The sequence below is a fragment of the Streptomyces sp. NPDC048288 genome, from assembly GCF_043201555.1.
Lineage (GTDB): Bacteria > Actinomycetota > Actinomycetes > Streptomycetales > Streptomycetaceae > Streptomyces.
In genome coordinates, this window is sequence record NZ_JBICZD010000008.1 from 55560 (window position 1) to 111633 (window position 56074).

Below are 56074 nucleotides of genomic sequence, written 5' to 3' on the forward strand. Positions count from 1 at the left end.
GGTGGGCGAGCGGCTCTTCGACGCCGTCCTCGTACGGCATGTGCTGTGGGTGCTGCCCGACCCCGCGCGCGTGCTGCGGCACTGGCGCGGGCTGCTGCGTCCCGGTGGGCGGTTCGTGCTGGTGGAGGGGGTGTGGGGGAGCGTCACCCCGGTCGGCATACCCGCCGACCGGCTCACCGGCCTGCTGTCCCCGCTCACCGCGGACCTACGGGTGGAGCGGCTGTCGGCGGACGCGGTGCTGTGGGGGAAGGAGGTGAGCGACGAGCGGTACGCGGTGGTGGCGACGGTGTAGCGGGGGCGCTTCAGGCGATCAGGGCCTCGAAACCGCCTTCACGGGCCAGGGTCTCCAGCGCGTCGAGCGCCGCGACGGCGGCCGCGGCGGCCGCCGGGTCCCGTTCCGCGAGCCCGCTCTCGGCGAACTCGTCCTCGTCCAGGCGCCGTACGTCCGTGCCGTCGGCGGAACGCCACAGGTCCAGGTCGAGATCCTCGACGACCAGCTCGGTGCCGGTGAGCGTCGCCGGGCGGGTGATGTCGCAGTACCAGCCCTTCAGCGTGCCGTCGGCGGCGCGGACCTCCTTCACGGCGTACCAGCGGTCGCGCCAGTAGAACTCGGTGAAGACATCGCCCTGTTCGAAGCGGACGAAGCCGAAGTCACGGGTCACGTCACCGGCCCACGGGGCGCGCACGGCGATCCGGGTGCCGTCGTCGTGCAGCAGCTCGGCGGGGTAACGGATCTTCGTGCGGCCCGCCTTGACCAGGACGACGTCCACCGTTGCCGTGGGCTCAGCCGAGTTCGCGGACATACCTGACCTCCGTTGCGCAGACTTCGTATCCGAACCACTTGTTGATCGCCAGCATCGGGCCGTTGCCGCTGTCGTTGCCCGTGAAGGCGTGGGTGAAGCCGGCGGCGCGGGCGCGGTGCAGCGAGTCGTTCTTGGCGAGCTTGGCCAGGCCCCGGCCGCGGAAGGCGCGGGCCGTGCCGGTCATGACGGTGCCGTAGCGATCGGCGCCGTCTGTGCGGGCCGCGCTGAACGCGGCGGGGCGGCCGTCCACCAGGACGACCGAGGTCAGCTCCTGGCTGAACAACGGGTGCCGCCAGGTCTCGTCCAGCCAGGCCTCGTAGTCGGCGAACTCGATGTCGATGTCGCTCGGTTCGTCCAGGGTGGTCTCCGCGTCGAGGGCGAAGAGCGGGCGCGGGTCGTCGCCGAAGTCGGCGGCCGTGCGCAGTTCGACGCCGGGCGGGGGAGTCCGGAGCGCGGGGAGCGTGCCGTGCGCGAGGTCGAGGCGGAGGAAGTGGGCCGAGCGGCTCTCGGTGTAGCCCCGGCGCTCGGCGAAGGCCCGGTTGGACGGGACGTCCAGGACCCAGGCGTACGACGTGGTCGCGCCCGCCGCCGACAGGTGGGCCTCCGCCGCACGGGCGAGGAGGGCGCCGGCGCCCCGGCCGGTGCGCTCCGGATGCACGTACACGTTGGCGAAGCCCTGGCCCGGCTCCGGGCTCTCGTGGGCGAGGCCGACCTGGGCCGTGCCGACGATCTCGCCGGCGTCCTCCGCGACCAGCAGGCGCAGGTGCGTGGCGGGGTGGGTGTGGGTCAGGTCGTGGACCAGGGACTCGGGCGTGAACAGCATGTAGGGGAGGGCCGACTGCCGGACCCGGGCGAACCCCTCGGCGTCGGACCGGACGTCGGGGCGCAGGTCGCGCACGATCACTGTCATGGGGCGCACGCTATGCGGGACGGGTACGGGGTGCCTCTCATTTTCGGGCGGGTGCGGGAGAATCGGGCCGTGACCTTGAAGATCCACATCGATGACAGCGCGCCGCCGTACGAGCAGGTACGGGCGCAGATCTCCGAACAGGCGCGGGGCGGGGTGCTGCCGGTGGGGTACCGGCTGCCGACGGTGCGTGGGCTGGCCGAGTCGCTGGGCCTGGCGGTGAACACCGTGGCCAAGGCGTACCGGGCGCTGGAGACGGACGGCGTGATCGAGACCCGTGGGCGCAACGGGACGTTCGTCGCGGCGGCGGGGTCGGCCGCGGAACGCGAGGCGGCGGCCGCCGCGCAGGCCTACGTCGACCGGGTCCGGCGGCTGGGGTTGGCGGAGGACGAAGCCCTGGCCGCGGTACGGGACGCCCTGCGGGCGGCCTACGGGGGGTAGCGAGGTGCCGGTCGCGCCGAGCGGGGCTCGGCACCGCCGGACTGCGCCGGGGTGGCTGATCGCCGTTGCGGCGGGAAAGGATCGAGCGACGGCGTCCTCGTCACCGTCAGCCCCGCCCGTTCCGCCGTTCTCCCGAACGCCACCGCGTCCCGGACCGCCGCTCCGCCCGGGTCGTTGTTGAAGTAGGCGTAGACGTCGGCCTTTCCCGGGTACGCCGTGGCGATGCGGTCGACCCAGGTCTCCAGGGAGCGGCGGCCGTAGCGGGGCCAGGGGCCGGCCCGGCCCTCGTGGAAGCGGACGTAGGCCCAGTCGGTGGTGCGCCAGAGCGGGGTCATGGGGTGGGCCTGGACGTCGGCCCAGCACAGGGCCGCTCCCCGGGACTCCAGGACCGCCCGGGTCTCCCGTGTCCACCAGGAGTCGTGACGGGGTTCCACCGCCACCCGCGTGCCGCGCGGGAAGCGGGACAGGCAGGCGTCCAGCAGGGCCGGGTCCGCCCTGAGCGTCGGCGGGAGCTGGAGGAGGACAGGGCCCAGCCGGTCGCCCAGGCCGGCCGCGTGGGTCATCAGGCGGTGGACCGGCTCCTCGGGCTCCCTGAGGCGCTTGATGTGGGTGAGGTAGCGGCTCGCCTTGACCGCGATCACGAAGCCGGCGGGGACCCGGTCCCGCCAGGACGCGAAGTTCTCGCGGCTCGGCAGCCGGTAGAACGCGTTGTTCAGCTCCACCGTCGTGAAACGCGCCGCGTACTCCTCCAGCCACCGGCGCACGGGCACCTCGGCCGGGTACAGGACGCCCCGCCAGTCCTTGTACTGCCAGCCCGAGGTTCCGACGAACAGGGGCATACCCCCATCAAAGCACTACAGATACAGCCCCGCGTCCGCGCCCTCCCGGGCCCCCGGCACCGCCGTCGGCGACGAGCCCCGGCGCAGGGCGTACAGCTCCGCCAGGGTCGCCCCCTCGCGGCCCACGGCATCCTCCCGGTCGGCGGCCTCCCCGCCGAGCCAGTTCACCGCCTCGCGGCGGGTCAGCGGGCCCACCTCGATCCGGGCCAGGCAGCGGCCGGGGCGGACGACGGCGGGGTGCAGCCGCTCCAGGTCCTCGTTGGTGGTGACACCGACCAGGACGTTGCGGCCCTGGCCGAGCAGACCGTCGGTCAGGTTGAGCAGCCGCGACAGCGCCTGCCCTGCCGTGTGCTTGGCCTCGCCGCGGATCAGCTCGTCGCAGTCCTCAAGGAGCAGGAGCCGCCAGCGGCCCTTGCCGGCGCCGTCCTCCTCGCCGATCGCGATGTCCATCAGATAGCCGACGTCGGAGAAGAGCCGTTCCGGGTCGAGGACGCAGTCCACCTGGCACCAGTCCCGCCAGGACCGGGCGAGCGTGCGCAGGGCGGAGGTCTTGCCGGTGCCCGGCGGGCCGTGCAGCAGCAGGAGCCGGCCGGCGATGTCCTCCGGGGTCGTCTTCATCAGCCGGTCCATCGCGTCCGCCACCGGCGCCGTGTAGTTGGCGCGCACCTCGTCCCAGGTGCCGGCGGAGATCTGCCGGGTGGTGCGGTGCGGACCGCGGCGCGGGGAGACGTACCAGAACCCCATGGTCACGTTCTCCGGCTGGGGTTCCGGCTCGTCCGCCGCGCCGTCCGTCGCCTCGTTCAGCACCTTCGAGGCCAGCTCGGCGGTGGTCGCGGTGACGGTGACGTCCGCGCCCCGGTTCCAGCGGGAGACCAGCAGCGTCCACCCGTCGCCCTCCGCCAGGGTCGCGCTGCGGTCGTCGTCGCGGGCCACCCGCAGCACCCGCGCCTCCTTCGGCAGCAGGGTCGCCCCGGAGCGCACCCGGTCGATGTTGGCCGCGTGCGAGTACGGCTGCTCGCCCGTCGCGAAGCGGCCGAGGAACAGCGCGTCGACGACGTCGGACGGGGAGTCGGAGTCGTCGACGTTGAGCCGGATCGGCAGCGTCTCGTGCGGCTTGGCAGACATGTCGCCATGATCCGTCACCGGCGCCCGCAGCGCACCCGTTTTCCGAAGTGGGCGGAGAGTGTCGGGTGTGCGCCGAGCTTCCGGAGTATCCGGAGTGCCCCCCGGTCTTGGCCGGCCTTGTTACACAGCTGTCGATCCCCGATACCTGCCCCCGGGGCGATTTCCGCCATTAATGTTGTCCTTGATGGGACGTCATGGGTGGAATTCGGGGGCTCGGCGGTGGCGGCTCACCGCCCTGCTCGGTGTGGGCGTGGCCGCTCTCGCCCTGATCGTGACACTGGTCAACACGCTGCCCGGGGGCGGTGGCGGTACCGCCGGCACGACCCGCGACGGCGACAAGGTGCACGGCACCCCCGCCACCCCGCCGGACACCACCGAGCCCTATGTGGGCTGGGGCTTCACCCACACCCAGTACAGCGCCGACGAGGGCAGCGCCACGGCCACCAAACGGGTCGAGGACCTGCTGGCCGAGGACGCCGGACTGCCGCAGAACCAGGCCATCATGGGCTGGGGAGCCGACAACCCCGAGCCGGTGAAGGGGCGTTACGACTTCGGCGCACTGGACCGCCGCGTCGACTTCATGCGCACGTCCGGCGGCACCCCGGTGATCACCCTGTGCTGCTCGCCGGACTGGATGAAGGGCGGCAGGGCCGGGGTGAACAACACCGACTGGAGCCAGGCCGCCCTGGAGACCGCGCCCACCCCCGACCACTACCAGGACTACGCGAACCTCGCCGCGACCGTCGCCAGGCGCTACCCGGACGTACGGCACTTCATCGTCTGGAACGAGTTCAAGGGCTTCTGGAACAACGCCAAGGGCCGCTGGGACTACGAGGGCTACACCGAGCTCTACAACCTCGTCTACAAGGCGTTGAAGGCGGTGAACAAGGACATCCAGGTCGGCGGACCGTATCTCGTCATGGACAGCTTCGACCCGCGCCAGACCGAGAACGCCTCCGCCACCCTCAAGGGCGACTGGGGCGTCATGGACCAGCGGGTGGTCGACGCCTTCGACTACTGGAACACCCACAAGGCGGGCGCCGACTTCGTGGTCGTCGACGGGTCCAGCTACACCAACGACGACGACCTGCTGCCGAACGAGTTCGCGGCCACGGACAAGCTGACGTACGTCAGCGAGTGGGTGCGCAAGCAGACCCACGACCTGCCGCTGTGGTGGGCCGAGTACTACGTCGAGCCCGCCGACGGCACCGACGAACGGGACGGCTGGACCGAGGCGCACCGGGTCGCCGTCCAGGCCACCGGGATGATCGCCCTGGTCGAGGGCGGCGCCGACTCCGGCTTCTACTGGAACCCGGAGGACGAGAAGGGCGGCGACTGCCCCGGCTGTCTCTGGTCGACCACCGACAGCGGCGACGGCGGGCAGCCACTGCCCATGTACGACCTCGTGTCCCGGTTCGGGAAGGCGTTCCCGCCGGGGACGACGTACGAGACGGTGTCCGTCGCCAAGGACGACGTGCCCAACGTCCGGGTCCTCGCGAGCGACAGGACGGTCCTGGTGGTCAACACCCTCGACCGGGCGATCAGCGCCCAGGTGGACGGGAAACGCTTCGACATGAAGGCCTACGAGGTCAAGTGGCTCAGCAGGTGAGCCACTTGACCTCCAGCGCTACTTGAGCGTCAGGAACCGCTGCGCCAGCGACGCCAGCAGCACCGCGAGCAGGGGCAGCGAGAACCAGAAACTGCCCTGCAGCCACCGCAGTTGGCGCACCCCGGGCCGGACCGCGACCCGGACCACCTCGCGGGCCGTCAGCAGCAGGACCAGCGCCAGCGCGGCGAGACCGCCGACCACCGACCACGGCGTCCAGGTGACCCGCGGCCCGATCGGCCCCGGATCCGGCTCGGCCACCGCACCCGCCGGCCGCGTACGCAGCGTGTACATGGTCACGTCGTCGTTGACCAGGACCTTCGTCAGGTCCTGCCGGTTGTCCAGGTTCTGGATCAGCCGGCTCTCCCAGGTCGCCGAGTAGCCGGCGTCCATCCGGAGATAGACGACCTGACTCCGGTTGATCATCAGATACGAGTTCGGGCCGGCGTCCTTGAGCGCCTTGACCAGGCTCGACACCAGCACCGGGTCGGTCGGCGCGAGCGTCGGCACATAGTCGACCCGCTCCATGTCCTTCGCACCCCACGGGATCGCCGGGGTCACGTCGTTGACCGTGTCGTTGCTCAGCCACAGCAGCCGTACCGTCGGCTTGTCGTGGGCGTAGACGTAGTCCATCGCGGCGACCTCGCCGGGCCGCACCCGCTCGAAGGACTCGTTGCCCCAACGGGCCACCAGGAAGCCGCCCATGAGCAGCAGGCCCGCCAGCAGCGCGGCCACCGGGGCCAGACTGACCCGGTCCTTCTCGCGTTCCCTCGCCGTGGCCCCGGTGCGCGGGAACAGGGCGAGAGCGGCGAGCAGGGCCGCGCCCGGCACGGCGAACATGAAGACGCGCAGCGCCATCTCGCCGCCGTACGACTGCATGCCGAAGCCCAGGAACGGGACGAAGGTCAGGACCAGCAGGGACCGCTCGCGGTACTTGTGGAAGCGGCGCCGCCACCAGCCCCAGACCGCGAACGCCATCATCCCGCCGGCCAGCAGGACCCGGACGTACAGGACCAGCTTGTGGGTCGAACTGCCGCCCTGGATACGGCCGGAGACGGACGTGGAGACATTGCTGCCGACGCCGCCGACCCCGCCGAACAGCTCGTTGAAGTGACCGGACCAGTACGGCTCGGCCATGAAGCCCAGCCAGACCGCCACGACCACCCCGAACAGGAGCGGCAGGCCGCGCAGTTCGGACCGGCCGATCAGCACCAGGGCCGCCAGCACGCCCAGCATCACGAACGGGGTGAGCTGGTGCGCCGGGACGGTCGCCGCGTACAGGCCGATCAGCACCATGAGCAGCACGGCCTGCTGGCGGCGGTTCGTCGGTTCGACCTCCGCCTCGCCGGGGCGGAACCTCGTCCAGATGACGTGCGGGGCGCGGAACCAGACGAGCAGGATCGCCACGAACATCAGATAGAGCAGATAGGTGAAGCCCTGCGGGGAGAAGTAGTCCTGGCCGACCCAGCCGCACAGTACGAAGATCCAGACACCGGTCCACTTCGCCCGCCAGCTCGCCCGCAGCGACCGTACGAGCAGGAACATCGGTGCCAGGTAGGCCAGTTGGATGAACGTCGGCCACCAGCGGATGACCTCGGTGTAGTCCGTGACCCCGCAGGCCCGGCCGATGAAGGCGGCCGCCGCGAAGAAGCCCGGCCAGCTCCAGCGGGCGTCCAGGTCGGGTACGGCCGAGCCGGTGCGGTCGATGTAGTCGATGAACCCGAGGTGCTGCCAGGCGGTCGGGAAGCGCGGCTCCGTCTCGATCACGGCGGGCAGGGCGTGCAGCGACACGACCGTCGCCAGCAAGGTGACCAGCAGCAGCGCCTTGTGCTCCCGGCGCAGCCACAGCAGCGCGGCGAACACCGTGACCAGCAGCGCCGCCCCGACCAGCGTCGGCAGCGGCAGCACCGAGATCAGCCCCAGCCCGCCCATCCGGTCCAGGTCGGCGTCGTCCAGCCGGGCCGCCGGCACCCAGTACAGCAACAGGGCGGCGACCAGGAGACAACCGAGCACGACGCCCGGCCGGGTGGGCGTCAGCCGCTCCCGCAGCGAACGCGCGGGCGCGGACTCCTCCGGAGCCTCGGCGGGCGCCTCCGGCGCTTCCGGCTCCTGCGCTACGACGGCCTCCCCGAACGGCGCGTCGACCTCCGCCTCCTTCAGCAGCGAGGCCTCGGCAGGACCGAGCGAGGCCTCCGCCCCGGGCTCACGCTCCTCCACCGGCAGCCCCAGGTTCCGCGGCGGGCGCAGCGCCCACGTCGGACGGTCCTCCGGTCGTACAACGGGCGTACCCGTGGGTGGAGTTCCCGGTCCCGGCCGTACGTCCGGGCGGCGCTCCACATGGTCGAAGTCGACATGGATGCCGAGGGCGAGGGTGTCGGAGTCCAGCGCCCAGGCCGGGCCCCGCCTGCGGGACGTGGCGGCGGGCGCGACCTCGCGCGTCCCCAGGTCGGCCAGGTCGCCGTCCGGCGCCGCGTCCTCCGGGATCTCGGCCGGGGCCGCCCGGAGCGTCTTCCACAGCCGGGGGGCCGCGATCGTCACGATCACCGCGAGGCTGGAGATCTCGGCCACGCCCGCGCCGGTCAGCCCCATCCGGGGCAGGAGCAGCAGGGTCAGGCCGAGGACCAGCAGGCACAACAGCCCCTGCAGCCAGGCCAGTCCGGCCGTGCGGCTCTGCGCGCGCAGCACCGCGAAGTAGGTCTCCATCACGACCCGGAGCAGCGCGCCGATCGCGAACCAGCGCAGCAGCGGGGTCGCCGCGTCCGCGTAGCCGGGGCCGAACACGCCGAGGATCCAGGGCGCCCCGAAGAACAGCATCGCGCAGATGGGGATCATGATCCGGGCCATCCGCTTCAGCGCCGCCCGGGTGTTGGCGGCCAGCCGGGCCGGGTCGTGCGAGCCCTCGACGGTCAGCGAGGCGCCCATGTTGATGGCGAGCAGGTTGGTGGTGCCGCCTATCGTGGTGGTGATGTAGAAGTACGCGTTGTCCTCGGAGCTGACCTGCGAGGCGATGATGACGGGGATCAGGTAGACCACGGCGAGGGAGAACAGCGAGCCGGTGTAGTCGCCGGCCAGGAACCTGCCGATCTCCTTCAGCGTGGGCGGTTTCGCGTGGTCCTCGGTCGCCTTGATGTGCCGGGGCACCAGGCGTCGGAACACCAGCCAGCCCAGCGGCACCACCGAGGTGGCGATCGCCGCGACCCAGGAGACGAAGACACCGGCCACCGGGACCGCCGCCGCGAAGGCGACGAGGAGCGCCAGCTTCACGGCCGAGAACACGGTGTTGCCGACCGGCACCCAGGGCGCGCTGCGCAGCCCGGTCAGCACCCCGTCCTGCAGCGTGAGCAGGTTCCAGGCGATGACCGCGACGACGAACCCCAGCCCGGGGAGCGGCCCGTGCAGGAAGCGGTACGACGGCCCCCATACGCCCAGCGTCATCAGGAAGACCCCGGCCGCCACCGCCACGATCAGCGAACTGCCCGCGTAGGTACGGAAGATGAGCCGCCCGGTGCTGCGGCCCGCGACCGGGATGAAGCGGGCCAGCGCGCCGGTCAGGGTGACCGCGGTCAGGCCCGCCAGGAGCTTCATCGCGGCGATGGCGGCGGAACCCTGGCCGACCGCCGACTCCGAGTAGTAGCGGGCCGCGGCCAGCCAGAAGCCCAGGCCCAGCACGGCGGAGATGCCCGTGTTGAGCATCAGCGCGTAGGCGTTGCGGAAGAGGGGACTGCCGCCGGACGAGCCGCTCCGTCCGGGCAGGCGAAGACGGCGCCCCGACTGCTCGGGCGCCGACGTCTCGGTTTTCGCGGCCTCGGTTGTGGTGGTCGTGTCAGACACGGGAACGGCTGGCCTTCCAACGGACCTGGCGGGCTCTGCGGACAACGGCGTACCCCTTGGTGAGGGCACGGTCCCTGGCGAAGGTGCGGGCGATCGCGCGGCCTTCGAGCAGCCGCGTGAACTCCTCGGCGTCCGTGGCGCGGCGCACGGTGACCCGTCGCAGCGCGTACGGTCCCTGACGGCGGCGGGCGAGAGCGTTGCCGACGGCGAGCGCCTGGGCGTACCCGGCCGACCGGACGGCCTGCCGGACCCGGCGGCTGGAGTAGCCGTACGGGTAGGCGAACGAGGCCGGTCCGGCGCCCAGTTCCCCGGCGACTATCTCCGTGCTGCGCGCCAGTTCCTCGCGCAGCCCGTCGTCGGTGAGCTGGTCGAGCTGCGGGTGGGTGTGGCTGTGCCCGCCGATCTCGCAGCCGGCGTCGGCGAGTTCGCGCACCTGGTCCCAGTCGAGCATGGCGTCCAGGCCGCCTCCGGTGTCGTACGCGCCCCTGATCCAGCCCGTGGAGACGAACAGGGTGGACGCGAAACCGTGTTTGGCGAGGACCGGCAGGGCGTGCCGGTGCACGCCCTCGTAGCCGTCGTCGAAGGTGATCAGGACGGGCCGGCGGGGGAGCGGACCCGCCGAGCGCCAGCTCGCCGCCAGCTCGGCCGTGCTGACCGGGGTCAGGCCCAGGTCGCCGATGAGCGCCATCTGCTCGGCGAACGCCTCCGGCGCCACCGACAGCACGCGGGTGGCGTCGTTGGGCGAGGTGGCGACCGAGTGGTACATGAGGATCGGCACCGGTGCGTCAGCCATCGGATCCCCCCTGGATCTCAGCCATCGGATCGCTCTGGATCCCGGCCATCGGATCCCCCTGGATCCCGGCGACGGAGAAGGCAGCCCCGCCCCGCCGCGCCCGTACGCTCCCCACCACATAGCCGCCGGCCGCCGTCAGCACCCCGGCGACGATCGCGCCGGCCCGGCCCGCGCCGCCCGGCCGGGCCAGCAGTGCGTCCCGCAGGCCACGAGCGACCCCCGCGGGCAGCACACGCGTGGTGTACCGGCGTTCGGACTCCAGTCCCTTGCCGGCGCCCACGCTCCGGGCGACCAGGGCCTTGGAGAGGCCCTCGGCGTAGGCGCGGGTGCGGAAGTAGCCGAAGTGCTCCCGGACCTCGGGGACCCGGTGATGGATCACCGCGCGGTCGTCGATGAGGAGGACCGCGTCCGGGCGGGCCCGGGTAAGGCGGATGCACAGCTCCGTCTCCTCGCAGCCCAGCGGGCGCTTGTCGCCGTCGCGGCCGATGCCGGTGGCGAAGCCGCCCGCCGCGTCGAAGGCCGTACGCCGGAAAGAAGCGTTTCCCCCGAGGACGTTCCGGACCCGCACGCGGCCCGCCGGGAGCCCCTTGTAGGTGCAGCCGACGACCCAGTCGAACTCCTCCGGGAACCAGTCCGGGCGGCGGCCGGAGGCCCAGACGGGCATGGTCCGGCCGCCGACCGCCATCACCTTCGGGTCGGCGTACCCCTCGGCGAAGCGGCGCAGCCAGTCCCGTTCGGCCACGGCGTCGTCGTCGAGGAAGGCGATCACCTCGCCGTAGGAGGCGGCGATGCCCGTGTTGCGGCCGGCGGACAGGCCGCGGGGACCCGCGTTGGCGAGCACCCGCACGTCAGCGGCCTCTTTGTACTCCTTCGTGAGCCGTTCCAGCAGCGCCGGGTTGTGGTCGACGACCAGCAGGGTCTCCAGCGCCGGGTACGACTGGGCGCGCACCGAGGAGACCGCCGCGAGGATGTCCTCCCAGCGGTCCTCGGTGTAGACGCAGATCACGACGGAGAGGTCGGGACCGCTCAAGACGACTCTCCCTGGCCCGGGGTGAGCATCGGGGAGTGCCGCACCTGCCGGCGCAGGTCACGCCGGTTGGAGCGCTCCTTGAGGATCACCTTGAGCACCCGCAGGCCGTCGCGTACGGCACGCAGGTTGCTGGTGCCGTGGATGCGGAGGTACTCGTAGCTCGGTATCTCCTGCACCTTCAGGCCCGCCTTGACGACCCGGATGTTGATCAGGGTCTCGATCTCGAAGCCGGTGCAGTCGAGGTCGATCTTGTCGAGGCAGTGCCGCCAGAACGCGTTGTATCCGTAGCAGAGGTCGGTGTAGCGGGCGCCGAACTTGCGGTTGACGACCGTGCACAGCGCCCAGTTGCCGAGCTTGCGGATGAAGGTCATGTCGTCCGTGCCGCCGCCGTTGGCGAAGCGCGAGCCCTTGGCGAAGTCGGCGCCCGAGACCAGCGCGGAGACGTACGACACGATCTCGTGGCCGTCGGCCGAGCCGTCGGCGTCCACCATGACGATGATGTCGCCGCTGCACGCCTCGAACCCGGTGATCAGGGCGTCCCCCTTGCCCCTGCCACTCTGTTCGACGACTTTCACTTCCGGCCACAACTCCCGCGCGACTTCCACGGTGTTGTCGGTGGAATTTCCGTCCACAAGAACCACTTCGTGTATCCAGCCCGGAAGTGTCTTGAAGACGTAGGGGAGATTCTCCGCCTCATTCATGGCGGGGATCACCACGCTCACCGGCGGTGTGATCGCCAGGTGAGAGGAGATCGGCCGGTATTCGGCCGCCATTAAGGGATCTTGGCCCGCAGTCGGCGGGCGCAGAACAGAACTCATGAGTCTTGTCCCTCTCGTCCGGTGGACCGCCCGCCCCTGGGCGGCCCGGCTTGGTATCCGGTTCGAAAGGGGGGTTCTCACCCGTGGCACGGAAGACTGATCTCCGTACCCGCAGGTGAGCTGGCAAAGCTGGCCGGTCCGCCGGAAAACGGCAGCCGGTCGCGCGGCACGACTCGGAAACGACAGTGGTCATACGCATTGCGGTCACCGAGCACGGCACCCCCCTACCGCGCCCCGCCCGGAACATCGCGGTCCTTGAGCCCTCCCCTAGAGCCGCGTAGTGACGATCCGATGCGGGTGAGATGTACGACGGTATTGACGATTGGACCAGTATGGCAAGTCCTGGAACTGGGCCTCACGTTTTTGTTGGTTTGGCCGTTACACAACTTTGGCCGACCTTGTTCATTGCCTCGAACGAATTTTCCTGATCCGTTCGAGAATTCGCTCCACTGGCCGCATTCGCACCAGCAGAAGCAGGAGAAGGCTGATCGCGGTCACCGCGACGATTCCGCCGCGCCAGGACCAGCGGTGGGTGGCGATCATGCCCTGGGCCACCAGCATGTCCAGGGCGACGGCACCCGCGAGAGCGGTCAGCACGCGCGCGAACGGATCAAGTCCGCGCAGCGCCGGTCCGATCGCCGCGGCCGGCGCGGCGAGCAGGAAGAACAGCGTGAGCAGTCCGCGCAAGGGTGAGCCCGAGTCGGTCAGCGCGAGCAGCGCGCCGGTCCCGGCGACGGCGGTCGCAGCTCCCGCGAGCAGCGGTCCCAGGTCCCTCCCCGGTCCCGGCCGTGCCCGTTCCTCCGCTGTTGATGATGTCTTGAGCCGTATGGTCTGCATGGCCGACTTTGCCCCCCAAGGCGTCGGATGCCGGGCTTCAATGTCGCGCAGCCGAACGGGAGGCGTCAAGCGGGTCTCCGGACATGACCGTTCCCCGGAGACACCTGGTGCCTCCGGGGAACAAGTCGCTCGATTTCAGCCCGTACCGCGGACCGTTTACGACACGATCTTCAGCAGCTTGTTCGGCGAGCCGGTGCCCACGCTGGTGAGCACGTTGGACGTCGCTCCGTTGACGAGCGCCGTGGCGACCTGGGCCGGGGTGGAGGAGGTGTGGCCCGCGAGGTACACGGCGGCCGCGCCCGCCACGTGCGGGGTGGCCATGGAGGTGCCCGACAGGGTGGCGGTGGCGGTGTCGCTGGTGTTGTAGCCCGCCAGGATCGAGGAGCCGGGCGCGAAGATGTCCAGGACCGAGCCGTAGTTGGAGTAGCTGGCCTTGGCGTCGGAGCTGGTGGTGGCGCCGACGGTGATCGCGGTCGAGACCCGGGCCGGGGAGTACGAGGAGGCGTTGGCGCTGCTGTTGCCCGCCGCGATCGCGTAGGTCACCCCACTGGCTATGGAGTTGGCGACCGCGGTGTCGAGCGAGGTGGAGGCCGAGCCGCCGAGCGACATGTTGGCGACCGCCGGGGTGGTGTGGTTCGAGGTCACCCAGTCGATGCCCGCGATCACCCCGGCCGTGGTGCCCGAACCGCTGTTGTCCAGCACCCGTACCGCCACGATGCTGGCCTTCTTCGCCACACCGTAGGTCGTACCGGCGATGGTGGTCGCCACATGGGTGCCGTGCCCGTTGCCGTCGGAGGCGGTGGTGTCGCCGTCGACCGCGTCATAGCCGTAGGACGCACGGCCGCTGATCTGGGTGTGGGTGATGCGCACACCGGTGTCGATCACATAGACCGTCACCCCACTGCCCGCGGTGTCCGGGTAGGTGTAGGTGCCGGACAGCGCCAGGCTCGCCTGGTCGATGCGGTCCAGGCCCCAGGGGGCGCTGGACTGGGTGGTGTCGGTGAGCCGGACCGTCTGGTCCTGCTCGACCGTGGCCACCGCCGGGTCGGCGGCGAGTCTCGCGGCCTGGCTCGCCGAGAGCTTGGCCGAGTAGCCGTTCAGCACCTTGCCGAAGGTCTTCTTGACCGCGCCGCCGTACTCCTTGACCAGGCCCTTGCCCTGCGTCGAGGAGGCCTTGAAGCCCGCGCTGTTCTTGAGGGTGACGATGTAACTGCCCTTGACGGCCGTGGGGGAGCCGGCGTGCAGCACCTTGCCGGTGGCGGGTGCTGCCTGGGCGGGGAGTGCGGTGAGTCCGCCGACGAGGGCGGCGGCCGCCACGGTCGTGACGGCGGCGAACCGCAGCTTCTGGGTACGCAGATGTGCCATTACGAGGGTTTCCTCCTCCAGGCGGCGCGCGTCCGGGTCCGGCGCGCGCATGTGGGGGTGTGCGCGCGGCTTCGCGCACACGGCCCAGGAGCGTCGCGTTCCGCTCACGGGCCGAGTAAAGAATCGGTTTTCCCGAGGCAAAGAACAAGGGAGTTGACGACCTGTCACAGGGCTGTCATGGACACGTAATCAAACGCACCGAGAACGCACAGGATCGGTCCGGTAAGGGCTGGTTGAGGCCCTGAAAAGTTTTGGCATGGACACTTCCCGTCAACACGCGTAGTTGGTACGAAAGTTGTGGCAGAGATCCTGCTAAAGGGAGGTTCCATGAGACGTTCCCGAATTACGGCATACGTGACTTCACTCCTCCTCGCCACCGGCCTCACCCTCACCGGGGCGGCCGCGACGCAGGCGCAGGCCGCGACCGGGGGCTATGTGGCGCTCGGCGACTCGTACTCCTCCGGCGTCGGCGCCGGCAGCTACATCAGCTCAAGTGGCAGCTGCGACCGCAGCACCAACGCCTACCCGTACCTGTGGAACGCGGCCCACAGCCCGTCCTCGTTCTCGTTCCTCGCCTGTTCGGGCGCCACCACCGACGACGTGCTCTCCGGCCAGCTCGGCTCGCTCAGCTCCTCGACCGCCCTGGTGTCGATCACCATCGGCGGCAACGACGCGGGCTTCGCCGACGTCATGACGACCTGTGTGCTCAGCTCCGACAGCACCTGCCTGTCCCGGATCAGCACCGCCGAGGCGTACGTCGACTCCACGCTCCCCGGCAAGCTCGACGACGTCTACGACGCGATCACCGCCAAGGCCCCCAACGCCAAGGTGGTCGTCCTCGGCTACCCCCGCTTCTACAAACTGGGCACCACCTGCCTCGGCCTCTCCGCGACCAAGCGCTCCGCCATCAACAACGCCGCCGACTACATCGACACCGCGATCGCCAAGCGCGCCGCCGACCACGGGTTTGTCTTCGGCGACGTCCGCACCACGTTCACCGGCCACGAGATCTGCTCCGGCAGCTCCTGGCTGCACAGCGTCAACTGGCTGGACATCGGCGAGTCGTACCACCCCACCGCGGCCGGCCAGTCCGGCGGCTATCTGCCGGTCCTGACCAGCAACGCGTGACCTTCGCTTCAGTACGAGCCTGACGGCGAAGGCGAGGCGGAGGCCCCGTCGGTCGGGGTCTCCGTCGCTCCGGTGCAGGTCACCGAGAACGGCACCGAGTTGGACGTGGTCCTCACCGGGCTGCGCACCTCGACCGCGATCGCGTCGTTCAGCGTCCCGCTGTCGGACCAGGTCGTCACGGTCACCCTGGTCTGCTGGGACTTCCCGCCGCCGTCCGGGAAGGACAGCGTCTTCCAGCCCTGGTCGTCGAGGTTTCCGTTCTTGAGCACCCACCGGTACTGCACGTCCACGGGCACGCTCCCGACCGTGAACGTCGCCGTGAACGTGGGCGCTTGCGCGGTCGACGGCGGACAGCTGCCCGAGTAGTCGGTGCGGGACCCGGCCACACTGACCTTCACGCTCTGCGCGGGCTCGCTGCTCGCCGACGCGGACGCCGGCGGCGACTCCTCCTTGGTGGTGCTGCTCCGGCTGGGCGCCGGGGAACTGAGGTTGCTGGCCGACTGGCTGGGCCCGGCGTTGTTGCCGTCCCCGTCGCCGTTGCCGTGGTTGAGCAGGGCGTACGTCAGCCCGCCGAGCGCGAGGGCGACCAGCACCAGACCGATGAGCAGGACGGTGCCGGCGCTGCGGTTGGAGCTGCGGTTGGAGCTCCGGTCGGCGGCGGGCGGCCAGGAGTCCGCCGGGGTGGGCAGCGGGGGCGTGGGGGAGGAGGACGGCGGCCGGGGCCGGCCGGCGACCAGGGTCGGTGCCTCGTTCGGTGCCGGGACCGGCACGGTGACGGCCGTGTGCGGGGTGCCCCCGGCCGCGACCAGCCGCAGGTCCCGCTCGGCCTGGTCGGCGGGGGTCCGCTCGGCCGGGTCCTTGCGGAGCAGCCCCTCGATGACCGGGCCCAGCGGTCCGGCCCGGTACGGCGGCGGCAACTCCTCGTCCACCACGGCGCGCAGGGTGCTCAGCGGGGTGTCGTGCCGGAACGGGGAGGCGCCCTCGACCGCCGCGTACAGCAGCACGCCGAGCGACCACAGATCGGACTCCGGGCCGAACGCGCGCCCCAGCGCCCGCTCCGGGGCGAGGAACTCGGGCGAGCCGATCACCTCGCCGGTCATGGTCAGCGCGGAGCTGCCCTCGACCGTGGCGATCCCGAAGTCGGTGAGCACCACCCGGCCGTCGTTCGACAGCAGTACGTTGCCCGGCTTCACGTCCCGGTGCAGTACCCCGGCGGAGTGCGCGGCCCGCAGCGCCGACAGCACCTCGGCGCCGATGCCCGCGGCCCGCTGCGGGGACATCGGCCCCTCCGCGTCCAGCACGTCGGCCAGGGACACCCCGGGGATCAACTCCATGACGATCCAGGGCCGTCCGCCCTCCATCGCCACGTCGTACACGGTCACCACGTTGCGGTTGGCGACCCGGGCCGCGGCCCAGGCCTCGCGCTCCAGGCGGGCGTACATCCGCTCGACGTCGGGGCCGGGCAGTCCGGCCGGCGCCCGCACCTCCTTGACGGCGACCTCGCGGCCCAGCACCTCGTCACGGGCCCGCCACACGGTGCCCATGCCGCCCTCGCCCAGCGGGGACAGCAGTCGGTAGCGGCCCGCGATCACTCGCTCACGGCCCGGCTCTTCGGTCACGGGTGCCCCCCACGGCATCTCGCGTTATTCATCACAAACGTAACTCAAAGGAGTGCGGATGCGGCCCCCTTGAGCACCAGTCCGGCGCCCAGGGCCACGACCACGAGCGCCGAGGCGAGCGGGATGGTCCTGCGGACCAGGGCGGCCGTGGGGTGGGCGGTCCAGCGCGGGCGTTTGTCCATCACCCGGGTCATTCCCGTACCCAGCTTGACGACGGCGAACCCGGCGGCGGTCAGGGTGAGCGCGAGACCCACGCCGTAGGCGACCACGAGGAGCAGCCCGAACCAGGCCTGCCCGAGGGCGGCGGCGCCAACGAGGACCACGACGGCGGAGGGGCTGGGCACCAGGCCGCCGGCGAAGCCGAGGAGGATCGTGCCGCGCAGGGTCGGGGCGGTGCTGTGCGTGTGCGTGAACCCGCCGTGGGAGTGGGTGTGCCCGGGGTCGTGGTCGTGGTCGTGGTCGTGCTTGTGGTCATCGTCATGGCCGTGGTCGTGCTTGTGACCGTGACCATCACCGTGGTCGTGGGTGTGGCCGTGATCGTGACCGTGATCGTGGTTGTGCTCGGCCGAGTGCGCGTGGCCGTGGCCGTGCGGGTGCGCCGTGCCGACCAGGGCCAGTTGGCGGTCCTCGATCTCCGCGTGGTCGTGGTCGTGATCGTGCGCGTGGTCGTGTCCGTGGTGGTGGGCCTGCTGGGGGATCCGGTTCCGCCAGGCCCGGCGGGTCAGGTTCACGCCCGCGGCGAGGACCATGAGTCCGCTCGCGATGCCCAGCCAGGCGATGACCGACGGCGTCGCCGCGGAGCCGGCCGTCACCAGGATGCCGAGGGCCACCACGCCCAGGGTGTGGGTGACCGTCACCGACGCGGCCAGCGGGAGGACGTCGCGGAGGCGGGCGCGGCCGCCGCGGGCCGCCGCCGTCGCCGCCATCAGCGTCTTGCCGTGGCCCGGGGCGAGGGCGTGCATCGCGCCCAGGGCGATGGCGATGAACAGGGCGAGCGTGGCGAAGCCGAAGGTGAGGTGGTTGCGGGCGACCAGGTCGGTGAGGGCCTGGGTCCAGCGGTCGATGCCGCGGGGGAGGATCGCGGCGCCCGGGGTGTCCTGGCGCTCGGCGCCGAGGGCCGGGCCGCCCGGTCGCACGTGCACGGCGGCGGTGGTGATGTCGGCCGGGGAGGACAGCAGGTCCTTGGGGTAGCTGGTCAGTTCGTGCGAGACGGACGTCTTCGGCACGTCCGTCCTCGTGAGCGTCATCCGGTCGCCGCGCGCCGTGATCTCCCGCCAGCCGGGGCCGGTGGTGGTGCCCTCGCTGTGGAAGGCGAGGGTGGCCGTGGTGCTCCTGGGGAACGGCGCGGTGAAGCGGCACTCGACCCGCAGGGTGTTCAACCCGGCCTGGCCGGGGCGGAGTTCGGCGTGGCTGGCGATGACGGTCAGCGGGGTCGCCGTGCCGTCGACGGTGAGCTTGCTGCCCCCGGCCGCGGTCGCGCAGCGCCGCTCGGCCCACTTGGCCGTGCCCAGCCGCTTCAGATCGGGCTTGGCCTGGGTCGCCGGGATCTCGGCGAGATCCTCGACGTGGTCGACGCGGAGCTGCCCGGGGGCGGCGACGAGACCGTCGTACCGGTTGACGGTGAAGTTGCCCAGCGGGTGTGCGCTCGCGGCCGCGGCCGGGAGGAGGGTGAGGGCGCAGGCCGCCGTGAGGACGGCGGCCGCGGCGGCGGGGCGGCGGAGGTTCACTTCGAGGCCTCCAGCGCCTTGCGGGCCGCGCGGGCGCCCAGCGGGGAGAAGCCGGGGTTGAGCTTGAGGGCCTTGGTGAGGGCGGCGCGGCCGGCCGCCTTCTGCCCGTTCGCCAGCTCGATGATGCCGAGGTGGTAGCTGAAGGAGGCGTTGCGGTAGCCGGTGGCGGAGGCCTGCCGGGCGTACGGGAGCGCCTCCTTGTCCTGGCCGTTGACGTGCAGGGCCCAGGCCAGCGCGTCCGCCGTGTGCACGGTGTGCCGGCGGGCCCACTCGGCGCGGGCGGCCTTCAGCGCCTCGGCCTTGTCGCCGTGGTCGGCGGCGGCGAGGGCGGTGTCGAGGTCGGCGTTGACGCCGTTGGCGCGGGCGAGCGCGATCCAGGCCTCGACGAGCGCGTACTGGTCCTCGGCCTTCGCCTTGTCGCCCTCGGCGCCCCGGTCCTCGTACAGCTCACCGAGTTCGACGAGCGGCTGGGGCAGCGGATAGCGGGAGACGACCAGTTCCATGCCCTTGATGGCGTCGGCCCGGTCGCCGGTCGCCGCCTGGGCGCGGGCGCGGCCCTCCAGCGCGGGGAGGTAGTTCTCGTCGGCGGTCAGGGCGCGGGCGTAGTAGTCCAGCGCGCTCTTGTAGTCGCCCTGGTTCCAGGCGAGCAGGCCGAGCTGCGCGGAGACGTAGGCGATGTCGCCCTTCGACGTGGCCGTGGCCAGCGCCTGCCGCAGCACCTGCCGGGCGGTCTTCACGTCGCCCCGCAGCTCCCGGACGTACGCGTACCGCGTGAACACCGGGACGCCCGGCTTGCGCCGGTCGGCCAGGTCGGCCGCCTTCGCCGCGTCGTCGTAGCGGCCGAGTTCGACCAGGGCGTCGATACGGGAGGACAGGGCGTCCGCGCTGTACGGGTTCTGCTTGAGGGCCTGGTCCGCGTAGGTGAGCGCCTGCGCGAACTCGTGCCGGGCGGCGGCGAGCGCGGCCTCGCCGGCCAGCGCCTGGTCGTTGCCCGGGGTGATCTGCAGCGCCCGCTTCAGGGACTTCTCGGCCTGCGGGTAGCGGGACGGGTCGCCCTTGGTGCGGGCCTGCTCGACATAGGCGAGCCCCAGGGTCGCCCAGCTGTCGGAGTCCTTGGGCTGGGTACGGAGATGGGCCTGGAGAGAGGCGATGCTCGCGTCGAGGCTGCCGCTCGCGAGCAGCCCGGGGGACACGGCACTGGACGAGGCCATCGGCGCCGTACCGCTGTTCCCGGACGCCCCGAAGGCGATCGCCCCGCCGGTCAACGCGATGGCCAGCAGTGCGGCGGAACCGGCCAGTTGGGCCCGGCGCCAGTTGCGCCCCGCGGCGGCGAACCGGCGCAGGGCGGTGACCCGCTCGTCGTCCTTGGCCTCTGTGGGCTGCTTCTCGTTCGTACCCGGGGCCATGCCCTCTCCTAGATAGACGCCGCATGGGGCGGCGCGGCCCGCTGCCGTGGGGGATTGGGTGGGAGCGGGCCGCGCCAGTTCGTGACGTGGGGGGATGTGGTGATGGGGGGAATCCGACGTCCTGGTGACGTCCTGCCGGCGTCCTAGTAGGGACGCTGCATCCGGCGCCGCCACCAGCCGAACGCCGTGCCGATCAGCAGCACACCGGCCGCACCCGCGGCCGCCGATCCGGCGATCAGCGTCGTGTTGCTGCCGTTGGAGCTGGACAGGGTGTCACCCAGGGCGCTCTTCGTCGTGCTTCCGCTGCCGGTGCCCTTGGCGAGCGGGCCGCGCGAACCGGACGTCGGCTCGGCCACGTACGGGAAGTACTTCTCGAAGCTCTTGTCGTTCTTGTCGACCGCGTCGCCCAGGTCGTTCTTGGAACCGACCAGTTCGCCCTCGACGACCTGCAGCGCCTCGTCGATCACGTCGTCGGTGAGCCGACGCCCGTTCGGGAAGCCCGCGTTGTCGCCGTCCAGCACACCGAGCCGCTTCGGCTTGGCCGTCGGCTTGATGGACGTGTTCAGCCGGAGCATCTCCGACGGCGTCGCGTACGGCTGCAGCGTGTTGAGGCCCTTGACGCCCGTGAGGAACACGCTGACGAGGTCGTTGCGCGGCTCGGACGGCGCCTTGATGTTGTAGATCGCCTCGATGAGCTTCGGCAGCTCAGGGTTGGTGACGTTCTTCAGGAACTGCGCGTCGTCCTTGGGCTCGGACGCGTTGAACTTGTCCTTGTCCTTCTGCGGGTTGACGACCTCGTTGACCAGCGGGTTGCCGAGGCGCGAGACCTGCGCGTAGTAGCCCTGCGCGTTCTTGCGCTGGGTCGTCGCGTAGATGCCGACGGTCGGACGGCTCTTCGACTGCCGGATCAGGTCGTTCGGCACCTGCAGGGCGATGGTGTTGACGTTGTAGCCCTTGAGGGTGTCCCGGCCGACCTCGCTGAGGTTGCCGCCGTACAGCAGGTCGAAGACGCGCAGGTCGGCGAAGAACGGGTCGTCGGCCTGGCCGGCGAAGGTGGCACCGCCGTTGGACGTCTTGTAGATGGCCTGGGAACGCAGCTTCCCGTAGTCCGGCATCGACGCCTTGCCGACGTCCGACGGAGCCGCCGGGACGTTGTCGGCGATCCTCGTCTTGTACTGCTGCTTGCCGTTCTTCAGCTTGATCAGGTCGAGGTCGTACGACTGCGTCACGTTCAGGTCGGGGTCGTTCAGGCTGTCGACCACACCCGTGTTGTACAGGAACGACTTCTTGTTCTTGATCTTGGTCTTGAAGGTGTAACGGAAGATCAGGTCGTCCTTCGCGTCACCGTTGTTGTCGATGTGGATGTCGTACTGGGCGTCATCCGCGAACTGGTAGAAGTTCGGGCCGCCCGCCGGCTCCTCGAAGGGGATGTAGTCCGACACGATCGTCGTCGTGTCGGGCTTGTCCGGGCTCACGAACGCGTAGAGGTCCGTGTTGTCGTACTGGGGGGTGCCGGAGATAAGGGGGGCTTCCCGGTGGGAGGAGGCAGCGGCCACCCCCGGTTCCAGCGCGGCGACGCTGGCGGCTGTGATCCCGCCGGTGGCCAGTGCCCCACAGATGAGGGTGACAAGGCCCTTGCGCCCCGCACCGCTCCTGGAGATTAGAGGTGTCATGCCGTCCGTCCCTCGGTCCCAACTTGCTTGACGGACGGGTATACGGAGCAGGAGGGCCGTTTGGATTGGTCGGAAGAAAAAAATCTTTTCTTCCTGCTCGACCCGCGTTTTTGCCTTCCGCTTACGTACTTCTGCCGGAGGTGCGTCCAGTTGCGAATGCCGGGTGCGGGAGGACGGGCCGGGTGCGGCCACAGGAGGGGGGACGGGGTGGAGGCGGACGAACTGCTGGTGCTCGTCGCGGGCGGCGACCAGAAGGCGTTCGAGGACCTCTATGGACTGGTGTCCGGGCCGGTGTTCGGGCTCGTCCGGCGCGTGGTCCGCGACCCCGCCCAGTCCGAGGAGGTCTCCCAGGAGGTACTGCTCGAACTCTGGCGCTCCGCACCCAAGTTCGACCCCGGCCGGGGCAGCGCCCTCTCCTGGATCCTCACCCTGGCCCACCGTCGCGCCGTCGACCGGGTGCGCAGCGCCCGCGCGGCCGGCGAACGCGAGCAGCGCGAGGCGATCCGGGCCGGCGAACCGGCCTTCGACCAGGTCGCCGAGGAGGTCGAGGCCGGCCTGGAGCGCGAATGGGTGCGCCGCTGCCTGGACCGGCTCACCGCCCTGCAGCGCCAGTCCGTCACCCTCGCCTACTACGACGGCTACACGTACCGTGAGGTGGCCGAGCGGCTGAAGCTGCCGCTGGGTACGGTCAAGACGCGGATGCGCGACGGACTCACCCGGCTGCGCGAGTGCCTGGGAGGTGTCGCATGAGCCTGGTCGGCCGTCTGCTGCACCGCGAGGATCTGCACTCCCTGGCCGCGCCCTACGCCCTGGACGCCCTGGAGCCCGGCGAGCGGCGCCGCTTCGAGAAGCACCTCAAGGACTGCGACCGGTGCGCCGCCGAGGTCCGGGAGCTGACCGAGGACGCGGTACGGCTCGCCTGGTCCACGGCCGCCCTGCCGCCCCTCACGATGCGCAACCGGGTGCTGGCCGCCGTCCGCGCCACCCCGCAGGAGCCGGCCCCCGGCCAGGAGCGCGTCCCCAACCTCCCGCCGCACGTCTGGGGCGCCCAGCCCCCGCCGCAGCGCCGCCGGCCGCGCCCCCTGTTCGTGCCGTTCGCCACCGCCACCGCGGCCGCCGCGCTGGTCGTCGCCTCGCTCTTCGCGGTGCAGGCCGACCGGACGAAGGATCAGCTCGACGCCGAGCGGGCCCAGTCGCGTGAGATCGCCCACGTTCTGGCCGCGCCCGACGCGCTCGCGACCAGTGCCAAGGACGCCGAGGGCCGAAGTATCGGAGCGGTGGCCTCCGCATCCGAGGGCCAGGCCGTCGTCACCCTCAGCGGGTACGGCACCCCGGCCGGCGGCCGGGTGCACCAGCTCTGGCTCATGCGCCCCCATGTGCAACCGCGCTCCCTCGGGCTTTTCAAGGCCGACACGCCCCTGATCGCCAAGGGTCTGGGCAAGTCAGCGACGTCACTCGCGGTGACCGTCGAGCCCGCCGGCGGGTCGGCGCAGCCCACCAGCCAGCCGGTTGTCCAACTCGCCCTGAAATCAGTTGGATTCGGAGAGTAATCAAACAAGCGTTGTCAACACCCTTGCGGGGAAGGTGAATCCTGTGACCGCGATACACGAGTGCCCCATCGGGGCGATAGGGTTACCCTGCCCGGGCCGGGTGGACTCGTACGGGTGGGGAGTGACATGGATCAGATAACACGCAGCAGGGCGAGGGTTCCTGCGATCACCTGCGGGAGCAGCGCGACCAGTTCGCGCCTCGACCGCCATCTGTCGGTGCTGTCGGGGCCCGCCATACCGCAGCAGCAGGCGGTCGAGGCGACGTCACTGATGCGTGAGCTGACCGCGCGTGAACCCGCGCAGCGCAGCGACCGGGGCGCACGGGTCAGCCGTGTCTCCCTCTTCGCGCCACTGCGCCGGCTGCGCCGTTCGCTGTTCGGTGGCAGCAAGCACTGAACCGACCGGCCTGACCGTCAGGTCCGCGCTCAGACAGTCACACCGTCCCGGCGCAGCGCTGCGCTCTCGGCGTCCGTCATCCCCACGGCACGCAGCAGCGCCTCGGTGTGCTGTCCGAGCGCGGGCACATCACCCATCCGCGCCTCGTCCCCGCCCGGCAGTGTGATGGGCGGCAGCAGCGCACGCAGCGGCCCGACCGGCGACCCCACTTCCCGCCACCGCTCCCGGGCCGCCAGCTGCGGATGCTCCGCCAGCTCGTGCAGGTCCCGCAGCCGCGCGCACGCGATGCCCGCGGCCTCCAGCCGGGCCAGCGCCTCGTCGGTGTCCAGCGCCTTCAGCGCCCGCCCGACCAGCTCGTCGGTCCGCTCCCGGTGCGCCACCCGCGCCGGGTTCGTCGCGAACGCCGGATCCGCGCCCAACTCCGGCTGCCCGAGCACGTGTTCGGCCAGCCGCCGCCACTCCCGGTCGTTCTGCACCGACAGCAGCACCCGCCCGCCGTCCGCGGTCGGGTAGGCGTCGTACGGCGCGATCACCGCGTGCGCGAGGCCCGTGCGCTCGGGCGGGGTCCCGCCGTGCAGGGTGTGGTGCAGCGGATGCCCCAGCCACTCGGCGAGCGACTCCAGCATCGACACCTCCACCGGCCCGCCCCGCCCGGTGACCCCCCGCCGCACCAGAGCCGCCAGCACGCCCGAGAACGCGTACATGGCCGCCGCGATGTCCGCCGCCGGGATCCCGGCCTTCACCGGCTGCTCCGGCGTCCCGGTGACCGACACCAGCCCCGCCTCGCACTGCACGAGCATGTCGTACGCGCGTTTGCCGGCGTACGGCCCGGACGCGCCGTATCCGGAGATGTCCACGGCGACCAGCCGCGGGTGCGCGGCACAGAGCGTGGCCGCGTCCAGGCCGAGCCGGGCGGCGGCCCCGTGCGCCAGGTTCTGCACGAAGACGTCCGCGTCCGCGACCAGCCGCCGCACGACGTCCAGTCCGCGCGGGTCCTTCAGGTCCAGCGCGATGGACTCCTTGCCCCGGTTGCACCACACGAAGTGCGAGGCGAGGCCGCGGGCGGCGGTGTCGTAACCGCGTGCGAAGTCACCGCCGTCGATCCGCTCGACCTTGATCACCCGCGCGCCGAGATCGGCGAGCTGCCGGGTGGCGAAGGGGGCGGCCACGGCCTGTTCGACGGCGACGACGGTGATGCCCTCCAGGGGCAGCGGGAGACGGTCCATGGGCCGGATCATGTCCCGTGAGCGGCGGGTTTGTCAGCAGCGCCCGTACCGGCGGATCGCCAGTGGCAGGAACACGGCGATCAGAACAGCGCTCCAGGCGAGCGAGCCCGCGACCGGGTGGGCCACCGGCCAGGCCGCGCCCTCGGGGACCGGAGCGTTGCCGAACAGCTCGCGCAGGGCCGTCGTCACCGCGCTGATCGGGTTCCACTCGGCGAGCGTGCGCAGCCAGCCCGGCAGGTTGCCGGTCGGGATGTAGGCGTTCGACAGCAACGGCAGCACGAAGGAGGAGGCGCCGAGCTGACCGGCCGCGTCCTCGCTGCGGGTGAGCAGGCCGAGGAAGATCCCCACGGTCGTGCACGCGAACCGGAAGAGCAGCAGCAGGCCGACGGCACCGAGGGCCCCGGCGGCCAACCCCTCGACGCGCCAGCCCACGGCCAGGCCCACCAGGAGCAGCGGCACGGTACCGATCGCCGTGACCACGAGATCGGCCACCGCCTGTCCCAGGGGTACGGCGGCCCGGCTCACCGGCATGGTCCGGAAGCGGTCCGACACACCCCGGTGCGTGTCGGCGGCGGCCTGGAACATCCCGGTCATCACCCCGCCGGCCGCGGTCGCCACCAGCAGCCCCGGGACCAGGAAGGAGCGGTACCGCGGGCCGGGCATCGCCAGCGCGCTGCCGAAGACATACCCGAAGAACAGCAGCATGTTGACCGGCATCAGCTGGGTGAGGACCGCGAGCCCCGGGTTGTTGCGGACCCGGCGCAGCTGCCGGCCCGCCATCGCGGCGCCGTCGTACGCGAGCGCGCTCACGCGGCACTTCCCGTCAGCCGCAGGAAGACGTCCTCCAGGGTCGGCGATCCGATGCTCGCGTCGAGCAACGGCACCCCCGCCGCGTCGAGTTCCCGCACCAGGCGGGGGAGGGTGAGCGTCGGGTCCATGGTCACGGCGCCGACGGTGTTCCGCTCGTGGTCGAACCGCGGCTCGGCCCCCGTGAGCCGATCGAGGACGGCGGCGGCCTTCGGCAGCGCGTCCGGGTCGGCGACCACCGCCTCCGCGTGCCGTCCGACGAGTGCCTTCAGCTCGGCGGGCGAGCCGCTCCGCTCCGCCCGGCCCCGGTCGACCAGCACGATGTCGTCGGCGAGCCGGTCGGCCTCCTCCAGGTACTGCGTGGTCAGCAGCACCGTCGTGCCGTCGGCCGCCAGTTCGCGGACCGTGTCCCAGATACGGGACCGGCTGACCGGGTCGAGGCCGGTGGTCGGCTCGTCGAGGAACAGCACCTCGGGCCTGCGGACCAGGCTCGCCGCGAGGTCGAGCCGGCGGCGCATGCCGCCCGAGTAGGTGGCCGCCCTGCGGTCGGCGGCCTCGGTGAGGCCGAAACGGTCGAGGAGTTCGGCCGCCCGGCCGTTCGGCCCGCGCACCCGGTGCAGGCGGGCGAAGAGCCGCAGGTTCTCGCGTCCGGTGAGGTCGCCGTCGACGGAGGCGTACTGGCCGGTGACGGCGATGGCGCGGCGGACGGCCGCCGCGTCCCGGACCAGGTCGTGCCCCGCGACGCGGGCCGATCCCGCGTCGGGCCGCAGGAGCGTGGTCAACACGTGTACGGCCGTCGTCTTCCCCGCCCCGTTCGGCCCGAGCAGCCCGCACACCGAGCCCTGCCGCACGGCCAGATCGAGACCGCGCAGCGCGCGCACCTCGCCGAAGCGCTTCTCCAGACCTTCACTAAGTACAGCGTACGTAGTTGTCATGGGGTGACCATAGCGCACTACGTACGGTGTACGTAACTAGCATGGTGGGCGAGGTGATGATCGATGGCAGTCCGAGGGGTCGAACCCGAGGTGATCTGGGCCCGTCCCGAGCGGGCGGGGCGGGGGCCGAAACCGGCGTTCACCCGCGCCGACATCGCGGCGGTCGCGGTGCGGATCGCCGACGCGGAGGGGCTGGACGCCGTGTCGATGCGGCAGGTGGCGGCGGGGGTGGGGTGCGGGACGATGTCCCTGTACAACTACGTCCCCCGCAAGGAGGACCTGTACGAGCTGATGGTTGACGCGGTCAGCTCGGAGCACGAGTTGTGGGAGCCGACGGGGGACTGGCGGGCCGACATGGTGCGGGTCGCCGAGCAGACGCGGGCGTTGATGCGGAGGCATCCTTGGGTCCCGGCGCTCATGTCACCGGTGTACGGGTTCAGTCCTCAGGCGCTGCGGTATCTGGAGCACTGCCTGGCCTGCCTGGACTCGCTGGAGGTGTCGTACGGCACGAAGTTCGAGCTCATCGCCATGCTCAACGGTGTGGTGACGACCTATGTGCGCAACGAGATCGACACGGCCGAGCGGGTTCGGGGGCTGCCCTGGTCGGAGGAGCGGGAGCAGGCGGTGCGGATCGCGTATCTCGGGGGGCAGGTGGCCTCCGGGGCGTATCCGCGGATGGCGGCGGCGTTCGCGGAGGATTCGGGGCCGATTGATATGGAGGGTGTTTTCAGGCGGATGGTGGAGAGGGTTCTGGGTGGGTTCGCGCCGTCGTGATGTGCGGGTGGGTGGGGGTTGGTCGCGCAGTTCCCCGCGCCCCCAAGCAAAAGAAGGTAGGTCACATCAGCGTCAGTTGACCGGCTGGGCCTTCTTCGGTGTGCTCCAGGACGGACGCTGGTTTGCGGGAGGTGTCCGGGGGTGGGAGTACGCGCGCTGCTGTGAGGTCCTTCGCGGTGATCGGTGACGTGATCTCCAAGTCGGCCTGCTGGGTGCGGACGTCCGCCAGTAGGGCCAGGACCGTGATCAGTTCGAGGAGTTCAGAGGTCCAGGACTGGGACCAGGCCGGAGGGGTGATCGACGCCAGGGTGCCCGGTTCCGCGGTCTCTGTCGTTCGTGCGGTGAACCATGCCTCCAGGACGCGTACGTCACCTGTCCTGAAGTCCCAGGCCTCCGGGGGGACCGGGGAGATGCGGCCCTCGTCGAGGTGGAGGGTCTCCTCGGCCGGGTCGTAGAGGAGCGTGAGGGGGCGGGTGGGGAGGGGGGCCCGGACGTAGGGGCGGCGGCCGCCGGGGAGTTTGGGGCGGTCGCCGACGCGGCGGAGCAGCCACAGGGTCCGGCGGCCCAGTTCCACGCCCTGGGACCAGAGGGCGGGGTCCGCGGTGAGCGGGACGGTGCGGTCGGGGCGGATCGTCGCCAGGGTCCAGGCCAGCAGGTCCGGGGGTGTGAGCGGCAGGTCCAGGCGGTCGGCCAGGTGCCGCAGGAGGCCCGGGGCCAGGTTCGGCTCGGCGGCGCCCGGGCGGCGGTAGAGGGGCCGGATACGGCCCGCCCGCAGGGTGGGCGGCAGGGAGGTCGCGAGGAGCGGCATGCCGTCCGGCGACTCCACCGTGAAGATCTGGTGGTCGTCCGCCACCCGCCACAGCTCCGGGCGGGCCGCGTCGATCAGGCGGTGGTCCGGGATCAGCCACTGTTCGTCGAAGGGGGCGGCCAGCACCCGGACCGGGTCCGGGCAGGGGCCCGGCGCGTCGGCGAGCGGCTCGGTGCCGCCGGCCCGGCCGGGGAGCTGGGCCACCGCCGAATGCGTGGTGCGGGCCCGTGTCGGCCCGAACAGGGTCTCCCGGTCCGGGCCCGCGGCCTTGAGCAGGGCGTCCCAGCGCGCCTTGAGGGTCGCCGGGTCGGGGGCCGTCGGCCACCCCCGGCCGAGCCGTAGTGGTGCGACGGACCACGGCATGAGGTCCGCCAGCAGCGGAGCGTCGTCGTGCGTCACGCCCGGCATCGTACGACGACTTCAGGTGGCGTCGAGGGTGACCGTGAAGGAGAAACGGTCGCCGCGGTAGTGGATGACCGCAAGGTCCAGGACCCGGCCGGCGGTGTCGTAGGTGACGCCCGTGTAGTGCAGGATCGGGCTGAGGAGGGGGACTTGGAGCAGCCGGGCGGTCTCCGGGTCGGCCAGCCTCGCCTCCACCGTGTCCGTGATGCGGCTGATGTCCGCGCGGACGACGTCCCGGAGCACCTTGGTCATCGGCCAGCGGGCCAGGTCCTCCGGGTCGATGCGGTCGGCCAGTTCGGGCCGGACGTGGTTGCGGGCGTGGTTGGTCGGCTCGCCCGTCTGCTCGTCGCTGCGCAGGCGGTGGTACGTCGCCACCTCGGCGAGATCCGGGAAGTACTCGGTGAGTTCGCCGGTGACGGGCGCCGTGCCGTGGTCGAGCAGTTCCGCGGTCATGCCCGACTGCTGGGCCACGATGGCGTCCACCGAGCCGAGCAGCCGGACCGGGGTGCCCCGGCGGGCGTCCGGCTCGATGAAGGTGCCCCGGCGCCGGTGCCGGCTGATCAGGCCCTCGTCCTCCAGCTCCTTCAGCGCCTGCCGCATGGTCAGCACGCTCACGCCGTAGTGCTCCGCGAGCTGTTCCTCGGTGGGCAGCCGGAGGGGGTCCCGGGGCGAGCGGCCGAGTATCGAGGCGCGCAGCGACTGCGACACCTGGTACCAGAGCGGCAGCTTGCGGTTGAGGACGATCGAGTCCGGGGCGAAGGAGGTCACGGGCCATCCGTACCGTCGGGGGATCTTCAGTGCAAGGGGCGGAAGTGGCGTTCCAGGCCCTGCCAGACGTCGTCGTAGCGCCGCTGGAGGTGTTCGGCGGTCGCCGCCCGCGGGGTGAGCGTCACCGGCCAGCGGGTCTCGAACATGAACGCCAGGCCGTCGTCCACCTTCTGCGGCTTCAGCTCGGCCGCGCTCGCCCGGTCGAACGTCTCCCGGTCCGGACCGTGCGCCGACATCATGTTGTGCAGCGAGCCGCCGCCCGGGACGAAACCCCCTTTTCCGGCGGTCTTCGCGTCGTACGCCCCCTCGACCAGCCCCATGTACTCGCTCATCACGTTCCGGTGGAAGTACGGCGGCCGGAAGGTGTCCTCGCCCACCAGCCACCGCGGCGCGAAGACCACGAAGTCGACACCGGCCAGGCCGGGGGTGTCGGAGGGGGACGTCAGCACGGTGAAGATCGACGGGTCGGGGTGGTCGTACGAGAGGGAGCCGATCACATTGAAACGGCGGAGGTCATAGACGTAGGGCACATGTGTGCCGTGCCAGGCGACCACGTCCAGTGGGGAGTGGTCATATGTGGCGGTCCACAGGTTGCCGCAGAACTTGTTGACCACCTCCACGGGCCCCTCGATGTCCTCGTAGGCGGCGACGGGGGCCCGGAAATCCCGGGCGTTGGCGAGGCCGTTGGCGCCGATCGGGCCCAGGTCGGGGAGGCGGAAGGGCGCGCCGTAGTTCTCGCACACATAGCCGCGGGCCGAGGCATCCAGCAGCTCCACACGGAAGCGCACCCCACGAGGGATCAGCGCCACATGTCCCGGCGCCACATGCAGCAGCCCGAACTCCGTGCGCAGCAGCAGTCCGCCGAGCTCCGGGACGATCAGCAGCTCGCCGTCCGCGTCGGAGAACACCCGTTCCATGGAGGCGTTGGCGTGGTAGAGGTGCACGGCCATGCCGGTGCGCTGGGTCGCGTCGCCGTTGCCGCCCAGGGTCCACAGGCCCGCGAGGAAGTCCGTGCCCGGCGCCGGCTCCGGGAGCGGGTTCCAGCGGAGCCGGTTCGGGTCCGGGGCGATGTCCGCGAACGGGGCGGTGCGCACCGCCCCGTTGTCGGCGGCGCGGGTGAACGCCGGGTGGGCCGCCGAGGGGTGGATCCGGTACAGCCAGGAGCGGCGGTTGTGGGACCGCGGCTCGGTGAAGGCCGTACCGCTGAGCTGCTCCGCGTACAGGCCGAGGGGAGCGCGCTGCGGGGAGTTGCGGCCCTCGGGCAGGGCGCCCGGCACCGCCTCCGAGGAGTGCTCGTTGCCGAACCCGGTGAGGTACGTCAGTCCCTCCGCGGCCTTCCGCGCGTCCGCACGCCCGAACACGCTGGCGCGGGGGGTGCCCCCATCGCTCATGATCGCTCCCTGAGCCCGTGGATCCGATTCCTATGGAACACCGTAGGATTCACCGCGGGCCGCTGCAAGAGGGGGGATCATCCCTGCGGGGTAGGGCGAGAACCCGACCTGAGGGGGATTCGGCCCAGGCCGGTGCTGCTCTACGCTCCCGGGCATGTCGTGGACGCGTGGACTGCCGGGTGCGCTCGCGCTCTGCGTGCTGCTGCTGGTCGCGGCGGCGGGGTGCGGGACCGGGGAGGCGCACGAGCGGCGGGATTCGGGGTCGCCCTCACCGGTGGGCAAGATCCTCGACGACACGGACGAGGGCGGCCGCCACTACCGGGAGATCGACAAGAAGCAGGCGCCCGAGGTGGGCACGGTGGTCACCCCCGACCGCACCGGCGGCTGGGACATACGGCTCGACGTGCACCGCTTCCGGTTCTCCCCGCCCGGCACCCCGGCGAAGGCGGTCGCCGGACACGGCCTCGCCTACCTCTTCGTGGACGGCGACCTGGTGACCCGGCTGCGCGCCCCCGCCTACCACCTCCCCGCCCGGCTGGTCCCGCACGGCACCCACCACATCACCGCCCGGCTCTACGCCGACGACGGCACGGTGTGGGCCGTGCACGGCAAACCGGTCGAGAGCACGGCGGACGTCACGGCCTCCGGCGCGGAGACGGCGAAACCGACCGCTACCGGTACGACCGGGGCGGCCAGCGGATGAGTGCATGGGCCATCCGTCCACGTACTGGGGGGCGAGGTTCACCCGATCCCTGCGGAAAGGCATCATGAAGCCCGTGCCCCCAGCGACCTCGCTCCGCAAAGCGCCCGTACAGCGCCGCAGCGCCGAACGACTGACCAGGATTCTCGACGCCTGCGCCGACCTCCTCGACGAGGTCGGCTACGACGAACTGAGCACCCGGGCCGTCGCGGTGCGCGCCGGGGTGCCCATCGGCTCGGTCTACCGCTTCTTCGGCAACAAGCGGCAGATGGCCGACGCCCTGGCCCAGCGCAACCTGGAGCGCTACACCGAGCAGGTCACCGAGCGCCTGAAGGGGGCGCCGAAGGGTGACTGGCGGGCGGCGATGGACGCGGTGCTCGACGAGTACCTCGCCATGAAACGCACCGCCCCCGGCTTCTCGCTCGTCGACTTCGGCAACCAGATCCCGGTCGGAGCCCGCCACTCCGAACCCAACCGCCGCGTCGCCGACCGCCTCACCGACCTGCTCTCCCACTACATCGGCCGCGCCCCCGACGAAGACCTGCGCCGCACCTTCCTCGTCGCCGTGGAGACCGCCGACACCCTGGTCCACCTCTCCTTCCGGGTGGACCCGGAGGGCGACGAGGCGATCATCACGGAGACCCGGGAGCTGCTGCGGGCGTATCTGGCGCGGGTGCTGGACTGACGGTCCAAGAAAACGCCCCCGTATGGAGCGCCCCGCCAGGGGCGCGGGGAACTGCGCGACCAGCCACGGACAACCCGCACCCGAACGACGATCCGCACCCGGGAGAACAACAGGCCTCCCCTCTCGGCATACCAATCGGTATGCTCGGCCCCGGTTCCGTGACCTCCGGGAGGCCCCCATGCCCCGCACCGCCCTCCGCGTCTGCCCCCTCTGCGAAGCAACCTGCGGGCTGACCCTCACCATCGAGGGCGCCCGTGTCACCGGCGCCCGCGGTGACCGCGAGGACGTCTTCAGCAAGGGGTTCATCTGCCCGAAGGGCGCCTCCTTCGGCGCCGTGGACGGTGACCCGGACCGGCTGCGCACCCCCCTCGTGCGGAAGGACGGCGAGCTGCGGGAGGCCACCTGGGCGGAGGCCTTCGACGCGGTGGCCGCCGGGCTGCGGGGGGTCGTGGAGCGGTACGGCGCGAACTCCGTCGGTGTCGTCCTCGGCAACCCCAACGTCCACACCATGGCCGGCGCCCTCTATCCGCAGGTCCTGATCGGCGCCCTCGGCACCCGCAGCGTCTTCACCGCGTCCACCGTCGACCAGATGCCCAAGCACGTCTCCAGCGGGCTGCTCTTCGGCGACGCCAACGCGATACCGGTGCCCGACCTGGACCACACCGACCACCTGCTCCTCATCGGCGCCAACCCCCTGGAGTCCAACGGGAGTCTGTGCACCGCCCCCGACTTCCCCGGCAAGCTCAAGGCGCTCAGGGCCCGCGGCGGCACCCTCACCGTCATCGACCCGCGCCGCACCCGCACCGCCAAGCTCGCCGACCGGCACATCGCCATCCGGCCCGGCGCCGACGCCCTGTTGCTCGCCGCGATGGCCCAGGTCCTCTTCGAGGAGGGCCTGGTGGACCTCGGCCAGCTCGCCCCGCACGTCGAGGGCCTCGCCGAACTCCGCGCCGAACTGGGGGACTTCACGCCGGACGCGGTGGCCCACGCCACCGACGTCGACGCCGACACCATCCGCGCCCTCGCCCGCGAACTCGCCGCCGCTCCGACCGCCGCCGTCTACGGCCGCATCGGCAGCTGCACCGTCCCGCACGGCACCCTCGCCAGCTGGCTGGTCGACGTCCTCAACGTCCTCACCGGCAACCTCGACCGGCCCGGCGGCGCGCTCTTCCCGCAGGCCGCCACCGACCGGACCCCGCGCCCGGCCGGCCCCGGCCACGGCTTCGCGCTCGGGCGCTGGCACTCCCGGGTCAGCCGGCACCCCGAGGCCAAGGGCGAGCTGCCGCTCTCCGCGCTCGCCGAGGAGATCGACACCGCGAGCGCGGAGGGCGAGCCGGTCCGGGCGCTGATCGCGATCGCCACCAACCCCGTGCTCTCCGCCCCGGACGGCGACCGCCTCGACAAGGCCCTGGACTCGCTCGACTTCATGGTCAGCGTCGACCCCTACCTCAACGAGACCGCCCGTCACGCCGACGTCGTCCTGCCCCCGCCGCCGCCCTCGCAGAGCCCGCACCACGACTTCGCCTTCAACACCCTCGCCGTGCGCAACCAGGTCCGCTACAACCGCCCCGCCGTCCCGCTGGAGCCCGGCCGGATGGCGGAGACCGAGATCCTGGCCCGGCTGGTGCCGGCGGCCGGCGGGATGCACGGCGCCGAACCGTCCGCCGTCGACGACATGGTCATCGGACAGACCCTCGGCAAGGCGGTCCAGGAGACCCACTCGCCGGTGCACGGCCGGGACCCGAAGGAACTCGCCGGCCTGCTGACCGGTGACACCGGGCCCGAGCGCCGGCTCGACCTGATGCTGCGCCTCGGCCCCTACGGCGACGGCTTCGGCGCCCGGCCCGACGGACTCACCCTGGAGCGGCTGCTCGCCCATCCGCACGGCATCGACCTCGGACCCCTCCGGTCCCGTCTCCCGCAGCCGCTGAAGACCCGGAGCGGCAAGGTCGAACTGCTGCCCCGGCCGCTCGCCGACGACCTGCCCCGGCTCCGCGCGGCCCTCGACACCAGCCCCGCCGCACTGGTCCTGGTCGGCCGCCGCCACCTGCGCTCCAACAACAGCTGGATGCACAACGTGCCCGCCCTCACCGGCGGCACCAACCGCTGCACCCTGCACATCCACCCCGAGGACGCCGAACGGCTCGGCGTGCGCGACGGCGCCGACGTCCGCGTCAAGGGCGCCGGGGGAGAGGTGGTCACCCCCGCCGAGGTCACCGACGGCGTCCGGCCCGGCGTCGTCAGCCTCCCGCACGGCTGGGGCCACGACCGCCCCGGCACCCGCCTCAGCCACGCCGCCACCGCCCCCGGCGTCAACGTCAACCAGCTCCTCGACGGCACCCTGCTCGACCCGCTGTCCGGCAACGCCGTACTCAACGGCATCCCCATCGAAGTGACCGCAACCCCGTGACCTGGAGTTTTGCGCTTATTGCTCGCGTGTCAACGTCTTGTTAACGACGTTTGACGCGACCTAACGTCATCGCACCGCCGGCCCTGGTGGGAGTTCAAGGGCGAACGTTAGGTAATCCACTCATGCTGACCATCCTCGGCTTCACCATGATCGCGACCTTCCTGGTCCTGATCATGCTGAAGAAGATGTCGCCGATCGCGGCGCTCGTGCTGATCCCCGCGCTGTTCTGCGTGTTCGTCGGCAAGGGCGCCCACCTCGGCGACTACGTCATCGACGGCGTCACCAGCCTCGCCCCCACCGCGGCGATGCTCATGTTCGCGATCGTCTACTTCGGTGTGATGATCGACGTCGGCCTCTTCGACCCGGTCGTCCGCGGGATCCTGCGGTTCTGCAAGGCCGACCCGCTGCGGATCGTCGTCGGTACGGCCCTGCTCGCCGCGATCGTCTCCCTCGACGGCGACGGCTCCACCACCTTCATGATCACCGTCTCGGCGATGTACCCGCTGTACAAGCGCCTGAAGATGAGCCTGGTCGTGATGACCGGAGTCGCCGCGATGGCCAACGGCGTGATGAACACCCTGCCCTGGGGCGGTCCGACGGCCCGCGCCGCGACCGCGCTCAAGCTGGACGCCAGTGACATCTTCGTGCCGATGATCCCCGCGCTCGCCATGGGCCTGCTGTTCGTCCTCGCCCTCGCCTATGTCCTCGGCCGCCGCGAGCGCAAGCGGCTCGGCGTGCTGACGCTGGACGAGGTGCTGGTGGAGGAGTCGGAGACGGTCCTGGTGGGCGCGGGCAAGTCCCCGGCACGTACCGGTGGTTCGGGCGCCGCTCTCCCCGAGTCCACCGGCGGCGACGGCGACGACGAGGGCTTCCAGGGCCTCGACCCGCACCGCGAGACCCTGCGGCCCGGGCTCTACTGGTTCAACGCGGCGCTCACCGTCACCCTGCTCACCGCCATGATCATGGAGTGGCTGCCGATCCCGGTGCTCTTCCTGCTCGGCGCGGCGCTCGCCCTCACCGTCAACTTCCCGCAGATGCCCGCCCAGCGGGCCCGGATCGCCGCCCACGCCGAGAACGTCCTCAACGTCTCCGGCATGGTCTTCGCCGCCGCCGTCTTCACCGGCGTCCTCCAGGGCACCGGCATGGTCGACCACATGGCCGAGTGGCTCGTCGGCAACATCCCCGACGGCATGGGCCCGCACATGGCCCTCGTCACCGGCGTGCTGAGCATCCCGCTCACGTACTTCATGTCCAACGACGGCTTCTACTTCGGCGTCCTCCCGGTGCTCGCCGAGGCAGGCCAGGCGCACGGGGTCCCCGCCGTGGAGATCGCCCGCGCCTCGATCATCGGCCAGCCGCTGCACATGTCCAGCCCGCTCGTCCCCGCCGTCTACGTCCTGGTCGGCATGGCCAAGGTCGAGTTCGGCGACCACACCCGGTTCGTGGTCAAGTGGGCGGCGCTGACATCGCTGGTCGTCCTCGGGGCAGGAATTCTGTTCGGGATCATCTGACCGATCCGTTGGAGGACTTCACCATGGCGCCCGGCAGGAACCGCGGCTGGCTGCTCCGTCTCGTCATCGCCTTCGGCTTCGCGCAGGGCGCGGTGTCGATGGCCCGGCCCGCCGTCTCCTACCGGGCGCTCGCGCTCGGCGCCGACGAGCGGGCCGTCGGTGTCATCGCGGGCGTCTACGCCCTGCTCCCGCTGTTCGCCGCCGTACCGCTCGGCCGCCGCACCGACCACGGCCGCTGCGCGCCCCTGCTGCCCGTCGGCGTGGTGCTGATAGCCGGCGGCTGCGCGCTCAGCGGCCTCGCGAACTCGCTCGGGGCGATGGCCCTGTGGAGCGGGGTGATGGGCCTCGGCCACCTCTGCTTCGTGATCGGCGCGCAGTCCCTGGTGGCCCGCCAGTCGGCCCCGCACGAACAGGACCGCAACTTCGGCCACTTCACCATCGGGGCGTCCCTGGGCCAGCTGATCGGGCCGGTCGCGGCCGGAGCGCTGATCGGCGGACCCGACATGGCGGGCACGAGCGCGCTCGCGCTCGTGGTGGCGGGCGCGGGGGCGGCGGTCGCGTGCACGTCGTTGTGGCGCATCGAGGACCGTACGGCGGTCTCGTCCCGGACGGCGGGCCGGGACCGGGTGCCGGTGGGCCGTATCCTGCGCGCCCGGGGCGTCCCCGCGGGCATGCTGATCAGCCTCTCGGTGCTGTCCGCGACCGACATCCTGACCGCGTACCTTCCGGTGGTCGGCGAGCACCGGGACATCTCCCCGGCCGTGATCGGTGTGCTGCTCAGCGTGCGGGCGGGGGCGACGATCGCCTGCCGGCTCGTGCTCACGCCGTTGCTGCGGCTGCTCGGCCGGCCGGTGCTGCTGACGGTGACGTGTCTGCTGGCGGCCGTGCTGTGCGCGGGGATCGCGCTGCCGGTACCGGTGTGGGGGCTGGGCCTGATGCTGGCCGCGCTCGGCTTCTGTCTGGGGGTCGGGCAGCCGCTGTCCATGACGACGGTGGTGCAGGCGGCGCCGGACGGGGCGCGGTCGACGGCGCTGGCGCTGCGGCTGACCGGGAACCGGCTGGGCCAGGTGGCTGCGCCGGCCGCGGCGGGGGTGGTGGCCGGGGTGGCGGGGGTTGCCGCTCCGTTCGTGATGCTGGGGGCGTTGTTGTTGGTGTCCTCGGGGGTGGCTCTGCGGTCGCCGGAGAGGACTGCGGGTGCGCCTAATGGGGTGGGGGTGAATGTGAAGTCGCGGCTGGTGCGCCGTCGTGGTTGATCGCGCCCACGCGGCGGTAGCCGCATATCCAATGCAGCCCCGCGCCCCTGCGGGGGCGCTTCCTGAGGATTCGGGTACAAGTCTTCCCCCTGCCCCACACATTCCGTTAACTTCCGTGACCCACAGGTCCGTACGACCGGGGGCGGCACCATGGCACGCGCCATCTCTCTGCAGAACGTGAGCAAGGCCTACGCGCGGGGTGTCCGCGTGGTGGACCGGTTGTCGCTGGACATCGCGCCCGGGGAGTTCCTGGTGCTGCTCGGGCCGTCGGGGTGCGGGAAGTCGACGGTGCTGAGGATGATCGCGGGGCTGGAGGAGGCCGACGAGGGCGAGTTACTGCTCGACGGCGAGTACGCCAACGACCTGCTGCCGGCCGACCGGGACATCGCGATGGTGTTCCAGAACTTCGCCCTCTACCCGAGCATGACCAGCCGCGACAACATCGGCTTCCCGCTGCGCATCGAGGCGCCCGGCGCGGATCCGCGCCCCCGGGTGGACGCCACCGCCCGCATGCTGGGCATCGAGGACCTCCTGGACCGCTTCCCCAGCCAGCTCTCCGGCGGCGAACGCCAGCGGGTGGCGATGGGGCGGGCCATCGCCCGGCACCCGTCGGCCTTCCTGATGGACGAGCCGCTCTCCAACCTGGACGCCAAGCTCCGCAGCCATCTGCGCGCCGAGATCTCCCGGCTGACCCGGGAGCTGGGCGTCACCACGGTCTACGTCACCCACGACCAGGCCGAGGCCATGTCGCTGGGCGACCGGGTCGCCGTGCTGCGCGGCGGGGTCCTGCAGCAGGTCGACAGCCCGCGCGCGGTCTACGCGCTGCCCCGCAACGTCTTCGTCGCCGCCTTCCTCGGCACCCCGCGCATCAACCTGCTGCGCGGGGTGATCCGCGCCCCGCTCGACGGCGCGATGACGGTCCACCTCGGCAAACAGGCCCTGCCCCTGCCCGAACCGCTGTCCCAGGACCACCGGTTGCTGCGGGTGCAGCAGGGCCGGGAGGTGATCGTGGGGCTGCGTTCGGAGGCGGTGCGGATCGCCCGGCACTCCGCCGCCCGGCCCGGCGAGGTGCCGCTCACCGGTCTGGTGGAGCATGTCGAGTTCCAGGGGCACGAGGTCCTCGTCCACTTCGACACCGGTTCCCGGCCGGCCGTCGTACCGGATCTGGAGGCCCCGCGCCCGGCCGGCGGGCCGGTCCGGCGCCGGCGGCGGGAGGGGACGACCGTGCTGGACCGGCTCCGGGACCGGGCGAGTTCGAAGCGGGCGGGACCGGTCGTCGTACTGGAGCATCCGGCCGACGCCGGGCCCGCGCCCGAGCCCGCGCCTCCGGAGGGGCGGCTGCCCGGGGATCTGCTGGTGCGGACCACGCCCGACATCCAGCTCCGGCACGGTATGCAGGTCCCGCTCCTCGTCGATCTCGCGCATCTGTTCGTCTTCGACCAGTACGGCGAACGGATCTGCCCGTCCCCGGCACGGCTGCCGGACCTGGACGAGTGAAACCCGCTGGGAAACCGGGACTTGGGCATTCCGAACCCCCTATGAAAGGGGCATGCGTACTCATTCCCTCCGCAACCGGTCGGCCCTGGCCGTCGCCGGCCTCCTGCTCGCCGGTGCTCCGACCGCGTACACGGCGCTGGCCGACGAGCAGCCCTCGGCCGCGCCGACGCGCGGCAAGCCGTACATCGAGACCCGGCTGCTCTTCGGCACCGCCCGCCCGGACGGCGGGCCCGCCGTCACCGACCGGCAGTTCATGGCCTTCGTCGACAAGGAGGTCACCCCGGACTTCCCCGACGGGCTCACCGTGCAGAACGCGCGCGGGCAGTGGCGGGACGCGCACGGGACGATCGAGAAGGAGCGGTCGTACGTGCTGACTCTGCTGTATCCGGAGTCGGCGGCGAAGGTCAGCGACCGGAAGGTGGAGGAGATCCGGCGGGCCTACGAGAAGGCCTTCGCGCAGGAGAGCGTGGGCAGGGTGGACGATCGGGCCCAGGTCGACTTCTGATGGTCCCGGGGCACGTCTGGCGCGCTAAAACTATCGCCGCTAGTTTGTGACTCGGACGACAGAGCCCCGCCGGGAGGAAGCAGTATGAAGGCACACGACGGCCTGTACATCGACGGCGCCTGGCGCGCCGCCGAGAGCCGGGACGTGATCGAGGTCGTGAACCCGGTCGACGAGCAGGTCGTCGGCCGGGTGCCGGCGGGCGGCGCGCTGGATGTCGACACCGCCGTACGCGCGGCCCGTGCCGCCCTCCCGGCCTGGGCCGCCACCCCGCCCGCCGAGCGCGCCGCCCGGCTCGCCGCACTGCGGGACGCGCTGGCGGCCCGCAAGGACGAGATCGCCGGGACGGTGAGCGCGGAGCTGGGCGCGCCGCTCGCCTTCGCGCAGGCCGTGCACACGGGCCTGCCGATCGCGGTCGCGGGCTCGTACGCCGAGCTGGCGGCCACCCACCCCTTCGAGGAGAAGGTCGGCAACTCGACCGTCTACCAGGAGCCGGTGGGCGTGGTCGGCGCGATCACGCCCTGGAACTACCCGCTGCACCAGATCGTCGCCAAGGTCGCCCCGGCGCTGGCCGCGGGCTGCACGGTCGTCCTGAAGCCGGCCGAGGACACCCCGCTCACCGCCCAGCTGTTCGCCGAGGCGGTGCACGAAGCGGGCCTGCCCGCCGGGGTGTTCAACCTGGTCACCGGTCTCGGTCCGGTCGCCGGTCAGGCGCTCGCCGAGCACCCGGGTGTCGACCTGGTCTCCTTCACCGGTTCCACCGCCGTGGGCAAGCAGATCGGCGCGGTCGCCGGGGCCGCCGTCAAGAAGGTGGCCCTGGAGCTGGGCGGCAAGTCCGCGAACGTGATCCTGCCGAGCGCGGATCTCGCCAAGGCCGTCAACGTCGGCGTGGCCAACGTGATGGCCAACTCCGGCCAGACCTGCAGCGCCTGGACCCGGATGCTGGTGCCCGCCGACCGGTACGCGGAGGCGGTGGAGCTGGCCGCGGCCGCGGCCGCCAAGTACGGGGACCGGATCGGGCCGGTCGTCAGCGCCAAGCAGCAGGCACGGGTGCGGGGTTACATCGAGAAGGGCGTCGCGGAGGGCGCCCGGCTGGTCGCCGGCGGCCCCGAATCCCCGCGCGAACAGGGCTACTTCGTCAGCCCGACCGTCTTCGCCGATGTCACCCCCGAGATGACGATCGCCCAGGAGGAGATCTTCGGCCCGGTGCTCTCCATCCTGCGCTACGAGGACGAGGAGGACGCGCTCCGGATCGCCAACGGCACGGTCTACGGGCTCGCGGGCGCGGTCTGGGCCGGGGACGAGACGGAGGCGGTGGCCTTCGCCCGGCGCCTGGACACCGGGCAGGTCGACATCAACGGGGGCCGCTTCAACCCCCTCGCCCCGTTCGGCGGTTACAAGCAGTCGGGCGTCGGCCGCGAGCTGGGCGCCCACGGCCTCGCCGAGTACCTCCAGACCAAGTCCCTGCAGTTCTGAGGAGGTTGCCCGCATGGCTTTCCAGGTCCGCGCCGCCGTACTGCCCGCCGTGGGTGCCCCGCTGTCCGTCACCGGGATCGAACTCCCGGACCCCGGCCCCGGGCAGGTCCGGGTCCGCCTCGCCGCCGCCGGTGTCTGCCACTCCGACCTCTCGCTGTCCGACGGCACCATGCGGGTGCCGGTCCCCGCGGTCCTCGGCCATGAGGGCGCGGGCACGGTGGTGGCGGTGGGGGAGGGCGTCACCCGGTTCTCGCCCGGTGACCCGGTCGTCCTCAACTGGGCTCCCGCCTGCGGGCGTTGCCACGCCTGCGGGCTCGGAGAGGTCTGGCTGTGCGCCGACGCGCTGGCCGGCGCCGCCAACGTCCACGCCCGCACGGCGGACGGCACCGAGCTCCACCCCGGCCTGAACGTGGCGGCCTTCGCCGAGGAGACGGTGGTCGCCGAGTCCTGCGTGCTGCCCCTCCCCGACGGCATCCCGCTCACCGACGCGGCCCTGCTCGGCTGCGCGGTGCTCACCGGCTACGGCGCGGTCCACCACTCGGCGCGGGTCCGCGAGGGCGAGACGGTCGCGGTGTTCGGCGTCGGCGGGGTGGGCCTGGCCACCGTCCAGGCGGCCCGGATCGCCGGCGCGTCCCGGATCGTCGCCGTGGACGTCTCCCCGGAGAAGGAGGAGCTGGCGCGGGCGGCGGGCGCCACCGACTACGTCGTCGCCTCCGACACCACGCCCCGCGCGATCCGCGCCCTCACCGGCAGACAGGGCGTGGACGTCTCCGTCGAATGCGTCGGCCGCGCGGTCAGCATCCGCGCGGCCTGGGAGTCCACCCGCCGGGGCGGCCGTACGACGGTGGTCGGCATCGGCGGCAAGTCGGAACTGGTCACCTTCAACGCCCTGGAGCTCTTCCACTGGGGCCGCACCCTCTCCGGCTGCGTCTACGGCAACTCCGACCCGGCCCGTGACCTGCCGGTGCTCGCCGAACACGTCCGGGCGGGCCGCCTGGACCTGGGCGCGCTGGTGACGGAGCGGATCGCCCTGGACGGCATCCCGGCGGCCTTCGAGAACATGCTGGCGGGCAAGGGCGGCCGGGCGCTGGTGGTGTTCTGAGCGGGCGGCGTCCTCACGCAGACTCCCGCGCCTCCTCGGGCCGTGTCTCCCGCGCGGCCACGACCCGGGGGGAGCGAGCCCGCGACCGGGACACCGCCACACCGGCCAGGCACAGCACACCGCCCGCGAGCGTCAGCACACCGGGCACCTCGCCGAGCGCCAGCCATGACATCAGGACGACCAGCGCGGGCACCGCGTACGTCGTCGCGCCCATCCTGCTGGCCGTCGTCCGCGCCAGCGCGTAGGCCCATGTCGTGAACGCCAGGGCCAGCGGGAACACGCCCAGGTACAGCATGTTCAGGGTCGCGGAGAGCGGAGCGCCGGCCGCCTCGCCGGCCAGCTGCCCGGAGAACGGCAGACAGGCGACGGTGCCGGTCAGACACCCGAACGTCGTCACCTGGAGCGCGCTCGCCCGGCCCAGCGCGGGCTTCTGCGCGACCACGCCGCCCGCGTACGCGACGGCGGCCAGCAGACACAGCACCACACCCAGCACCGACGAGCCGCCCCCGCCCGACATCGAAAGACCGACGGTCACCGCACCCGCGAACGACACCGCCATCCCCGCCAGCAGCCGCGGCGGCATCGGATCCCCGAGCAGCCGGGCCCCGAGCAGCGCGATCAGAATGGGTCCGGTGTTCACGACCAGGGCGGCGGTACCCGCGTCCACCTGCTGCTCGCCCCAGTTCAGCACCACGCTGTAGAAACCGAACCAGAGCACCCCCGATATCGCGATCCCGCGCCACGCGGCCCTGTCCGGCAGCCCCTCCCGCCGCACCGCACACAACACGCCCAGCACCAGGGACCCGGACAGCAGCCGCCCGAGCGCAAGCGCCCCGGGGGAGTAGGAGTCCCCCGCACTACGGATCGACACGAACGCCGACGCCCAGAGCACGACGGTGACGACGGCAGCGGCGGCGGGGAGAAGGTGCTGGGGAGCACGAGCGGCGAGGTTCTTCATGAGGCCGAGGGTAGGGAGTGGGGGAGGGCGGGGGCTGGCGGATTTCGGACGGGTGGCTGCGGCGCCCCCTACGCCCCCTCCCGCACCCCCGCGAACTGCTCCCCCAACCCGTCCAGCAACGCCCGCAGCCCCGTCTCGAAGGCCCGCTCGTCGATCTTCTCCTGCTGGTCGGCCAGCAGATGCGCCTGCCCGAGATGCGGATAGTCGGCCGGGTCGTACGCGCTCGCGTCGTCCACGAACCCCCCGGCGAACGACCCCAGCGCCGACCCCATGATGAAGTACCGCATCAGCGCCCCGATGGAGGTCGCCTGGGCCGGCGGCCACCCCGCGCCCACCATGGCGCCGTAGACCGCGTCGGCGAGCCGCAGTCCGGCCGGGCGGCGGCCGGGGCCCCGGGCGAGGACCGGGACGATGTTCGGGTGGTCGCGCAGCGCGGCGCGGTAGGACACGGCCCAGTCGTGCAGCGCGGTCCGCCAGTCCCGCCCGGCGTCCTGCCCGAGGCCTTCGAACATCGACAGGTCGACCTGCGCGCTCACCGAGTCCGCGACCGCCTCCAGGATCTCGTCCTTGGTGCGGAAGTGGTTGTAGAGCGAGGGCCCGCTCACCCCCAGCACGGCCGCGAGCCGCCGCGTGGAGACGGCCGCCAGCCCCTCCGCGTCCACGAGTTCCCGTGCCGCGAGGACGATCCGGTCGGTGCTGAGGAGGGGCTTGCGCGGTCGGGCCATGGCGCACATAGTAGGGCTGCAACGATAAACTAGCAGTGCTAATTTAAATGTACGGCCTTGAACGGCTTTCGGGATCCGACAGAGGTGGTCGCATGGTGAACCTGGGACTCGGCGAGGAGCAGACCGCCGTACGGCAGCTCGCCCGGGACTTCGTGGAGCGCGAGATCGCCCCGCACGTGATCGCCTGGGACCGTGCGGAGGAGGTCGACCGGGGGATCGTGAAGAAGCTCGGCGAGGTCGGCTTCCTCGGTCTGACCGTCGACGAGGAGTACGGCGGCTCGGGCGGCGACCACCTGTCGTACTGCCTGGTCACGGAGGAACTGGGCCGCGGCGACTCCTCCGTGCGCGGGATCGTGTCGGTGTCCCTCGGGCTGGTCGCGAAGACCGTCGCCGGCTGGGGGACCGAGGAGCAGAAGCGGCGCTGGCTGCCGGGGCTGACCTCCGGCGCGTACGTCGGCTGCTTCGGCCTCACCGAACCCGGCACCGGCTCCGACGCGGGCAACCTCACCACCCGCGCCGTTCGCGAAGGCGACGAGTACGTCGTCAACGGCACCAAGATGTTCATCACCAACGGCACCTGGGCCGACGTGGTGCTCCTCTTCGCCCGCTCCACCGACGCGCCGGGGCACAAGGGCGTCTCCGCCTTCCTGGTCCCGGCCGACACGCCCGGCCTCACCCGCCGCCCCGTGCACGGCAAGCTCGGACTGCGCGGCCAGGCCACCGCCGAACTCGTGCTGGAGGACGTCCGGGTCCCTGCCTCCGCGATGCTCGGACCGGAGGGCAAGGGCTTCTCCGTCGCCATGTCGGCGCTGGCCAAGGGGCGGATGTCGGTGGCGGCCGGCTGTGTCGGCATAGCCCAGGCCGCACTGGACGCGGCCGTGAAGTACGCCGGGGAGCGCGAGCAGTTCGGCACGCCGATCGCCGGGCACCAGCTGGTCCAGGAGCTGATCAGCGACATCGCCGTGGACGTGGACGCGGCCCGGCTGCTGACCTGGCGGGTCGCCGATCTCGTCGACCGCGGCCTGCCGTTCGCCACCGAGTCCTCCAAGGCCAAGCTCTTCGCCTCCGAGGCCGCCGTGCGCGCCGCCAACAACGCCCTCCAGGTCTTCGGCGGCTACGGCTACATCGACGAGTACCCGGTCGGCAAACTCCTGCGCGACGCCCGCGTGATGACCCTCTACGAGGGCACCAGCCAGATCCAGAAGCTGCTCATCGGGCGGGCGCTGACCGGCGTTTCGGCGTTCTGAGTACCTCCCTGAGTATCCCGGCGGATGTGGCGCGGGCCACGTCCGCCGATGCTGGACCCATGAGCGAGACACCCGTCAGACAGCAGAACACCGCCGCCTTCTACGGCCAGGCCGTCGCCTCCTTCGGCATCGCGATGGCGGCCACCGTCATCGGCATCTTCCGGCTGCAGGCCGACGCCTGGGTGCGCGGCTTCCTCGGCATCGCCGTCCTCTACCTCGTCACCTCCGCCTTCACGCTCGCGAAGGTCATCCGCGACCGCCAGGAGGCCGGCCAGATCGTCAGCCGCGTCGACCAGGCCCGGCTGGAGAAGCTGCTCGCCGAACACGACCCCTTCGAGAAGCTCTGAGGGGCTTCCGAAAAGCTCTGAGCGGGCACACTAAGCGCTCGCTCAGCTTCGGCGGTATGGTGGAGCTCCGGTATCGAGAGGGGCGAGGCGAGCGATGAGTACGGCGGAGGAGACGACCGGCGGCGAGATCGAGCCGTGGGAAGAGGTCACCCCTGACGCGGCCCGGCGACTGCTGGTCGCCGCCGTGGAGGCCTTCGCCGAGCGCGGCTACCACGCCACCACCACCCGCGACATCGCGGGCCGCGCGGGCATGAGCCCCGCCGCGCTCTACATCCACTACAAGACCAAGGAAGAGCTGCTCCACCGGATCAGCCGCATCGGTCACGACCGGGCCCTGGAGATCCTCCAGACGGCCGCCCGGCGCGAGGGCACCCCGACCGAGCGGCTGGCCGACGCCGTCAGCTCCTTCGTCCGCTGGCACGCCGGCCGGCGCACCACCGCCCGGGTCGTGCAGTACGAAATCGACGCCCTCGGCCCCGACGCCCGCGCCGAGATCCTCGACCTGCGCCATCAGGTCGACGCCGAGGTGCGCGGGATCATCCAGGAGGGGGTCGAGTCCGGCGAGTTCGACGTCATCGACGTGCGCGGCACCACCCTCGCGGTGCTCTCGCTCTCCATCGACGTCGCCCGCTGGTTCAACGTGAACGGCCCCCGGACCCCCGAGGAGGTCGGCGCGCTCTACGCCGACCTCGTGCTGCGGATGGTCGGGGCCAAGTAGCCGCCCGCCGTCCTCAGAGGTAGTACCGGGCCACCGACTCCGCGACGCAGACCGGCTTGTCGCCGCCCTCGCGCTCCACGCTGAAGGCGACCGTCACCTGGACGCCGCCCGTGACGTCCTCCACGCCGGTGATCGTCGCGGTGGCGCGCAGCCGGGAGCCGACCGGGACGGGGGCGGGGAAGCGGACCTTGTTGGTGCCGTAGTTCACGCCCATCTTCACGCCCTCGACCTTGATCAGCTGGGGGCCGAAGAGCGGGAGCAGCGACAGGGTCAGATAGCCGTGCGCGATGGTCGTCCCGAACGGGCCCGCGGCCGCCTTCTCCGGGTCGACGTGGATCCACTGGTGGTCGCCCGTCGCCTCCGCGAACAGGTCGATCCGCTTCTGGTCGACCTCCAGCCAGTCGGTGTGGCCCAGCTGCTCGCCCACGGCCGCCTTCAGCTCGTCGGGGGAGGTGAAGATCCTCGGTTCTGCCATGTCGCCGGCCCTCTCGCACTCGCACGCACATTGTCTAAGCAACTGCTTAGCATGGTCGGGTGCGGGTCCGCTGTCAACGGACTGCGGTCCGCGTCCGATGGGTAATCTCTGCGGGGTGCCGCAGATTCCCGAGAAGATCCACGAGCTGAGCGTCGGCCAGCTGTCCGCGCGCAGCGGCGCCGCCGTCTCCGCGCTGCACTTCTACGAGGCCAAGGGCCTCATCAGCAGTCGGCGGACCTCCGGCAACCAGCGTCGCTACACCCGTGACACCCTGCGCCGGGTGGCCTTCGTCCGGGCGGCGCAGCGCGTGGGCATCCCGCTGGCCACGATCCGCGAGGCGCTCTCGGAACTTCCCGAGGAGCGCACCCCGACCCGGGAGGACTGGGCCCGCCTCTCGGAGGCGTGGCGGGCGGAACTGGACCAGCGCATCCGGCACCTCAACCGCCTGCGCGACCACCTGACCGACTGCATCGGCTGCGGCTGTCTGTCGCTGGACACCTGTGTGCTGTCCAACCCGGACGACGTCTTCGGCGAACGGCGGGCGGGATCCAGGCTGCTGCCGGAGGGGACCGAGCGCCGACCGTAGGGCGGGGGTTCGGTCACCGGCCGCGCTGGAGCAGCGCCTCCCTCACCAACTCGGCGTTGGACAGCGCCCGTTCGCCGTCGGGGAGCAGCAGGGTGTCTTCCAGGCCGATCCGGGTCGCGAGGCCCAGCCGGCCCGCCAGCCGCAGCACCGGCCAGGTGCCGCCCTCCTCGCCGTGCAGCAGGACCGGGCGGCCGTGGGCCGTGCCCAGCTCGGCGAGCAGGCTCCGCGCCGAGTCCTCGGCGGTGGCCGGGTCGGGGTCCGTGACCTCCGCCAGCACCCGGAGCACCCGCGGCCCCAGCGGCGAGGCCGCGAACCGCGCCGCGCCGTCCGTGCCGGACCAGATGCCCGCCTCCACGCCGATGTCCAGGTCCAGCAGCTGCGCCGCCAGTTCCCCGGCACCGGGCTCGTGCCAGTTGACCGAGGCGAAGTCCGGCCGTACCGACCAGGACCGGACGCGCTCCAGCCGGGCCGCCGGATCCGGTTCGGCCCAGGCGCCCGTGGTCATGCCGACCGGCACCCGCACCCGCGCCCGTATCGCCTCCAACGCCGGGCCGACCGCGCGCGGGGACAGACTCTCGCGCCCGCACGGCGTCCTCGGGTGGACATGGATCTCCGCGGCCCCCGCCGCCACCGCCTCGGCCGCGGACCGGGCCAGTGCCGCCGGTGACAACGGCACCCCCGCGCCGTCGGCGCCCGTACGGCGTCCGTTGAGACACACCTGCAGCAGTCGCTCCATACCCCGATGGTGCGGGCCGCCACTGACAAGGGCCGGTTCTCCCGGCAGTTGGGGGGTGCGGCATCCCCGGCGCACCCCCACGTGGTCAGGCCGACATGAGCAGCCGCCCGCGCCTGGCGTAGGCCAGGGCCTCGGGGGTGAGTACCGGACGCGGCACCAGGATCCCGCAGTCCGCGCAGACCGGACCGGCGGAGGGCTCGTGGTCCAGGTCGTACTTCCAGATGAGGCGCTCCCCGGCGCACACCGGGCAGACCGTGCCCGGCTCGCGCTCCAGGGCGGCGATCAGCCGTCGCAGCACCTCGGCGAGTGGTTCGTCGGGATGGACCCGTGGGTCGTCGCACCAGGCCACTCCGAATCCGCCCCAGGTCAGCCGGTGCCAGTCGTCCACGCTGCCCGGGCGGCGCAGCCCGTCGTGCTTCTCCTTCTTGCGGCGCTCGGCGAACTCGACCTCATAGGCCAGCCAGACCGCCCGCGCCTCTTCCAGCTCCTCCAGTGCGCCCACGAGACGCGCCGGATCGGGGGACCTGTCCTCGGGGCCGAACCCGGCCCGCGCACACAGATGGTCCCAGGTCGCGCGGTGCCCGTAAGGAGCGAACCGCTCCAGGCACTTGCGCAGTGAGTAACGCCGCAGCGCCAGATCGCACCGCGGGTCTCGCACCTGTCTCGCCAGACTCCGGAAACCGGCCATCGCCCTGCACCTCCGTCACACCTGCACCTGTACTTCGGTCACTTCGGCGTCGCCGCACGGACTTCGCGCGGCGTTGCCGTATAGACGTATCGACACGCGAATCGGCTCCATCCGATTTCCGATGCCGTCCATAAGGCCGCCCGCCTTGACCGACGGCCGGTGGCGCCGGCCGGGCCGACGACCACTCCAAAACTTGACGCATGTTCATCTTCAATCCCGGGGATACCGGCGGTAACGTCCGGCACCACCCCTCGTCCAGAGGAGATGTCATGCAACGACGCTCCAGACATCACGCGTTGTTCGACAGAGTGAGAACTCCCCGCAAGTTCCCCGGGTTCCTGAAAGTCGCGTCCGTCTGCGTTCTCGTGGTCGGCCTGCTCTCCCCGCTGGCCCAGGCGACCCCGGCCGCCGCGGCCGCGTCCAACGACTACTGCGGCGGGCAGTGTTCGGACATCCTTCCGCCCGGCGAGAACGGCAACGCCACTCTCGCCCAGATCCTGCTCAACCAGGCCTTCGGCACCCAGCCCAGCCACGCCGAGGACCAGCTCGGCCCCTATGCCAACCTGGCCACCGGCTACTCCACCCTCACCGACGCGAAGATCAACACGTTCTTCAACGACTCGTCGTTCGGGGTCGCATCGAGTCAAGTCGCCTCCACGGAGAGTCCGGCCGGACGCAGCGACGTCACCATCGTCCGCGACAAGGCGACCGGTGTGCCGCACATCACTGGTACCACCAGATACGGCACCGAGTTCGGGGCCGGTTATGCGGCAGCTGAGGACCGGCTGTGGCTCATGGACGTGTTCCGGCACGTCGGGCGCGGCCAGCTCACCACCTTCGCCGGCGGTGCCGCCTCCAACCAGGGCCTTGAACAGCAGTTCTACCGAAACGCCCCCTACACCGAGGCCGACCTCCAGGCGCAGATCGACAACGCCGTCGCCAACAACGGCACCCGCGGCCAGCAGGCGCTCGACGACGCCAACGCCTACCTCGCCGGCATCAACGCCTATATCGACGCCTCCGACAGCGGGCGCTACTTCCCCGGTGAGTACGTCCTGACCGGGCACAAGGACTCGATCACCAACGCCGGCACGATCGACCACTTCAAGATCACCGACCTGGTGGCGCTGGCCTCCGTGATCGGCGCGCTGTTCGGCTCCGGCGGCGGTGGCGAGGTCAACAACGCCATCTCGCTGCTCGCCGCCCAGGAGCAGTACGGCGTGACACAGGGCACCAAGGTCTGGGAGTCGTTCCGCGAGCGCAACGACCCCGAGGCCGTGCTCACCGTCCACAACGGCGAGAGCTTCCCGTACGGCACCAAGCCCTCCGACCCGCAGGGCGAGGCGCTGCCGGACTCCGGAACGGTGACCACCGAGCCGCTGGTCTACGACGCCACCGGCACCGGCGCCGACCAGAGCGCCGACGCGGCCTCCGCCACGGCGACCGCGGCCGCCCTCAGCTCGGCGAAACGCGGGATGTCCAACGCCCTCGTGGTCAGCGGCAAGTACACCGCGAGCGGTCACCCCATCGCCGTCTTCGGACCGCAGACCGGCTACTTCGCCCCGCAGCTGCTCATGCTCCAGGAGATCCAGGGCCCGGGCATCAGCGCCCGCGGTGCCTCCTTCGCGGGCCTGAGCATGTACGTCGAACTCGGCCGCGGCCAGGACTACGCGTGGTCCGCCACGACCTCCGGCCAGGACATCATCGACTCCTACGCGGTCGAACTCTGCCAGGACGACTACCACTACCTGTACCACGGCACCTGCACGGCCATGGACGAGGTGGAGCAGAAGAACTCCTGGACGCCCACCACGGCCGACTCCACCGCCGCCGGCTCGTACACGATGAGAGTGTGGAAGACCAAGTACGGACCCGTCCAATACCGGGCGACGGTCGGCGGGAAGAAGGTCGCCTACACCACCCTGCGCTCCTCCTACATGCACGAGGCCGACTCGATCATCGGCTTCCAGATGCTCAACGATCCCGACTATGTGAAGAGCCCGCAGACCTTCCAGAGCGCGGTGCAGCACATCAACTACACCTTCAACTGGTTCTACGCCGACTCCTCGCACACCGCGTACTACAACAGCGGTGACAACCCGGTGCGCCCGAGCGGTGTCGACCCCGAGTTCCCGGTCTGGGGCCAGGCCGCCTACGAGTGGCAGAACTGGGACCCGACCACCAACACCTCCGACTACACCCCGGCCTCCCAGCACCCCAACTCCATCGACCAGGACTACTACGTCTCCTGGAACAACAAACAGGCGCTCGACTACACGACCGCGAGCTGGGGCGACGGCTCGGTCCACCGGGGCAACCTCCTCAACGACCGGGTGAAGAAACTCGTCGCCGCCGGGGGCGTCACCCGCTCCTCGCTTGTCAAGGCCATGGCAGACGCATCGCTGGAGGACCTGCGGGGCGAGGACGTCCTGCCGAACCTGCTGAAGGTGATCAACAGCAGTACGGTCACCGACTCCACGGCCGCCGCGGCCGTCACCAAGCTCCAGACCTGGCTGACCGCGGGCGCCAAGCGCACGGAGACCTCGGCGGGTTCGAAGACGTACGCCAACGCCGACGCCATCCGGATCTTCGACGCCTGGTGGCCGCTGCTGGTGAAGGCCGAGTTCCAGCCCGGCCTCGGCTCCGACCTGTACACCGCGATCACCGCCAACCTGCCGATCGACGAGTCACCGTCGGCCGCGCACGGGCCCACCGGCTCGCACGCGGGCAGCTCCTTCCAGTACGGCTGGTGGAGCTATGTCGACAAGGACATCCGCTCGGTGCTCGGGCAGACCGTGTCCGGACCGCTGGCCGCGCAGTACTGCGGCAGCGGCAGCCTCAGCGCCTGCCGGGACATCCTGATCAGCACGCTGAAGACGGCGGCCGGCACCAGCGCGTCCACGGTCTACCCCGGTGACACCCTGTGCTCGGCGGGCGACCAGTGGTGCGCCGACTCGATCGTCCAGCGCACCCTGGGCGGCATCAAGCACTACAACATCAGCTGGCAGAACCGGCCGACCTTCCAGCAGGTGGTGGAGTTCACGTCACACCGGTGACGCGCTCACGGCGGCGGGGTCACCCGATGCGCCCCGCCGCCAGCACCACCCGCGCCAGCTCGGGGTGCACGATGTCGCTGTGCGCCCCGGCCGGCGGGCCGCCCTTGTTCACGACCGCCGCCGCGTCGACGTTCACACAGCCCGACGCGGCGAGCGGGCCGCTCAGGGCCGCCGCCAGATCCAGCGACCGCGTGCCCGGCACCGCCTGGACGCCGTCATGGCCCATCGCGCCCCACTCGGCCCCCAGCACCTGCCCCAGCCCCGGGAGCCCGAACTCCTCGACCGGCGGCTCCGGCAGCGCGATCGTCCGGTTGTCGTCCGCCATCCGCGAGGCCAGCGGATACAGCGTGCCGAGCGCCTGGTCGAAGTGGGAGTAGCAGCACACCAGCGGACCGTCGATCCGGCTCTGCCGCCCCCGCAGCGCCCCGGCCGCGCCCGGGTCGTGGGGCAGCCGGTCGGCGAACGCGTAGTGCGAGAAGGCCCCTTGCAGCAGCGTCACGGACTTCACCGTGCGCACCCCGTCCGGCAGCCCGAGCAACGCGAACGACACCAGCCGGCCGCCGAAGCTGTGCCCGACCAGATGTACCCGCACCTCCGGCGCCGCCGCGGCCAGCCGCCCCAGCAAGGGCCCGAGCCCGCGCTCCCCGACGATCCCGCCGCGCCGCTTCATCGCGTAGTACGTCGCCTGCCGCAGCAGCTCCTTCGCGCCGTCCCACGGGTTCGGCAGCGCGAACCCGGCGGCCGGCCCGCCCTCCTGGAGGGACGCCAGCGCCTGCGCGAACTCCCCGCACAGATCCGCCGTGTCCCCGGAGAACAGCACCGACTCGCCCCCGGACGCGCCGTCCGTCAGCGTGTCCGCCGCGAGGAGCGGCTGCGGCCCCCCGGGCCGCACGTCGACGAGCACCCGCACCAACTGCCCGAACTGCTCCAGCCCGTCCGCCGGACGCCGCTCCAGCAGCCCCGCGAGCTGCTCGACCACGGTGGCCCGTCCGGGAAAGGCCTCCAGGAGGGCGCGCCGGGTGTCCTTGTCGAGGGCGGCGGCCGGGCTCTCGACCGCCTCCGCGGCCACCGCCGACCTCGGGAAGTCGGGGATCGGCTCGTCGCAGAACCGCATCGACGGCCAGATCACCCCGACGTACCCGATCCGTGCCTTCGGCGCGAGCTTCGGGATCGGCGCGAAGAACTGCCGGTACAGGGCGGTCGCGCCCGAGCGGTCGTTGTTCCAGCCGTGCGCGAAGACGATCAGGTCACGGACCCCGTGACCGGTGACCTCGCCCAGCAGCCGGTCGCGTTCGGCGCCGTCCGGATCCCCGTCGGCGTCGAAGGTCAGCTCCCAGTAGGGAGTCACACTCATCCCAGGATCCGCCATACCAGGCTCCTCGTCCCCCGAACCGGTGCGATGTGCGCGCATCGTCCCGCCGACGGGCAAGGTTGGCCATACAACGCGCCTCACCTGTAGAGGAGAAATTCCTTTCGAACCCGGCGGAACGCGGCCAGCTCGTCCTGCCAGGCGCCGACGACCTCGTCGGTGCCCGCGCCCGCGTCGACCATCGTGCGCACGCTCGTGGATCCGGTGAGCCTGTCGATCCAGTCGTCCGACCGCCAGGCGAAGCCGTCCCACACCTTCTTCGCGGTGACCAGCAGGGCGATTCCGGTGCGGACGGGGTCGTAGGCGGCCCGGTCGTGCACATGGATCTGCACCCCGCCGACCGTCTTGCCCTGGAACTTGGAGAAGGTCGGCGCGAAGTACGCCTCCCGGAACCGCACGCCCGGCAGCGCGAGTTCGTCGACGGCCGCCGCCCAGCGCGCGTCGATGCCCTCCGCGCCGAGGAGTTCGAAGGGCCGGGTGGTGCCGCGCCCCTCGGACAGGTTCGTGCCCTCGAAGAGACAGGTGCCCGAGTAGACGAGGGCCGTGTCCGGGGTGGGCATGTTGGGGCTCGGCGGCACCCAGGGCAGGCCGTACGCGTCGTAGAAGCGGGACCGCCGCCAGCCGGTCATCGGTACGACGTCCAGGGCGACCGGCGTGTCCAGGAACCGCGCGTTGAACAGCCGGGCCAGCTCGGCGACCGTCATCCCGTGCGCCTGCGCGATCGGCTGCCGGCCGACGAAACTGGCGAACTCCCTGTGCAGGACCGGGCCCTCGGCCGTCCGGCCGGTCACCGGGTTCGGGCGGTCCAGGACGACGAACCGCTTCCCGGCCAGTCGGGCCGCCTCCATGCAGTCGTACAGGGTCCAGATGTACGTGTAGAAACGGGCGCCGACGTCCTGGATGTCGAAGACGACGGTGTCCACGCCGGAGGCGGTGAAGACGTCGGCGAGGGGCTTGCCGCTCTTGAGGTACGTGTCGTACACGGGGAGGCCGGTGGCCGGGTCGTCGTAGCGGCCCTCGGAGCCGCCGGCCTGGGCGGTGCCCCGGAAGCCGTGCTCGGGGCCGAAGACCGCCGTCAGCCTGACCCCGGGGTCGGCGTGCATGACGTCGACGATGTGGCGGACGTCGGGGGTGATGCCGGTGGGGTTGGTGACGATGCCGGTGCGCTGGCCGCTGAGGAGGGCGTAGCCGTCGGCCGAGAGTCTGTCGAAGCCGGTGTGGAGGCGGTCGGCCGTGGTGGCCGGTGTCGCTCCGGGCGAGGCGGTGGCGGTGGCCGCGGCGAGCAGGGTTCTTCTGGAAAGGTGCATGCAGGTGACCTCCTCGTCGATTGCTCCCGCACGAAGTCTGCAGCCTGCAGGTCGTGTGTGGCTGGTCGCGCAGTTCCCCGCGCCCCTGACGGGGCGCGATCCGGTCACCCTTTCCCAGAACATACCGACCGGTTAGTGTGTCGGTGCTGAGCCGAGTCTGGTCGCGTCGTGTCGAAGGAGACCGATGGTGGGAGCCGTGCGAGATGCCCGAGTCGTGGTCACCGGGGCGGGAGGTGGCATCGGGGCTGCGCTGGCGCGTCGGTTCGCCGCCGAGGGGGCCCGGGTCGTGGTGAACGACCTGGACGGGGAGAAGGCGGCGGCCGTCGCCGCGGAGATCGGCGGGATGGCCGTTCCGGGTGACGCGTCGGCCGTCGTCGGGGCCGCGCGGGACGCGCTCGGCGGGAGTGTCGACGTCTACTGCGCCAACGCCGGGCTCGGCTCGGGCGGGTCCGAGGCGGCCGACGAGGCCGTGTGGGCCTCCGCCTGGGACGTCAACGTCATGGCGCATGTGCGGGCCGCGCAGGAGCTGGTGCCGGAGTGGCTGGAGCGGGGGAGCGGGCGGTTCGTGTCCACCGTGTCCGCCGCCGGGCTGCTCACCATGATCGGGGCCGCCCCGTACAGCGTCACCAAGCACGCCGCGTACGCCTTCGCCGAGTGGCTGTCACTGACCTACCGGCACCGCGGCCTGAAGGTGCACGCCATCTGCCCGCAGGGCGTCCGCACCGACATGCTCGCCGCCACCGGCAGCGCGGGCGATATCGTGCTCCAGCCGACCGCCATCGAGCCGGACGCCGTCGCGGACGCGCTGTTCAAGGGGATGGCGGAGGACCGGTTCCTGATCCTGCCGCATCCCGAGGTCGCCGACTTCTACCAGGCACGGGCCGCCGACCCGGACCGCTGGCTGACGAACATGAACCACATCCAGCAGAAGTGGGAGGCCGTCCGGTGAGCCAGGCGGAGACCGAGTCCATCTACGCCGCCCGGCCCTGGGTGGCGCTGCTCAACGAGGCCCAGCGCGGGCCGGTCGATCCCCCCGACTCGCTGGTGCACGCCCTGCGCGCGGCCGTCGCCGAGGCACCCGACCGCCCCTTCCTCGCCTACTTCGACGCCCGGCTCAGCTTCCGCGAGGCCGACGAGCTGAGCGACTCCGTCGCCGCCCACCTCGCCGAGCGCGGCCTGGAGCGCGGCGACCGGGTCGCCGTCGTCCTGCAGAACTCGCCGCACTTCGTGCTCGCGCTGCTCGGCGCCTGGAAGGCGGGCGCCACCGTGGTGCCGGTCAACCCGATGTACAAGTCGGGGGAGGTCTCCCACGTCCTGCGGGACGGCGAGGTCGCCGCGCTGGTCTGCTCGCAGCGGGCCTGGGAGTCGTACCTGCGCGACACGGCCGCCGACTCGCCGGTCAGGATCGTGCTCACCGCGAGCGAGCTGGACTTCCAGACCCGGGACGACGCGCGCGTGCTGGGCTTCGAGCGGCTGCCGCAGGCCGCCGACGCCGAGGACCTGGTCGAGGTCGCGCGGCGCGGCGGCAAGGCGCCCGAGGGACGGGATCCGGCGCCCTCCGACATCGCGCTGATCAGCTACACCTCGGGGACCAGCGGCGCCCCCAAGGGCGCCACCAACCTGCACGGCAACATCATGTACAACGCCGAGCGGCAGCGGACCGGGCTCGCGCTGCCCGACGCGCCGGTCTACTACGCCCTCGCGCCCCTGTTCCACATCAC

51 protein-coding genes (2 of these 51 only partly in view) are annotated in these 56074 nt (G+C 71.7%); 24 read left to right on the forward strand and 27 right to left on the reverse strand.

What is annotated here, in order from left to right; genetic code table 11:
* Positions 1-292 carry the 3' portion of a class I SAM-dependent methyltransferase gene (locus ACGFZS_RS27865; RefSeq protein ID WP_393797419.1) on the forward strand. 323 nt of this gene lie to the left of the window's left edge, so the window shows 292 of its 615 coding nt (coding positions 324-615); its start codon lies beyond the left edge, outside the window; it ends in the stop codon at positions 290-292.
* Positions 293-302: 10 nt separating this feature from the next.
* Here ACGFZS_RS27865 and ACGFZS_RS27870 read toward each other — a convergent pair whose 3' ends face one another.
* Together ACGFZS_RS27870 and ACGFZS_RS27875 are read right to left on the reverse strand one after the other, a co-directional pair.
* Positions 303-803 (reverse strand): DUF402 domain-containing protein, encoded by a 501-nt coding sequence (locus ACGFZS_RS27870; RefSeq protein ID WP_393797420.1) that lies wholly within the window; start codon positions 801-803, stop codon positions 303-305.
* The gene (locus ACGFZS_RS27875; protein WP_393797421.1) at positions 784-1713 is read right to left on the reverse strand and encodes a GNAT family N-acetyltransferase; all 930 of its coding nucleotides are present in this window, start codon (positions 1711-1713) and stop codon (positions 784-786) included. Before ACGFZS_RS27875 ends, ACGFZS_RS27870 begins: the two co-directional genes overlap by 20 nt.
* 69 nt (positions 1714-1782) lie before the next feature.
* Between ACGFZS_RS27875 and ACGFZS_RS27880 the strand changes: the two genes are divergently transcribed.
* The gene (locus tag ACGFZS_RS27880; protein ID WP_393667670.1) at positions 1783-2151 is read left to right on the forward strand and encodes a GntR family transcriptional regulator; all 369 of its coding nucleotides are present in this window, start codon (positions 1783-1785) and stop codon (positions 2149-2151) included.
* Here the strand turns inward: ACGFZS_RS27880 and ACGFZS_RS27885 are convergent.
* Both ACGFZS_RS27885 and ACGFZS_RS27890 read right to left on the reverse strand, forming a co-directional pair.
* Positions 2139-2990 carry a DUF72 domain-containing protein gene (locus tag ACGFZS_RS27885; protein WP_393797422.1) on the reverse strand — a complete coding sequence of 284 codons (852 nt, stop codon included), beginning with the start codon at positions 2988-2990 and terminating at the stop codon, positions 2139-2141. The genes ACGFZS_RS27880 and ACGFZS_RS27885 overlap by 13 nt on opposite strands.
* Before the next feature lie 15 nt (positions 2991-3005).
* Positions 3006-4115, reverse strand: a complete 1110-nt coding sequence (locus ACGFZS_RS27890) for a DUF5925 domain-containing protein (protein WP_393537688.1) — start codon at positions 4113-4115, stop codon at positions 3006-3008.
* A gap of 184 nt (positions 4116-4299) precedes the next feature.
* On the opposite strand from ACGFZS_RS27890, the gene ACGFZS_RS27895 reads away from it, so the two are divergent.
* Positions 4300-5724 (forward strand): xylan 1,4-beta-xylosidase, encoded by a 1425-nt coding sequence (locus ACGFZS_RS27895; protein WP_393797423.1) that lies wholly within the window; start codon positions 4300-4302, stop codon positions 5722-5724.
* Between the two features lie 18 nt (positions 5725-5742).
* Here ACGFZS_RS27895 and ACGFZS_RS27900 read toward each other — a convergent pair whose 3' ends face one another.
* From ACGFZS_RS27900 to ACGFZS_RS27925, 6 genes are all read right to left on the reverse strand, one after another.
* Entirely contained in the window at positions 5743-9552 is a 3810-nt protein-coding gene (locus ACGFZS_RS27900) for a lipopolysaccharide biosynthesis protein (protein ID WP_393797424.1), read from the reverse strand.
* On the reverse strand, positions 9545-10345 hold the full coding sequence (locus tag ACGFZS_RS27905; RefSeq protein ID WP_393797425.1) for a polysaccharide deacetylase family protein: 801 nt from the start codon (positions 10343-10345) through the stop codon (positions 9545-9547). The genes ACGFZS_RS27900 and ACGFZS_RS27905 overlap by 8 nt, the downstream gene beginning before the upstream one ends.
* Positions 10338-11375 (reverse strand): glycosyltransferase family 2 protein, encoded by a 1038-nt coding sequence (locus tag ACGFZS_RS27910; RefSeq protein ID WP_393797426.1) that lies wholly within the window; start codon positions 11373-11375, stop codon positions 10338-10340. Before ACGFZS_RS27910 ends, ACGFZS_RS27905 begins: the two co-directional genes overlap by 8 nt.
* The gene (locus tag ACGFZS_RS27915) at positions 11372-12193 is read right to left on the reverse strand and encodes a glycosyltransferase family 2 protein (protein ID WP_355717703.1); all 822 of its coding nucleotides are present in this window, start codon (positions 12191-12193) and stop codon (positions 11372-11374) included. Before ACGFZS_RS27915 ends, ACGFZS_RS27910 begins: the two co-directional genes overlap by 4 nt.
* A gap of 402 nt (positions 12194-12595) precedes the next feature.
* Positions 12596-13030, reverse strand: a complete 435-nt coding sequence (locus ACGFZS_RS27920; protein WP_393797427.1) for a hypothetical protein — start codon at positions 13028-13030, stop codon at positions 12596-12598.
* A 156-nt stretch (positions 13031-13186) separates the two neighbouring features.
* A complete protein-coding gene (locus tag ACGFZS_RS27925) occupies positions 13187-14395 on the reverse strand; it encodes a S8 family peptidase (RefSeq protein ID WP_393797428.1) in 1209 nt (402 codons plus the stop codon).
* A gap of 327 nt (positions 14396-14722) precedes the next feature.
* Between ACGFZS_RS27925 and ACGFZS_RS27930 the strand changes: the two genes are divergently transcribed.
* Positions 14723-15523: an SGNH/GDSL hydrolase family protein gene (locus tag ACGFZS_RS27930; RefSeq protein ID WP_393667686.1), complete on the forward strand. Its 801-nt coding sequence runs from the start codon at positions 14723-14725 to the stop codon at positions 15521-15523.
* Positions 15524-15531: 8 nt separating this feature from the next.
* Here ACGFZS_RS27930 and ACGFZS_RS27935 read toward each other — a convergent pair whose 3' ends face one another.
* The 4 genes from ACGFZS_RS27935 to ACGFZS_RS27950 all read right to left on the reverse strand — a co-directional run bounded on the left by ACGFZS_RS27935 (position 15532) and on the right by ACGFZS_RS27950 (position 21948).
* Positions 15532-17160, reverse strand: coding sequence for a serine/threonine-protein kinase (locus ACGFZS_RS27935; RefSeq protein WP_393797429.1), 1629 nt, complete (start codon positions 17158-17160; stop codon positions 15532-15534).
* Positions 17161-17186: 26 nt separating this feature from the next.
* Positions 17187-18869 (reverse strand): nickel transporter, encoded by a 1683-nt coding sequence (locus tag ACGFZS_RS27940; protein ID WP_393797430.1) that lies wholly within the window; start codon positions 18867-18869, stop codon positions 17187-17189.
* Positions 18866-20275, reverse strand: a complete 1410-nt coding sequence (locus ACGFZS_RS27945; protein ID WP_393797431.1) for a tetratricopeptide repeat protein — start codon at positions 20273-20275, stop codon at positions 18866-18868. The genes ACGFZS_RS27940 and ACGFZS_RS27945 overlap by 4 nt, the downstream gene beginning before the upstream one ends.
* A 143-nt stretch (positions 20276-20418) precedes the next feature.
* On the reverse strand, positions 20419-21948 hold the full coding sequence (locus ACGFZS_RS27950) for a DUF4331 domain-containing protein (protein ID WP_393797432.1): 1530 nt from the start codon (positions 21946-21948) through the stop codon (positions 20419-20421).
* 207 nt (positions 21949-22155) lie between these two features.
* On the opposite strand from ACGFZS_RS27950, the gene ACGFZS_RS27955 reads away from it, so the two are divergent.
* The 3 genes from ACGFZS_RS27955 to ACGFZS_RS27965 all read left to right on the forward strand — a co-directional run bounded on the left by ACGFZS_RS27955 (position 22156) and on the right by ACGFZS_RS27965 (position 23894).
* Positions 22156-22698: a sigma-70 family RNA polymerase sigma factor gene (locus ACGFZS_RS27955; protein ID WP_355717721.1), complete on the forward strand. Its 543-nt coding sequence runs from the start codon at positions 22156-22158 to the stop codon at positions 22696-22698.
* Positions 22695-23498 (forward strand): anti-sigma factor domain-containing protein, encoded by an 804-nt coding sequence (locus ACGFZS_RS27960; protein ID WP_393797433.1) that lies wholly within the window; start codon positions 22695-22697, stop codon positions 23496-23498. The genes ACGFZS_RS27955 and ACGFZS_RS27960 overlap by 4 nt, the downstream gene beginning before the upstream one ends.
* A 126-nt stretch (positions 23499-23624) precedes the next feature.
* Entirely contained in the window at positions 23625-23894 is a 270-nt protein-coding gene (locus ACGFZS_RS27965; RefSeq protein WP_359208981.1) for a hypothetical protein, read from the forward strand.
* Positions 23895-23923: 29 nt separating this feature from the next.
* Here ACGFZS_RS27965 and ACGFZS_RS27970 read toward each other — a convergent pair whose 3' ends face one another.
* Genes ACGFZS_RS27970 through ACGFZS_RS27980 form a run of 3 tightly spaced genes read right to left on the reverse strand, consistent with a single transcriptional unit; the run spans position 23924 to position 26862 of the window.
* Entirely contained in the window at positions 23924-25120 is a 1197-nt protein-coding gene (locus tag ACGFZS_RS27970; protein WP_393797434.1) for a CaiB/BaiF CoA transferase family protein, read from the reverse strand.
* A 33-nt stretch (positions 25121-25153) separates the two neighbouring features.
* A complete protein-coding gene (locus ACGFZS_RS27975; protein WP_393797435.1) occupies positions 25154-25930 on the reverse strand; it encodes an ABC transporter permease in 777 nt (258 codons plus the stop codon).
* On the reverse strand, positions 25927-26862 hold the full coding sequence (locus tag ACGFZS_RS27980; protein WP_393797436.1) for an ATP-binding cassette domain-containing protein: 936 nt from the start codon (positions 26860-26862) through the stop codon (positions 25927-25929). The genes ACGFZS_RS27975 and ACGFZS_RS27980 overlap by 4 nt, the downstream gene beginning before the upstream one ends.
* Before the next feature lie 63 nt (positions 26863-26925).
* On the opposite strand from ACGFZS_RS27980, the gene ACGFZS_RS27985 reads away from it, so the two are divergent.
* On the forward strand, positions 26926-27636 hold the full coding sequence (locus ACGFZS_RS27985; protein ID WP_393797437.1) for a TetR/AcrR family transcriptional regulator: 711 nt from the start codon (positions 26926-26928) through the stop codon (positions 27634-27636).
* Between the two features lie 61 nt (positions 27637-27697).
* Here the strand turns inward: ACGFZS_RS27985 and ACGFZS_RS27990 are convergent, their stop codons facing one another.
* Genes ACGFZS_RS27990 through hmgA form a run of 3 tightly spaced genes read right to left on the reverse strand, consistent with a single transcriptional unit; the run spans position 27698 to position 31005 of the window.
* Positions 27698-28852 (reverse strand): type ISP restriction/modification enzyme, encoded by a 1155-nt coding sequence (locus tag ACGFZS_RS27990; RefSeq protein ID WP_393797438.1) that lies wholly within the window; start codon positions 28850-28852, stop codon positions 27698-27700.
* A 12-nt stretch (positions 28853-28864) separates the two neighbouring features.
* The gene (locus tag ACGFZS_RS27995; protein ID WP_393797439.1) at positions 28865-29614 is read right to left on the reverse strand and encodes a GntR family transcriptional regulator; all 750 of its coding nucleotides are present in this window, start codon (positions 29612-29614) and stop codon (positions 28865-28867) included.
* Between the two features lie 26 nt (positions 29615-29640).
* The gene (hmgA, locus tag ACGFZS_RS28000) at positions 29641-31005 is read right to left on the reverse strand and encodes a homogentisate 1,2-dioxygenase (RefSeq protein ID WP_393797440.1); all 1365 of its coding nucleotides are present in this window, start codon (positions 31003-31005) and stop codon (positions 29641-29643) included.
* A 154-nt stretch (positions 31006-31159) separates the two neighbouring features.
* Here hmgA and ACGFZS_RS28005 point away from each other — a divergent pair, with 154 nt between their 5' ends.
* The 9 genes from ACGFZS_RS28005 (at position 31160) to ACGFZS_RS28045 (ending at position 42141) form a co-directional block, all read left to right on the forward strand.
* Positions 31160-31708: a hypothetical protein gene (locus ACGFZS_RS28005; RefSeq protein ID WP_393797441.1), complete on the forward strand. Its 549-nt coding sequence runs from the start codon at positions 31160-31162 to the stop codon at positions 31706-31708.
* A 64-nt stretch (positions 31709-31772) separates the two neighbouring features.
* Entirely contained in the window at positions 31773-32390 is a 618-nt protein-coding gene (locus ACGFZS_RS28010; RefSeq protein WP_393797442.1) for a TetR family transcriptional regulator, read from the forward strand.
* A gap of 178 nt (positions 32391-32568) precedes the next feature.
* Positions 32569-34800, forward strand: a complete 2232-nt coding sequence (locus ACGFZS_RS28015) for a molybdopterin oxidoreductase family protein (RefSeq protein WP_393797443.1) — start codon at positions 32569-32571, stop codon at positions 34798-34800.
* Between the two features lie 122 nt (positions 34801-34922).
* Complete coding sequence (locus ACGFZS_RS28020; protein WP_393797444.1) at positions 34923-36311, forward strand: CitMHS family transporter; 1389 nt, start codon at positions 34923-34925, stop codon at positions 36309-36311.
* A 23-nt stretch (positions 36312-36334) separates the two neighbouring features.
* Positions 36335-37564, forward strand: coding sequence for an MFS transporter (locus ACGFZS_RS28025; RefSeq protein ID WP_393797445.1), 1230 nt, complete (start codon positions 36335-36337; stop codon positions 37562-37564).
* A 150-nt stretch (positions 37565-37714) separates the two neighbouring features.
* Entirely contained in the window at positions 37715-39061 is a 1347-nt protein-coding gene (locus tag ACGFZS_RS28030) for an ABC transporter ATP-binding protein (RefSeq protein WP_393797446.1), read from the forward strand.
* Positions 39062-39113: 52 nt separating this feature from the next.
* Positions 39114-39566: a DUF3574 domain-containing protein gene (locus tag ACGFZS_RS28035; protein WP_393797447.1), complete on the forward strand. Its 453-nt coding sequence runs from the start codon at positions 39114-39116 to the stop codon at positions 39564-39566.
* A gap of 84 nt (positions 39567-39650) precedes the next feature.
* Entirely contained in the window at positions 39651-41039 is a 1389-nt protein-coding gene (locus tag ACGFZS_RS28040) for an aldehyde dehydrogenase family protein (protein WP_393797448.1), read from the forward strand.
* Positions 41040-41052: 13 nt separating this feature from the next.
* Positions 41053-42141, forward strand: coding sequence for a Zn-dependent alcohol dehydrogenase (locus tag ACGFZS_RS28045; RefSeq protein ID WP_393797449.1), 1089 nt, complete (start codon positions 41053-41055; stop codon positions 42139-42141).
* Between the two features lie 13 nt (positions 42142-42154).
* On the opposite strand, the gene ACGFZS_RS28050 is transcribed toward ACGFZS_RS28045, so the two are convergent.
* Together ACGFZS_RS28050 and ACGFZS_RS28055 are read right to left on the reverse strand one after the other, a co-directional pair.
* A complete protein-coding gene (locus ACGFZS_RS28050; RefSeq protein ID WP_393797450.1) occupies positions 42155-43099 on the reverse strand; it encodes a DMT family transporter in 945 nt (314 codons plus the stop codon).
* A 68-nt stretch (positions 43100-43167) separates the two neighbouring features.
* Complete coding sequence (locus ACGFZS_RS28055; RefSeq protein WP_393797451.1) at positions 43168-43824, reverse strand: TetR/AcrR family transcriptional regulator; 657 nt, start codon at positions 43822-43824, stop codon at positions 43168-43170.
* Between the two features lie 95 nt (positions 43825-43919).
* Here ACGFZS_RS28055 and ACGFZS_RS28060 point away from each other — a divergent pair, with 95 nt between their 5' ends.
* The 3 genes from ACGFZS_RS28060 (at position 43920) to ACGFZS_RS28070 (ending at position 46136) form a co-directional block, all read left to right on the forward strand.
* On the forward strand, positions 43920-45071 hold the full coding sequence (locus tag ACGFZS_RS28060) for an acyl-CoA dehydrogenase family protein (RefSeq protein ID WP_393537972.1): 1152 nt from the start codon (positions 43920-43922) through the stop codon (positions 45069-45071).
* Between the two features lie 59 nt (positions 45072-45130).
* The gene (locus ACGFZS_RS28065; protein ID WP_355717777.1) at positions 45131-45418 is read left to right on the forward strand and encodes a YiaA/YiaB family inner membrane protein; all 288 of its coding nucleotides are present in this window, start codon (positions 45131-45133) and stop codon (positions 45416-45418) included.
* Between the two features lie 94 nt (positions 45419-45512).
* Positions 45513-46136: a TetR/AcrR family transcriptional regulator gene (locus ACGFZS_RS28070; RefSeq protein ID WP_393797452.1), complete on the forward strand. Its 624-nt coding sequence runs from the start codon at positions 45513-45515 to the stop codon at positions 46134-46136.
* A 13-nt stretch (positions 46137-46149) separates the two neighbouring features.
* Here ACGFZS_RS28070 and ACGFZS_RS28075 read toward each other — a convergent pair whose 3' ends face one another.
* The gene (locus ACGFZS_RS28075) at positions 46150-46611 is read right to left on the reverse strand and encodes a MaoC family dehydratase (protein WP_393797453.1); all 462 of its coding nucleotides are present in this window, start codon (positions 46609-46611) and stop codon (positions 46150-46152) included.
* A 115-nt stretch (positions 46612-46726) separates the two neighbouring features.
* Here ACGFZS_RS28075 and soxR point away from each other — a divergent pair, with 115 nt between their 5' ends.
* Positions 46727-47197 (forward strand): redox-sensitive transcriptional activator SoxR, encoded by a 471-nt coding sequence (gene soxR, locus ACGFZS_RS28080; protein WP_359209042.1) that lies wholly within the window; start codon positions 46727-46729, stop codon positions 47195-47197.
* 13 nt (positions 47198-47210) lie between these two features.
* Here soxR and ACGFZS_RS28085 read toward each other — a convergent pair whose 3' ends face one another.
* Positions 47211-47924, reverse strand: a complete 714-nt coding sequence (locus ACGFZS_RS28085; protein ID WP_393797734.1) for a 3-keto-5-aminohexanoate cleavage protein — start codon at positions 47922-47924, stop codon at positions 47211-47213.
* A gap of 94 nt (positions 47925-48018) precedes the next feature.
* Positions 48019-48621 (reverse strand): hypothetical protein, encoded by a 603-nt coding sequence (locus tag ACGFZS_RS28090; protein WP_355717792.1) that lies wholly within the window; start codon positions 48619-48621, stop codon positions 48019-48021.
* 269 nt (positions 48622-48890) lie between these two features.
* Between ACGFZS_RS28090 and ACGFZS_RS28095 the strand changes: the two genes are divergently transcribed.
* Positions 48891-51677 carry a penicillin acylase family protein gene (locus ACGFZS_RS28095; protein WP_393797454.1) on the forward strand — a complete coding sequence of 929 codons (2787 nt, stop codon included), beginning with the start codon at positions 48891-48893 and terminating at the stop codon, positions 51675-51677.
* A 19-nt stretch (positions 51678-51696) separates the two neighbouring features.
* On the opposite strand, the gene ACGFZS_RS28100 is transcribed toward ACGFZS_RS28095, so the two are convergent.
* On the reverse strand, positions 51697-53046 hold the full coding sequence (locus ACGFZS_RS28100) for a serine-threonine protein kinase (protein ID WP_393797455.1): 1350 nt from the start codon (positions 53044-53046) through the stop codon (positions 51697-51699).
* Positions 53047-53126: 80 nt separating this feature from the next.
* Positions 53127-54353, reverse strand: coding sequence for an exo-beta-N-acetylmuramidase NamZ domain-containing protein (locus tag ACGFZS_RS28105; RefSeq protein WP_393797456.1), 1227 nt, complete (start codon positions 54351-54353; stop codon positions 53127-53129).
* 184 nt (positions 54354-54537) lie between these two features.
* Here ACGFZS_RS28105 and ACGFZS_RS28110 point away from each other — a divergent pair, with 184 nt between their 5' ends.
* Together ACGFZS_RS28110 and ACGFZS_RS28115 are read left to right on the forward strand one after the other, a co-directional pair.
* Positions 54538-55302 (forward strand): SDR family oxidoreductase, encoded by a 765-nt coding sequence (locus tag ACGFZS_RS28110; protein ID WP_393797457.1) that lies wholly within the window; start codon positions 54538-54540, stop codon positions 55300-55302.
* Positions 55299-56074: the 5' portion of a class I adenylate-forming enzyme family protein gene (locus ACGFZS_RS28115; RefSeq protein WP_393797458.1), read on the forward strand. Its footprint extends 901 nt past the window's final position; 776 of the gene's 1677 nt are visible here — the first part of the coding sequence; its start codon is at positions 55299-55301; its stop codon lies beyond the right edge, outside the window. The genes ACGFZS_RS28110 and ACGFZS_RS28115 overlap by 4 nt, the downstream gene beginning before the upstream one ends.

Coding starts and splice junctions, on each gene's coding strand:
- ACGFZS_RS28095 (WP_393797454.1), top strand. CDS start 48,891: ATGCAACGACGCTCCAGACATCACGCGTTGTTCGACAGAGTGAGAACT.
- ACGFZS_RS27980 (WP_393797436.1), bottom strand. CDS start 26,862: ATGACAACTACGTACGCTGTACTTAGTGAAGGTCTGGAGAAGCGCTTC.
- ACGFZS_RS28020 (WP_393797444.1), top strand. CDS start 34,923: ATGCTGACCATCCTCGGCTTCACCATGATCGCGACCTTCCTGGTCCTG.
- ACGFZS_RS27985 (WP_393797437.1), top strand. CDS start 26,926: ATGGCAGTCCGAGGGGTCGAACCCGAGGTGATCTGGGCCCGTCCCGAG.
- ACGFZS_RS28070 (WP_393797452.1), top strand. CDS start 45,513: ATGAGTACGGCGGAGGAGACGACCGGCGGCGAGATCGAGCCGTGGGAA.
- ACGFZS_RS28040 (WP_393797448.1), top strand. CDS start 39,651: ATGAAGGCACACGACGGCCTGTACATCGACGGCGCCTGGCGCGCCGCC.
- ACGFZS_RS27990 (WP_393797438.1), bottom strand. CDS start 28,852: ATGCCGGGCGTGACGCACGACGACGCTCCGCTGCTGGCGGACCTCATG.
- ACGFZS_RS28050 (WP_393797450.1), bottom strand. CDS start 43,099: ATGAAGAACCTCGCCGCTCGTGCTCCCCAGCACCTTCTCCCCGCCGCC.
- ACGFZS_RS28105 (WP_393797456.1), bottom strand. CDS start 54,353: ATGCACCTTTCCAGAAGAACCCTGCTCGCCGCGGCCACCGCCACCGCC.
- ACGFZS_RS27965 (WP_359208981.1), top strand. CDS start 23,625: ATGGATCAGATAACACGCAGCAGGGCGAGGGTTCCTGCGATCACCTGC.
- hmgA (WP_393797440.1), bottom strand. CDS start 31,005: ATGAGCGATGGGGGCACCCCCCGCGCCAGCGTGTTCGGGCGTGCGGAC.
- ACGFZS_RS28015 (WP_393797443.1), top strand. CDS start 32,569: ATGCCCCGCACCGCCCTCCGCGTCTGCCCCCTCTGCGAAGCAACCTGC.
- ACGFZS_RS27885 (WP_393797422.1), bottom strand. CDS start 2,990: ATGCCCCTGTTCGTCGGAACCTCGGGCTGGCAGTACAAGGACTGGCGG.
- ACGFZS_RS27945 (WP_393797431.1), bottom strand. CDS start 20,275: ATGGCCCCGGGTACGAACGAGAAGCAGCCCACAGAGGCCAAGGACGAC.
- ACGFZS_RS27935 (WP_393797429.1), bottom strand. CDS start 17,160: ATGCCGTGGGGGGCACCCGTGACCGAAGAGCCGGGCCGTGAGCGAGTG.
- ACGFZS_RS28025 (WP_393797445.1), top strand. CDS start 36,335: ATGGCGCCCGGCAGGAACCGCGGCTGGCTGCTCCGTCTCGTCATCGCC.
- ACGFZS_RS27920 (WP_393797427.1), bottom strand. CDS start 13,030: ATGCAGACCATACGGCTCAAGACATCATCAACAGCGGAGGAACGGGCA.
- ACGFZS_RS28045 (WP_393797449.1), top strand. CDS start 41,053: ATGGCTTTCCAGGTCCGCGCCGCCGTACTGCCCGCCGTGGGTGCCCCG.
- ACGFZS_RS28030 (WP_393797446.1), top strand. CDS start 37,715: ATGGCACGCGCCATCTCTCTGCAGAACGTGAGCAAGGCCTACGCGCGG.
- ACGFZS_RS27905 (WP_393797425.1), bottom strand. CDS start 10,345: ATGGCTGACGCACCGGTGCCGATCCTCATGTACCACTCGGTCGCCACC.
- ACGFZS_RS27930 (WP_393667686.1), top strand. CDS start 14,723: ATGAGACGTTCCCGAATTACGGCATACGTGACTTCACTCCTCCTCGCC.
- ACGFZS_RS27915 (WP_355717703.1), bottom strand. CDS start 12,193: ATGAGTTCTGTTCTGCGCCCGCCGACTGCGGGCCAAGATCCCTTAATG.
- ACGFZS_RS27925 (WP_393797428.1), bottom strand. CDS start 14,395: ATGGCACATCTGCGTACCCAGAAGCTGCGGTTCGCCGCCGTCACGACC.
- ACGFZS_RS27870 (WP_393797420.1), bottom strand. CDS start 803: ATGTCCGCGAACTCGGCTGAGCCCACGGCAACGGTGGACGTCGTCCTG.
- ACGFZS_RS27970 (WP_393797434.1), bottom strand. CDS start 25,120: ATGGACCGTCTCCCGCTGCCCCTGGAGGGCATCACCGTCGTCGCCGTC.
- ACGFZS_RS27875 (WP_393797421.1), bottom strand. CDS start 1,713: ATGACAGTGATCGTGCGCGACCTGCGCCCCGACGTCCGGTCCGACGCC.
- ACGFZS_RS27950 (WP_393797432.1), bottom strand. CDS start 21,948: ATGACACCTCTAATCTCCAGGAGCGGTGCGGGGCGCAAGGGCCTTGTC.
- ACGFZS_RS28075 (WP_393797453.1), bottom strand. CDS start 46,611: ATGGCAGAACCGAGGATCTTCACCTCCCCCGACGAGCTGAAGGCGGCC.
- ACGFZS_RS28005 (WP_393797441.1), top strand. CDS start 31,160: ATGTCGTGGACGCGTGGACTGCCGGGTGCGCTCGCGCTCTGCGTGCTG.
- ACGFZS_RS28010 (WP_393797442.1), top strand. CDS start 31,773: ATGAAGCCCGTGCCCCCAGCGACCTCGCTCCGCAAAGCGCCCGTACAG.
- ACGFZS_RS28110 (WP_393797457.1), top strand. CDS start 54,538: ATGGTGGGAGCCGTGCGAGATGCCCGAGTCGTGGTCACCGGGGCGGGA.
- ACGFZS_RS27895 (WP_393797423.1), top strand. CDS start 4,300: ATGGGACGTCATGGGTGGAATTCGGGGGCTCGGCGGTGGCGGCTCACC.
- ACGFZS_RS28090 (WP_355717792.1), bottom strand. CDS start 48,621: ATGGCCGGTTTCCGGAGTCTGGCGAGACAGGTGCGAGACCCGCGGTGC.
- ACGFZS_RS28100 (WP_393797455.1), bottom strand. CDS start 53,046: ATGGCGGATCCTGGGATGAGTGTGACTCCCTACTGGGAGCTGACCTTC.
- ACGFZS_RS28065 (WP_355717777.1), top strand. CDS start 45,131: ATGAGCGAGACACCCGTCAGACAGCAGAACACCGCCGCCTTCTACGGC.
- ACGFZS_RS28035 (WP_393797447.1), top strand. CDS start 39,114: ATGCGTACTCATTCCCTCCGCAACCGGTCGGCCCTGGCCGTCGCCGGC.
- ACGFZS_RS28055 (WP_393797451.1), bottom strand. CDS start 43,824: ATGGCCCGACCGCGCAAGCCCCTCCTCAGCACCGACCGGATCGTCCTC.
- ACGFZS_RS27960 (WP_393797433.1), top strand. CDS start 22,695: ATGAGCCTGGTCGGCCGTCTGCTGCACCGCGAGGATCTGCACTCCCTG.
- ACGFZS_RS27890 (WP_393537688.1), bottom strand. CDS start 4,115: ATGTCTGCCAAGCCGCACGAGACGCTGCCGATCCGGCTCAACGTCGAC.